The sequence below is a fragment of the Paenibacillus sp. alder61 genome (assembly GCF_020179875.1).
Taxonomy (GTDB): Bacteria; Bacillota; Bacilli; order Paenibacillales; family Paenibacillaceae; genus Fontibacillus; species Fontibacillus faecis.
Genome location: NZ_JAIUDG010000009.1, coordinates 115,344 through 173,014 on the forward strand (window position 1 = coordinate 115,344; position 57,671 = coordinate 173,014).

44 protein-coding genes (2 of these 44 cut by a window edge) are annotated in these 57,671 nt (G+C 55.7%); 37 read left to right on the top strand and 7 right to left on the bottom strand.

The window, feature by feature from the left end; all coding sequences use genetic code 11:
- Window positions 1-516, top strand: partial view of a 3'-5' exoribonuclease YhaM family protein gene (locus LBW89_RS11350; protein ID WP_148451329.1) — the 3' portion only. 447 nt of this gene lie to the left of the window's left edge; 516 of the gene's 963 nt are visible here — the last part of the coding sequence; its start codon lies beyond the left edge, outside the window; the stop codon is at window positions 514-516.
- Between the two features lie 103 nt (window positions 517-619).
- Here LBW89_RS11350 and LBW89_RS11355 read toward each other — a convergent pair whose 3' ends face one another.
- Entirely contained in the window at window positions 620-961 is a 342-nt protein-coding gene (locus LBW89_RS11355; protein WP_148451330.1) for a cupin domain-containing protein, read from the bottom strand.
- Window positions 962-1,198: 237 nt separating this feature from the next.
- On the opposite strand from LBW89_RS11355, the gene LBW89_RS11360 reads away from it, so the two are divergent.
- From LBW89_RS11360 to LBW89_RS11375, 4 genes are all read left to right on the top strand, one after another.
- The gene (locus LBW89_RS11360) at window positions 1,199-1,633 is read left to right on the top strand and encodes a MarR family winged helix-turn-helix transcriptional regulator (protein WP_225039195.1); all 435 of its coding nucleotides are present in this window, start codon (window positions 1,199-1,201) and stop codon (window positions 1,631-1,633) included.
- A 23-nt stretch (window positions 1,634-1,656) separates the two neighbouring features.
- Window positions 1,657-3,306 carry an MDR family MFS transporter gene (locus LBW89_RS11365; protein WP_148451331.1) on the top strand — a complete coding sequence of 550 codons (1,650 nt, stop codon included), beginning with the start codon at window positions 1,657-1,659 and terminating at the stop codon, window positions 3,304-3,306.
- A gap of 179 nt (window positions 3,307-3,485) precedes the next feature.
- On the top strand, window positions 3,486-5,516 hold the full coding sequence (locus LBW89_RS11370) for a methyl-accepting chemotaxis protein (RefSeq protein WP_148451332.1): 2,031 nt from the start codon (window positions 3,486-3,488) through the stop codon (window positions 5,514-5,516).
- A gap of 186 nt (window positions 5,517-5,702) precedes the next feature.
- Window positions 5,703-6,209: an S-layer homology domain-containing protein gene (locus LBW89_RS11375; protein WP_148451333.1), complete on the top strand. Its 507-nt coding sequence runs from the start codon at window positions 5,703-5,705 to the stop codon at window positions 6,207-6,209.
- Window positions 6,210-6,268: 59 nt separating this feature from the next.
- Here LBW89_RS11375 and LBW89_RS11380 read toward each other — a convergent pair whose 3' ends face one another.
- From LBW89_RS11380 to LBW89_RS11405, 6 genes are all read right to left on the bottom strand, one after another.
- Complete coding sequence (locus tag LBW89_RS11380; protein WP_148451334.1) at window positions 6,269-7,315, bottom strand: Gfo/Idh/MocA family protein; 1,047 nt, start codon at window positions 7,313-7,315, stop codon at window positions 6,269-6,271.
- 2 nt (window positions 7,316-7,317) lie between these two features.
- Window positions 7,318-8,391 (bottom strand): Gfo/Idh/MocA family protein, encoded by a 1,074-nt coding sequence (locus LBW89_RS11385; protein WP_148452598.1) that lies wholly within the window; start codon window positions 8,389-8,391, stop codon window positions 7,318-7,320.
- A 185-nt stretch (window positions 8,392-8,576) separates the two neighbouring features.
- Entirely contained in the window at window positions 8,577-9,431 is an 855-nt protein-coding gene (locus tag LBW89_RS11390) for a sugar phosphate isomerase/epimerase family protein (RefSeq protein WP_148451335.1), read from the bottom strand.
- A 319-nt stretch (window positions 9,432-9,750) separates the two neighbouring features.
- Window positions 9,751-9,957 carry a hypothetical protein gene (locus LBW89_RS11395; protein WP_170287062.1) on the bottom strand — a complete coding sequence of 69 codons (207 nt, stop codon included), beginning with the start codon at window positions 9,955-9,957 and terminating at the stop codon, window positions 9,751-9,753.
- Window positions 9,954-10,226 (bottom strand): hypothetical protein, encoded by a 273-nt coding sequence (locus tag LBW89_RS11400; protein WP_170287063.1) that lies wholly within the window; start codon window positions 10,224-10,226, stop codon window positions 9,954-9,956. Before LBW89_RS11400 ends, LBW89_RS11395 begins: the two co-directional genes overlap by 4 nt.
- Window positions 10,227-10,246: 20 nt before the next feature.
- Window positions 10,247-11,416, bottom strand: coding sequence for a Gfo/Idh/MocA family protein (locus LBW89_RS11405; protein ID WP_148451337.1), 1,170 nt, complete (start codon window positions 11,414-11,416; stop codon window positions 10,247-10,249).
- A gap of 185 nt (window positions 11,417-11,601) precedes the next feature.
- Here LBW89_RS11405 and LBW89_RS11410 point away from each other — a divergent pair, with 185 nt between their 5' ends.
- From LBW89_RS11410 to LBW89_RS11560, 32 genes are all read left to right on the top strand, one after another.
- A complete protein-coding gene (locus tag LBW89_RS11410) occupies window positions 11,602-12,429 on the top strand; it encodes an AraC family transcriptional regulator (RefSeq protein ID WP_148451338.1) in 828 nt (275 codons plus the stop codon).
- Between the two features lie 142 nt (window positions 12,430-12,571).
- Window positions 12,572-13,582, top strand: a complete 1,011-nt coding sequence (locus LBW89_RS11415) for a Gfo/Idh/MocA family protein (RefSeq protein ID WP_148451339.1) — start codon at window positions 12,572-12,574, stop codon at window positions 13,580-13,582.
- Window positions 13,579-14,517, top strand: coding sequence for an AraC family transcriptional regulator (locus LBW89_RS11420; RefSeq protein WP_148451340.1), 939 nt, complete (start codon window positions 13,579-13,581; stop codon window positions 14,515-14,517). Before LBW89_RS11415 ends, LBW89_RS11420 begins: the two co-directional genes overlap by 4 nt.
- Before the next feature lie 29 nt (window positions 14,518-14,546).
- On the top strand, window positions 14,547-15,629 hold the full coding sequence (locus LBW89_RS11425) for a Gfo/Idh/MocA family protein (protein WP_148451341.1): 1,083 nt from the start codon (window positions 14,547-14,549) through the stop codon (window positions 15,627-15,629).
- Between the two features lie 35 nt (window positions 15,630-15,664).
- A complete protein-coding gene (locus tag LBW89_RS11430) occupies window positions 15,665-16,735 on the top strand; it encodes a Gfo/Idh/MocA family oxidoreductase (protein WP_148451342.1) in 1,071 nt (356 codons plus the stop codon).
- Window positions 16,736-17,520: 785 nt separating this feature from the next.
- Window positions 17,521-20,193: a LuxR C-terminal-related transcriptional regulator gene (locus LBW89_RS11435; protein ID WP_148451343.1), complete on the top strand. Its 2,673-nt coding sequence runs from the start codon at window positions 17,521-17,523 to the stop codon at window positions 20,191-20,193.
- A gap of 166 nt (window positions 20,194-20,359) precedes the next feature.
- Complete coding sequence (locus LBW89_RS11440; protein WP_148451344.1) at window positions 20,360-25,396, top strand: S-layer homology domain-containing protein; 5,037 nt, start codon at window positions 20,360-20,362, stop codon at window positions 25,394-25,396.
- A gap of 302 nt (window positions 25,397-25,698) precedes the next feature.
- On the top strand, window positions 25,699-26,658 hold the full coding sequence (locus tag LBW89_RS11445; protein WP_148451345.1) for an ABC transporter permease: 960 nt from the start codon (window positions 25,699-25,701) through the stop codon (window positions 26,656-26,658).
- A 28-nt stretch (window positions 26,659-26,686) separates the two neighbouring features.
- Complete coding sequence (locus LBW89_RS11450; protein WP_148451346.1) at window positions 26,687-27,583, top strand: carbohydrate ABC transporter permease; 897 nt, start codon at window positions 26,687-26,689, stop codon at window positions 27,581-27,583.
- Window positions 27,584-27,642: 59 nt separating this feature from the next.
- Window positions 27,643-29,265: an extracellular solute-binding protein gene (locus LBW89_RS11455; protein WP_148451347.1), complete on the top strand. Its 1,623-nt coding sequence runs from the start codon at window positions 27,643-27,645 to the stop codon at window positions 29,263-29,265.
- A gap of 175 nt (window positions 29,266-29,440) precedes the next feature.
- The gene (locus tag LBW89_RS11460) at window positions 29,441-30,580 is read left to right on the top strand and encodes a GntR family transcriptional regulator (protein WP_148451348.1); all 1,140 of its coding nucleotides are present in this window, start codon (window positions 29,441-29,443) and stop codon (window positions 30,578-30,580) included.
- A gap of 83 nt (window positions 30,581-30,663) precedes the next feature.
- Entirely contained in the window at window positions 30,664-31,593 is a 930-nt protein-coding gene (locus tag LBW89_RS11465; RefSeq protein ID WP_318249356.1) for a glycoside hydrolase family 43 protein, read from the top strand.
- A gap of 1,544 nt (window positions 31,594-33,137) precedes the next feature.
- Window positions 33,138-33,950, top strand: a complete 813-nt coding sequence (locus tag LBW89_RS11470) for an alpha/beta hydrolase (RefSeq protein WP_148451349.1) — start codon at window positions 33,138-33,140, stop codon at window positions 33,948-33,950.
- Window positions 33,951-34,334: 384 nt separating this feature from the next.
- Window positions 34,335-35,954 (top strand): AAA family ATPase, encoded by a 1,620-nt coding sequence (locus tag LBW89_RS11475; RefSeq protein WP_225039196.1) that lies wholly within the window; start codon window positions 34,335-34,337, stop codon window positions 35,952-35,954.
- Between the two features lie 2 nt (window positions 35,955-35,956).
- On the top strand, window positions 35,957-36,250 hold the full coding sequence (locus LBW89_RS11480) for a hypothetical protein (protein ID WP_225039197.1): 294 nt from the start codon (window positions 35,957-35,959) through the stop codon (window positions 36,248-36,250).
- Between the two features lie 9 nt (window positions 36,251-36,259).
- The gene (locus tag LBW89_RS11485; protein ID WP_148451350.1) at window positions 36,260-37,597 is read left to right on the top strand and encodes an McrC family protein; all 1,338 of its coding nucleotides are present in this window, start codon (window positions 36,260-36,262) and stop codon (window positions 37,595-37,597) included.
- A gap of 278 nt (window positions 37,598-37,875) precedes the next feature.
- Window positions 37,876-40,116 carry a helix-turn-helix domain-containing protein gene (locus LBW89_RS11490; RefSeq protein ID WP_148451351.1) on the top strand — a complete coding sequence of 747 codons (2,241 nt, stop codon included), beginning with the start codon at window positions 37,876-37,878 and terminating at the stop codon, window positions 40,114-40,116.
- 176 nt (window positions 40,117-40,292) lie between these two features.
- The gene (locus LBW89_RS27495) at window positions 40,293-40,427 is read left to right on the top strand and encodes a hypothetical protein (RefSeq protein ID WP_263639131.1); all 135 of its coding nucleotides are present in this window, start codon (window positions 40,293-40,295) and stop codon (window positions 40,425-40,427) included.
- Window positions 40,428-40,693: 266 nt separating this feature from the next.
- Window positions 40,694-42,292 carry an extracellular solute-binding protein gene (locus LBW89_RS11495; protein ID WP_148451352.1) on the top strand — a complete coding sequence of 533 codons (1,599 nt, stop codon included), beginning with the start codon at window positions 40,694-40,696 and terminating at the stop codon, window positions 42,290-42,292.
- An 89-nt stretch (window positions 42,293-42,381) separates the two neighbouring features.
- Window positions 42,382-43,284, top strand: a complete 903-nt coding sequence (locus tag LBW89_RS11500; protein WP_148451353.1) for an ABC transporter permease — start codon at window positions 42,382-42,384, stop codon at window positions 43,282-43,284.
- A gap of 28 nt (window positions 43,285-43,312) precedes the next feature.
- Complete coding sequence (locus tag LBW89_RS11505; RefSeq protein WP_148451354.1) at window positions 43,313-44,185, top strand: carbohydrate ABC transporter permease; 873 nt, start codon at window positions 43,313-43,315, stop codon at window positions 44,183-44,185.
- Between the two features lie 24 nt (window positions 44,186-44,209).
- Window positions 44,210-45,172 carry a sugar phosphate isomerase/epimerase family protein gene (locus tag LBW89_RS11510; protein WP_148451355.1) on the top strand — a complete coding sequence of 321 codons (963 nt, stop codon included), beginning with the start codon at window positions 44,210-44,212 and terminating at the stop codon, window positions 45,170-45,172.
- Window positions 45,172-45,849, top strand: a complete 678-nt coding sequence (locus LBW89_RS11515) for a hypothetical protein (protein ID WP_148451356.1) — start codon at window positions 45,172-45,174, stop codon at window positions 45,847-45,849. The genes LBW89_RS11510 and LBW89_RS11515 overlap by 1 nt, the downstream gene beginning before the upstream one ends.
- Before the next feature lie 48 nt (window positions 45,850-45,897).
- The gene (locus LBW89_RS11520; RefSeq protein WP_148451357.1) at window positions 45,898-47,646 is read left to right on the top strand and encodes a hypothetical protein; all 1,749 of its coding nucleotides are present in this window, start codon (window positions 45,898-45,900) and stop codon (window positions 47,644-47,646) included.
- Between the two features lie 126 nt (window positions 47,647-47,772).
- Window positions 47,773-50,055 (top strand): glycoside hydrolase family 105 protein, encoded by a 2,283-nt coding sequence (locus LBW89_RS11525; protein ID WP_148451358.1) that lies wholly within the window; start codon window positions 47,773-47,775, stop codon window positions 50,053-50,055.
- A gap of 18 nt (window positions 50,056-50,073) precedes the next feature.
- Window positions 50,074-51,951 carry a 3D-(3,5/4)-trihydroxycyclohexane-1,2-dione acylhydrolase (decyclizing) gene (iolD, locus tag LBW89_RS11530; RefSeq protein ID WP_148451359.1) on the top strand — a complete coding sequence of 626 codons (1,878 nt, stop codon included), beginning with the start codon at window positions 50,074-50,076 and terminating at the stop codon, window positions 51,949-51,951.
- 28 nt (window positions 51,952-51,979) lie between these two features.
- Window positions 51,980-52,876: a myo-inosose-2 dehydratase gene (iolE, locus tag LBW89_RS11535; protein WP_148451360.1), complete on the top strand. Its 897-nt coding sequence runs from the start codon at window positions 51,980-51,982 to the stop codon at window positions 52,874-52,876.
- A gap of 38 nt (window positions 52,877-52,914) precedes the next feature.
- Entirely contained in the window at window positions 52,915-53,952 is a 1,038-nt protein-coding gene (gene iolG / locus LBW89_RS11540) for an inositol 2-dehydrogenase (RefSeq protein WP_148451361.1), read from the top strand.
- Between the two features lie 13 nt (window positions 53,953-53,965).
- Window positions 53,966-54,778 carry a 5-deoxy-glucuronate isomerase gene (iolB, locus tag LBW89_RS11545; RefSeq protein ID WP_148451362.1) on the top strand — a complete coding sequence of 271 codons (813 nt, stop codon included), beginning with the start codon at window positions 53,966-53,968 and terminating at the stop codon, window positions 54,776-54,778.
- A gap of 247 nt (window positions 54,779-55,025) precedes the next feature.
- Complete coding sequence (locus LBW89_RS11550; RefSeq protein ID WP_148451363.1) at window positions 55,026-55,391, top strand: hypothetical protein; 366 nt, start codon at window positions 55,026-55,028, stop codon at window positions 55,389-55,391.
- 233 nt (window positions 55,392-55,624) lie between these two features.
- Window positions 55,625-56,353, top strand: a complete 729-nt coding sequence (locus tag LBW89_RS11555) for an ATP-grasp domain-containing protein (RefSeq protein ID WP_148451364.1) — start codon at window positions 55,625-55,627, stop codon at window positions 56,351-56,353.
- A gap of 169 nt (window positions 56,354-56,522) precedes the next feature.
- Window positions 56,523-57,671, top strand: partial view of a DEAD/DEAH box helicase gene (locus tag LBW89_RS11560; protein ID WP_225039198.1) — the beginning only. It continues 2,160 nt past the right edge of the window; only the first 1,149 of its 3,309 coding nucleotides appear in the window; it begins with the start codon at window positions 56,523-56,525; the stop codon falls past the right edge of the window.

The window sequence follows — 57,671 nt, forward strand, 5'->3', positions numbered from 1 at the left end:
GCCAAGACCCACCACCACGCTTATTTCGGCGGCTTGGCCTATCACATGGTGCGGATGCTGGAGCTCGGCGATTTTCTGTGTAACCAGCGCCCGTTTTTAAACGCCGACCTGTTGAAGGCCGGCATCATCCTGCATGATATCGCCAAGCCGGAAGAGATGGTGGCGCAGCTCGGCATCGTGTCGGAATACAGCGTCCAGGGCAGGCTGGTCGGGCATATCGCCATGGCCTCGAATTGGATTACCGAGGCCGCCGTCCGGCTCGGAATCGGACTGGAGTCGCCCAAAGTGCTCAGCCTTCAGCATTTGGTGCTGTCGCACCACAACCTGGGTGAATGGGGGAGCCCGGTTCAGCCGCAAATGGCCGAAGCGGTGGCCCTGCATTTTATCGACGCGATCGATGCAAAGCTGCAGATGGTGGAGGATGCGTTAAATACGACACCGGAAACGGAAGAATGGACGCCGTTGATCCGCGGGCTTGAGAACAAGGCCGTGTACCGGACCAAACTCCAGGGTTAAATTCACCGCACTTATACGTTGAATCGACATAAGGCTGCCGCACGGGAGGATGATCCACCGGTGCGGCAGCCTTTTTATCATGATCGAAAAGTCGGGGCCGAAGTTAGATATTTTGGGCGTAACGGGGCTCGGGAACTTTGGTCAGAATGACATACAGCGAGGATGGTTCACTGCCCGAATTGGTATACGAAAACATCTCTTCCCCCGCCAAGTGTACGATTTCCCCTTTCGCCAATTCGGATTCGACGCCGTCCACGGTCACCGTTCCGTCTCCCGCAAGACCGAGAAGGTAGACGTCCGTCCCGGGGTGCCGATGAGCGGGCAACTGCTGCCCTGGCAGGAAGTTCAAAACAAATACCACGCTTTCGCCCTTTTGAAAAGCGATTCGCTTCGTAAATCTCCCCTCCTGATAATCCTGCAGGCTAGCCAATGATTTTTTCTCCATGTGAATCCCTCCTTGCCTTTATCCTACCTGTCCAGGGAAGAGCAAACCTTGATTCAAATCAATTTTCTTCACAATTGTTGCTTGACGAAGTGCGGAGTTCCATGTATATTAATAAATGCTTTTTAATATTTTACTGCTTATTATTTAAATTGTATAACTATTAAGAGATGAATTAATACAATAGAGAAAGGAGCTGTGGGAAATCAAGGAATGGATAAATAATGGAGGGGTACCGGGGTGGAAAAAGAAGACTTGCTCGAAGTAACGACGATGTTCAGAACTTTGATCAGGGGCATTACCCAAGAATGGAACAAACGCGGGGGTGAGTACAACCTCAGCTTTCCGCAGTTTAAAATGCTGCACATGTTAAGCCGAAGCGGCCCGCAAAGGGTTTCGACCATTGCCGAAAAGCTGGGGCTTACCTCGGCGGCCATTACGGGGCTGACCGATCGACTGGTGTCCGAAGGATATGTGCTAAGGGCCAGGGACGATAGCGACCGGAGAGTCGTTTATATAACCGTAACCGAGTTGGGTAAGGAGATTGTAGACCAAGTGATCCAAGGGCAGGAAGAATCGAACCGGACGATATTCAGTACGCTGGACGACGGGGACATTCAGCATTTGAAGCGGATTTTTTCGCGGATGATTGCCTATTTGGAAAAAGAGAACTAAGAACCAAGAGGTGGAGAGACAGTATGGAGCACTTATCATTAAAACGCAAAATAACCATTATGATCGCCATTATGGCGGCCATGTTTTTTGCGGCGATCAATCAAACGATTACGAGCACGGCGATGCCGCGCATTATTTCCATTCTCGACGGAATGGATTACTACACCTGGACGATCAATATTTACTTGCTGACTTCGACCATCGCGACCGTCCTGGTCGGCAAACTGTCCGATATTTTTGGACGCAAGCCGTTTATCTTAATCGGTATTTTGCTGTTTATGGCAGGCGCCTTTCTAACGGGGACGTCTTCCGATGTATTTCAGTTTATCGCTTACCGCGGGATCCAAGGGATCGGCGCCGGGATCATCCAATCCACCGCGTTTACGGCGGTCGGAGACCTGTTCGCCCCTCGCGAACGCGGGAAATGGATGGGCTTGATGACCGCGATCTTCGGTTTTTCCAGTGTGGTTGGCCCGACGCTCGGCGGTTATCTGGTCGATCATCTGGATTGGCATTGGCTGTTCTGGATTTTCCTGCCGCTCGGGGTCGTCGCGTTTATCATGATTCTTACTTTGTTTCCAAAAGTGGAACGCAAGCAGGGGGAAGGGATCGATTATCTGGGTTCCCTGTTTATGACGACGACGATCGTACCGCTGCTTCTGGCCTTTTCCTGGGCCGGAACCCAATATGAGTGGGGCTCCGCGCAAATTCTCGGCTTATTGGCCGCGACGGTTGTCTCGGCGGTCATCTTCGTGATCATCGAGCTGAAATCGAAAAACCCGATTTTGCCGATGCATCTGTTTAAAAACGATGTCGTCACGATTTCCAACCTGATCGGTTTCATTATGAACTTCGGGATGATGGGTGCGCTGATTTACATTTCCTTCTTCGTGCAAGGCGTTATGGGAATTACTCCGACATATGCCGGTTACGTGACGATGCCGATGAGTATTTTTATGGTTATTATGAGTGCTTTGACCGGACAATGGATCGCAAAGCAAGGCAAGTACAAAAAATTTGCCCTGATCGGCGTTCCGGTAATGATTCTCGGTATGGCGCTGATGGTCATTATGAACAGCATTTGGCTCGCGGTGCTCAGCATGGTTATCTTCGGGATCGGTTTGGGCCTGGGGATGCCGGTCTTCTCGCTGGCTACGCAAAATGCGGTTCCGCATAAGGAACTTGGGGTTGTAACGGCCTCCTCCCAGTTGTTCCGCAACTTGGGGGGGACGATCGGGATCGCCGTGATGGGGACGGTCATGTCCAACAGTTTGAAGGGCAACCTGAAAAACGCGCTCCAGTCCGACAGCGCCCCGGATTTCAGCAAGATGGATCCGGAGATGGCCAAACAGCTTACCGCTTTTGCCAATCCGCAAACATTGATGAACAAGCCGCTGATCGAGCAGACGCAGGCCGGCCTGCCTGGGGATGTACAGCCATTGTTCGCGCAAATGATCGCCGGAATTCGGGATGCGCTGGGCGACACGCTGTCCGTCGTATTCCTGACGGGGACGCTGGTCCTGGTTGTCGCCTTCGTGCTGGTCTTCTTCCTGAGGGAACTTCCGCTGCGGACGTCAAATCAGGCTTCGCCTGAAGCCGGCGGGGATGCGAAAACCGTGTCGGGAGCGAAAGGAGCGGGCGCTTCTTCCAAAACGGCCGGCGTAAAAGCTTAAATAAGCAATTTCATCAGAGAGCAGGGTGGCTGTAAAGTGCCATGCTGCTCTTTTTCTATATTGAAATGAAAACAAATTGATTTTACAGAAAATTTACATAGATCGTTCTGCCAAGAGATGGTATAATCAATTTCCTGCGGATTAAGCCGAAATATTGCAAAAGGGGAGAATACTACACCATGAACCATCAAAAGAAGAAACTGAAATGGGCGGTCCGACTGCCGCGCTTCAAAAGTATGAAAACGAAGTTGATTGTTTTTATGGGGCTGCTGGCGATCATCCCTGTGATCATCGTCGGGGGAATTTCCATCAAATACGTCCAAACGACCATGAAGCATAAAATTGAGGACTCGTCCCTGCAACTGGCCAAAGAAGTTCGGCATAGCGTGGTCAATTACTTATTGGGCGTAGAAGGCTCGATTCATTTGTTGGCCAACAACGTGGATTTCACGGAGTATACAAAGAATCCGCACAATCGTACATACGGGCAATATTTGCTGGAAGATATGAAAAATACCCGAGCGGATTTCAGAAATGTGTATTTTGCCTCCGTGGGCAAGGAACTGCTGATTGCTCCCAAGGAGACGGAGCTGGGGGATTTCGATCCGACGCTCCAAAGCTGGTATAAGGAGGCTGTTCAAGCCAACGGAGCATTGGCGATCAGCGACCCCTACACGGACAATGCCACGGGAAAAATGACCCTCACGGTGTCCCAGGCTGTGCTGGACAAGGACAAGGCCATCACCGGAGTGATCGGAATCGACTTGGATATCGACGCACTCAGCAAAGATATCAATCAGATTGAAATCGGCGAAAACGGTTATGTGCTGGTTCTGTCCAAAAACGGGATGGCGATCACCCATAAGGACGAGAAACTGATCGGCACCAAGGAATTAACCGAGCTCAAGCTGTGGAAGGACATCGCAGGCCGGGAGGAAGGCTTCAGCGAATACGATTACCAGGGAGTTGCCAAGACGTCGGCTTTTACGACCCATGCCGGAACCGGGTGGAAAATCGTCGCTACGCTGGATTCGAAAGAAATCACGCATAGCTCCAGCGGCATTTCTAACGTCACCTTGCTGTTGATGATTGTGTGCGGTTTGGTTTCCGTAACGGCCGCCTATTTCATCAGCCGAAAAATCGGGATGAACCTTCAGGAAGTCAGAACGGGCTTCGCCCAAGCTTCCCAAGGCGATCTGACGACCCGGATCCATGTCAATTCGCAGGATGAGTTCAAAGAGCTGGAGACCAGCTTTAACGGCATGATGGAGGGATTGTCCCAAGCCTTGCAAAACGTTGAGGTATCGTCCAAAACCGTGCTCGAAACCTCTACGTCTTTGTCCAGAATGACGATGGAAACCTCCCGTTCCGTGGAACAAGTGGCCAAGGCCATTGAGGAAATCGCCGTAGGCACCGTTCGCCAGGCCGAAAACTCGCAGACGAGCGCCGATGAAATTGCGGAGCTTTCCGAAAATCTGGAACGCATCTCGGCCTCTACACTGGAGATGGACGAGGCATCGAAAATCTCGGCGGAATACGGGAATAAAGGGCTCAACCAGGTGTCCCTGCTCGCGGAGAAATCCGGCCAGACCAAACAATCCACGGAAGAGGTTCGCCGTAGGGTACAGGATATCGAGAAACATATGGGTGACATCTATCAAATGTTGTCGGCGATTTCCGAGATTTCCACGCAAACGAATCTTTTGTCGCTGAACGCATCCATTGAAGCGGCAAGGGCCGGAGAGCACGGCCAAGGATTTGCGGTCGTTGCGAATGAAGTGCGCAAACTGGCCGAGCAGTCCAGCGCCTCCGCGGCGGAAATCGGCAAGATGGTGGCCGGAATTCAGAATGTCGTCAGCGAAGCGGTAAGCGCGATGAAACGGACGGAAGCGGTAGTGCGGGAGCAGGAAACGGCTGTGGAAGAAACGAAAGAAACTTTTGAGCAGATCATCGTTTCGGTACAAACCTTGATCGACAAGGTCCATACGGTTAAGAACGATGTGATGGAGAGCGATCGGAACCGGGAAAATGTCGTCCGGGAAGTCGAGAGCCTCTCCTCGGTTTCGCAGGAGATCGCCTCCACTTCGGAAGAGGTGTCCGCGTCTACCGAAGAGATCTCCGCCACCATGACGGAGTTTACGAAGCATGCCGCCGGTTTGCAGCAACTTTCCGAGCTGCTGGACGAGGAGCTTAAGAAATTTAAATTGTAACAAGTGTTTTTTGACGGACAGCCGTCTCCTTCCTTAAGGAGGCGGCTGTTTTTACGTCGATTTACGGTTTCTTACGCAAAGTTTACAATATGGCGAATTGTAATTAATGCGGAATTGATACTGGGACGGCAGAATGAATGTCATGAGAGGGGGCAATTCATGCAGAATTAAGGGTGTGATGAGGAAATGCTTGATGAAAAAACGGAGACTTCCGTGGAATTGACCCGTGGGGAGGCGGTGGTCCTGCTGAACCGGCTGTTTGGAATTCAAGGAAAAAAGAATGAATCGTTCAACGATGTAGAGCAGGGGAGCGACTGTGCCGAGGCCATTGGAGCGGCAAGCCAGCTCGGGCTTGTGCGGGGAACCGGCATCCGGCAGTTCAGCCCCCAGGGCAGGGTTCGGACACTGGACTACCTTGTCATGCTGCACCGCTATCTGGTCGGATTGAACCTGCTGGCCCCCGAGCGGCATCGGAGAGGGGCGGCGGGCGAGTTTGAGCTGAACCGCGTTCCCTTTTATGCGAGAGAAGCGGTTCTTTATTTTCAGGATGGCGGTTATTTGGCGGAAGGGTCCGTCCCCGGATGCCTGTTTCGCCCGATTCCGCGGGTGGAGGCGATTGCGCTGCTGGACAAGTTGAGACCGGCGTTTTTGGAATATCTCCCCCAGGAAAACAAAGAAAACAGTCTTGATTAATACGATGCAAAAGAAATAAAGAACCTCAAGCCGGGCAACTCGCCGCTTGAGGTTTTTGGTTATTCGCGCACTTCCGGGGGGCGGCGGATTTGCGAGGAGCGGTAGAGGTCCGACACAAGCCCCATCACTTTTAGGCCCTCATGCTCGTCGATCGCAAATTTCCGTCCTTCCCGGATGTGGCGGTAAAAATCGGAGATCAGCCGGCCATGGCTGTTTCCCCAATAGGATTTGCCTGCGGAGTTTCCGGCTCCCCCAGCTTCCCGGGCGCGGAAGGGGGGACCGCAAAGCAGGCTTTCCTCGCCGTCCCGGCTAAGAAAAAGGCGATCCTGGCGTTGGTGAAGACAGCCTCGCTCAAAGATCAGCTCCAGTTCGACGGGGGAGTGGGCGAGGTAGGCATTTGTGGCGTAAAAGAGGCCCCGCACTCCATTTTTAAAGGTGAGCGCGGCGTGAACCGTATCCTCCACTTCGATGACGTCATGGAGAACATCCGCACTGGCGCAGCCCCGAATGGAAGACACCTCGCCCCCGAACCATTGAAGCAGATCGAGCGTATGGATCGCCTGATTGATCAGGACGCCGCCCCCCTCTGTTTCCCAGCGCCCCCGCCACGGGCTGTTTTCGTAATAGCCGGGTTCCCGGAACCAGGTAACGACGCCTTTCATGCAAACGAGTCTTCCCAGTGCGCCTGTTTCGATCATGTCGCGGATCTTTAAGGAGGCCTCGTTATAACGGTTTTGGAACACCAATCCGAATTGTGCCGAGCTCCTCTCCGCCGCATGGGAAATGCGCAAGGCCGCCTCGAGGCTGTGAGCCATAGGTTTTTCGCTCAGGACATGCTTTCCGGCCCGCAGCAATTCGACCGCCATTTCGGCATGACGATGATGGGGCGTGCATAAGTGAACGACCTGAATATCTTCCCGTTCCAGCAAGCGGCGGTAATCGGCGGCCGCCTCGCATTCGTATTCCCCGGCCGCGGCCTCCGCCCGGCATCGGTCCTCATCGACGACCACCCGCAAAACGGCTCCGTCCATACGTTTCAGCGCCTCGGCATGCGGGGGGAAGATCGTCCCGCAGCCGATAATCGCCGCGCCCAACGCTTCGCCCATCCTCACATCACGCTCTTTTCCCGGGAAATGACCATCGCCTGCCGCTGGGCTTCCAGACATAATTCGGCGGCTTTAAAGGCGTGCTCCTGCGTCATGGCCAATTCCGTCCGGTTGATGCAATCGAGAATCAGTTCCCCGAAGTAAGGATAGCCGATCCGGCCGCGAACGCCGAATCGCCGTTCCCCTTCCCGGTTGACCAGATAAACTTGATCACCGTCCGCTTCCCGGGCGATATCGGTATATTTGCGCAGTTCGATATAGCCCTCGGTTCCAAGAATGAACGTCCGTCCATCCCCCCAAGTGCGGAGTCCGTCCGGCGTAAACCAATCGACGCGAAAATACTGGGTGGCCCCGTTATCCCCAAGCAGGGTGGCGTCGCCGTAATCCTCAAGCTCGGGATAATCGGGATGATCGTAATTGGCGACCTTGCTGTGCAGCACTTGAGCGTCCTTACAGCCGGCATAGAACAGAAACTGTTCGATTTGATGGCTGCCGATGTCGCACAGAATCCCGCCGTACCGCTCTTTACGGAAAAACCAGTCCGGCCGTGAAGACGCGTTCAGGCGGTGGGGACCGAAGCCCGTGACCTGAAGCACTTTGCCGATGGCCCCCTCCCGAATCAGTTGTCCGGCATAGACGGCCGATTCCACATGGAGGCGCTCGCTGTAATAAACCGCATATTTGCAGCCTGTGCGGCGAACGGCTTCCCGGGCTAACGCCAACTGGTCCAGACTTGTGAAGGGCGCTTTGTCGGTAAAATAGTCCTTCCCGGCATCCATGACCTTAAGCCCCAGCGCGCAGCGCTCCGACGGAATCGCGGCGGCGGCCACAAGCCGGACCTCCGGGTCTTCAAGCACCTGTTCCAGCGTATCCGCACGGACCGCTTGCGGAAATTCGCGGACGAACGCTTCGGCTCTGACCGGATCCGGGTCGTACACCCACTTCAAAGTAGCGCCGGCTTCGATCAGGCCGCCGGTCATGCCGTAAATATGGCCGTGGTCCAAAGCGACGGCCGCAAATATGAACTCACCGGGCTTCACGACCGGCCGGGGCAGGCCTTTCGGAGCGTAGTTCATCCCGTCCCGCGTTTGAAAAACCTCGGGCCGGGAGTTTTGCCCGGATCCGGTTGCTTCCTGCGGCGAGGACGAAGCAGCCTCGGGGACCGCGGAGGGCGATGATTCGGACGCCGACAACGCTTGAGTCGTTTGCGGCGCAACCAAGTCCAGTGACGAATCCGTTTCTTGCGGACGCTGAGTTTCCATTATATTTCCATCCTTTCGCGGATAAATTGGGCATATGCCGCCAGCAGATCGCCTGAGGCGTATTGGCCGCTGAAATCCTCGATGCCGAGATAGCCGTCATACCCGACGGATTTCAGATCGGCCAGCAGCAGCCGGAAATCGACAAATCCTTGCGCCAGGGGAGCCCAATCGGACCGCCATCCCGACGTCCCGTCTCCACGCGGTGAAGCCGGAACCCAGGCGGCGTTTTTGATATGGACATGGGCCAGGTAGGGGCCCAAAAGTTCCAGGCCCATTTTAAAATTTTCGTACCCTTCATGAACCATGTTGCCGGGGTCGAAAAGAACGCCGATATGATCGGGGCTGCAGTGGCTCACAAGCCGGTGGGTCAGCCCGGCGCTCGGAGCGATCGTGTTGTGATGGGTCTCCACGACCCCTTTCACGCCGTAGTGTTTGGCCATCGTCTCGGCTTCCTTCAGGTAGCGGACGGTGGCCTCGTATAAGTCGGGATACGGCCGGCTTCCGTCGTAGGCGGCCGCTCCGACCCGAATCATATCCGCTCCGAGCAGCCGGGCGGCCCGAAACGCCCGTTCCGTCTCTTCCAGATCGAGCGAGTTCAAATAAGGCGTGACGCTCACGACCTCCAGTCCTTGCGCTTCCGTAATATCCTTGAAACGCAGCCACGCTTCCTCGGGCAAGGACGGATCGATCGAACATTTGTTATGGCGCCAAAACGAGGGAGCTTCCCCAGCCGCTTCGGCAGGGATCTCCCTAAAGCGCCATTCCACGCCGTCCAGGCCGGCCCGGCGGGCGGCAAGGACCAGTTCCTCCGGCGTCAGCTCCGGCGTAACGACAGTAAAGACGGACAACTTCATCGCAATCGCTCCTAAGTTTTTTTAAATTGCCGGCGGGGGGCCGGCCCGCCCCCGCTTGGCTGGCTCGAGATCGGCGCAAGCCTGAGGGCCCGGCTCCTGAGCGGGGGGATGGTGCGGTGGGCGCCGGTGTGGGAGGGGGCAGAGCGGAGGGTGCCGGTAAGGGAGGTGCCTCTAAGCTTCTAACGGAAACCATAGCCGCTATTTCGCGATTTTAGGGCGATTTGAAATTCTAACGGACGTAGTAGCGGCTATTTTGACTAAAATTACTCATTCGGATCGGAATGACCACAAATAGGCGCTATAGCGTCCGTTAGATTTTTCAAAGAGCCATTTTTCGCGAAATAGCGGCTATTATGTCCGTTAGAGCAACCGTGGAGAGCTTGCCGCCCCGCGCCCCTGCCCGCCCCGCGCTCGCCCGTCTCGCTTCCCGCGCGCCCCTGGCCGCCCCGCGCTCGCCCGTCTCGCTTCCGCGCTCCCCTGGCCGTCCCGCGCCCGCTCGTCTCGCTTCCCGCGCTCCGGCCGTCACGCGCCCGCTCGTCTCGCTTCCCGGGCTCCGGCCGCCCCGCGCCCGCCCGTCTCGCTTCCGCGCTCCCCTGGCCACCCCGCGCCCGCTCGTCTCGCTTCCCGCGCTCCGGCCGTCCCGCGCCCGCTCGTCTCGCTTCCCGCGCTCCGGCCGCCCCGCGCTCGCCCGCCTCGCTTCCCGCGCGCTCCGTCCGCCCCGCGCCCGCTCGTCTCGCTTCCCGCGCCGCCTCGCCCGCAACGCGGGCTCCCGGCCGGCCCGCCCCCCCGCGTCACGGCTGCTTCGCCCTTTGCCGCTAATGCGTGCCCGAGACGTCCAGCAGTTTGCCGCCGGCGGGTCCGGTGCTCTTGCGGTAAGTCGAGGACTTGATTTTTTCCTGCAGCTTGGCATAGAATAAGTCCTCGTTCAGAGGTAATCCGACCCAGTCCGAGGTCCAGGCGGACAGGTGCATGGCGTTGGAGAGGGTGAGGCCGAGAATGCCCTCCTCTCCGGGGGCGAGCAAGGGCTCATCGCGCAGCACGGCGTCGGTGAAGTTTTGCAGAATGCCCCGGTGCTGCGGGCCTTCGCCTTCGCCGACCGGGATGTCGCATTTCCAGCATTCCGGTTGGCCGAACCCGCCGGTATACTCGGCGTTGAATTTCGGCTCCGGAACCCGAAGCCGCCAGAAGGTCAGCTTGCCGTCCTCCGCGACGATTTTGCCGTTGTCCCCCGAAAGCTCGAACCGATTGGTTCCCGGCGCTTCGCCGATCGTCGTGACGAACAGGCCGGTCGCCCCGTTTTCGTACTCTACATAGGCCGTGACATCGTCTTCGACTTCGATGTTTCGGTACTTGCCGAAATGGCAGAAGGCGCGTACTCTTGCCGGCATCATGCCCGTCGTCCACTGCCACAGGTCGAGCTGGTGCGGATCCTGGTTCAGCAGCACGCCGCCGCCTTCACCGGCCCAGGTGGCCCGCCAGCCGCCGGAATCGTAGTAGCTCTGCGACCGGTACCAGTTGGTGATGATCCAGTTCGTCCGCCGGATCTCGCCCAGCTCCCCGGAGAGCACCAAGTCCCGCAGTTTGGCGTAAAGGGGGTTGGTGCGCTGGTTGTACATAATCCCGAATTTCCGGCCGGATTTGGCGGCGGCCAGGTTCATGTCCCGGACGGCTTTGGTGTAGACGCCGGCGGGTTTTTCGATCAGGACATGGTAATCGCTTTCAAAAGCTTGCACCGCCAACGTCGGGTGATCGTAATGCGGGGTAGCAATCAGGACGGCATCCATGGCGCGGGAGACGAAGAACGCGTTCGCATCGGAAAAGGTCCGCACCGATTCGGGCAGGTTCTCCTTCGCCCACCGAAGCCGTTCCGGATTACTGTCGCAAACGGCCGTAAGCCGGGCCCCCCGGATGTCGCGCAGAAGTTGTTTGGCATGGGAGGTCCCCATATTTCCGATGCCGATGATACCAAATCGTACTTGATCCATTGGAGTATACCTGCCTTTCCATCTTTTGTGAGGATGCTTTTAGCTTAGCTGGAAGTCCGGTGGAATAGAATCGCAAAGGTTAAGTAACTTTTGTACAAAATTAAGGTGTATTCGGAAAATAACAGTGATAATATAGGAACTTACAGAGAGAAAAGTTCGTTTGAACTAGAGGAGGAGAGCGTTGTATGCAGCCAGGGTATCCATTTATCGGACGCTTGCTGGAAGGGCTGTCCGTTACGGTGACGCATGTTCAACTGAAAAGCGGCTTCCCCGGATGGAACCGGGCGGAACAGTCCCCCAGCTTTAACCGTCTGTATTTTATAGCCGCGGGGGAAGGATCGGTCGTCCTCAACGGAGTTACATACTATCCCCGTCCCAATCAACTGATGATTATGCCGGCCGGAGCGAGCCAGGTCACGTTTACTTCACCGGAAAATCCCTATACCCGTTATTTCTGCCATTTTGATGCGTACGTGGGGGAATGGCCGCTTTTTCATGCGGGAAGCCCGCTTTATATCAGCTGTGTCAAGGAGCCGGAGGCGGTTCGCGCCGCTTTCGACGAATTGGTTGCGCAGTTCCAGTCGGGCGGGCCCTTTTCGGCGCTGCGGATGCAGGCGGGGCTGCTTCATTTGCTGGCCACCTGCCTGGAGGAAGGTGGATACGGCGATCATCTGAAGGATTATCTCCAATTTACGGAGCGGAGCAAGCTGGGAGGGGTGCTCAAATATATACACGATCATCTGCACGAGCCGATCGAAATCGAAACTTTGGCCGAAATCGTGCATCTGCATCCGAATTATTTTATTCCGTATTTCAAAAAAATTATGGGAATCACGCCGATTCATTACGTTCAGCGCAAGCGAATGGACGAAGCGAAGCGGCTGCTGACCCACACCGATGACAGTATCGCGAATATCGCCGAACAGCTCGGTATGCAGCTGGCGTATTTTTCCCGTCAATTTAAAGGGCATACGGGGATTTCTCCGACGGCTTACCGGGCGTGGACCCGCTGAACATGACAGGCATAACGAATGTGAGGGACATGTCGCGATTTTATATAGTTTTGTCGCATACTCCTACTAAAAAAATACAAACTGGTGTGTTACCTTAATGAATAGATGTCAGGATATCATATATGCGTGGGAGGTAACCAAAATGAGTATTCGAATCGGCAAGGCCAGTTTCTGGCATGTCCATGCCTGGGATTATACGCGCCAGGCGCAGGAGCATCCGGATACGGAGATTGCGGCCGTCTGGGATGAAGATCCGGTCCGGGGCAAGGAGGCCGCCGGGAAATTGGGCGTTCCTTACTATGAATCGCTTGAAGCGATGCTTGCCGGGGGAGATCTGGACGCGGTCATCGTCGACGCGCCCACGAACCGGCACAAGGAAGTGATTATCGCGGCCGCGAAGGCCGGGAAGCATATTTTTACGGAAAAAGTGATCGCTCCCTCCCTGCGGGAGGTTCGTGAAATCATGGAGGAAGTGGAGCGAAGCGGGGTGAAATTCACGGTTTCCCTGCCGCGGTTGAATGACGGTTATACGCTCGCCCTACAAGATATTCTGGAGCGCGGCCTGCTCGGCGAGGTCACTTATGTGCGGGTCCGGCTATCCCATAACGGAGCGTTGGCCGGTTGGCTCCCGGCGCACTTCTTCAGTCTGGAGCAGTGCGGAGGCGGCGCGCTGATCGATCTCGGCTGCCATCCGATGTATTTGACCCGGCTGTTTCTGGGCCAAGAGGTCACGGGAGTGAGCGCGAATTACGGCTATATCACGGGAAAAGAGGTCGAGGACAACGCCGTCGCGACGCTGTTTACCGATTCGGGGGCCATCGGCGTCGTGGAAGCGGGATTCGTGAACAGCCATTCCCCGTTTACGGTCGAGGTTCACGGCACGGAAGGAACCGTGCTGTACGGAACGCCCGAAGACAAACTGCTGCTTAAATCCAACAAAGCGGAAAACGAGGGCAAGGCCTGGATCGAAGTGTCGCCGCGAAGCCGGCGTGAAAGCGCCTTCGAGCAATGGGTCGGGCATATCCAAAACGGCACGGTCGCCCGCAGCAACCTGCAGATGGCCGTGGAGCTTACCAGGCTGATGGAAGCGGCCAACCGCTCGGCCAAAGAAGGGCGCGTCATCCGTCCTGAAGCGGCAAGCCTGAACCTATGAGCGTCAGCGTCGGCAAGCTTCCTCCCTTTCCGTACGAGGTCATGTTTGAGAAACAGGATCTCCTGGAACGGCTCGACATTAAAATCGCCTGGGGCCATTACGAGATCAAGGTGCTGCGTTTTCATTTGACCTCGTTTGAGCCCGGCAGGGTCATTGATTTTCACAACCACGCCGAATTTGAGTTTCACTTCATCCCTCGGGGAAAAGGCACGGTGATTCTGGAAGACCAGCCGACCCCGTTATCGGAGGGGATGTTCTACCTGACGGGTCCGGGGGTCATGCATTTCCAGGCCGCTTCGCCGGATGAAGCGATGGACGAATTATGCCTTCATGTCGACATTGTGCCGCGGGAACGGCCGGATACCGACCCGTGGGAAGCGGCCGAGGCGGAGGAGTGCATGGAGAAGCTTCGGGGGCTGCCGCTGAAGCCGGAGCTGGACCGTCATGGGGCGATGAATTGTTTTTTGGAAGCGTATCAAGTATGCGAGGGCAAACAGCGGGGATATTACACCTCCATCAAACAGCTGGTGGTCAGTATTTTGCTGAAGGCGGTAAGGGCCTATGACTCGGGAGAAATCAGCACGGAGGCCCCGATCCGCAATATGGTCGCCTACCGATATCAATACGCGGTCCAGTATATGGAGGCGAACTCTTCCTCCAGTTTGACGCTGGAGAACGTTGCCGAGAAGCTGAACATCAGCCCGCGGCAACTGCAGCGGATATTCCGGCAGATCGATACCGGGAAGCCTTTCAGCAAGGTGCTGGAGGACATCCGTCTTAAATCGGTCTGCCGGCGGCTGGAGGAGAGCGCGCTGTCCATTGAACAAATCGCGCTGTCGGAGGGGTTCACGAACGCGACCTACCTGCATTCGGTGTTCCGCAAGCGCATGGGCGTAACGCCCTCGGCTTACAGGAAGGCCAAACAGGCCAAATAATTTTTATACAATGATGAGGAGGAGAAAATATGAGTAAAGTGTATCGTGTAGGAATCGTTGGATGCGGGGGCATCGCGAACGGGAAACATCTGCCCAGCTTAAGCAAGCTGGCGAACGTCGAGTTGGCTGCTTTCTGCGATATCGTGCCGGAGCGGGCAGAGGAAGCCGCCGCCAAATACGGGATCGACGGGGCCAAAGTCTATGCCGATTACCGGGAAATGCTCAAGGAAGAGAAGCTGGATATCGTGCATGTGCTGACGCCGAACGATTCCCACGCCGAGATTTCCATCGCCGCGCTGGAGGCGGGCAATCATGTCATGTGCGAGAAGCCGATGGCGAAGTCGGCGGCGGACGCGAGAAAAATGGTCGAAGCGGCCAAGCGGACCGGAAAGAAGCTGACGATCGGATACAACAACCGGTTCCGGCCGGACAGTCTGCATTTGAAGAAACTGTGCGTGGAAGGTAAACTCGGGCACATTTATTACGCCAAAGCGCATGCGATCCGCAGAAGAGCGGTGCCGACCTGGGGCGTATTTTTGGATGAGGAGAAACAGGGCGGGGGTCCGTTGATCGACATCGGCACACATGCTCTGGACCTGACGCTTTGGATGATGGATAACTATAAGCCGAAGGTCGTGCTGGGCACGAAATACCACGAATTATCGCAGCGGGAAAATGCGGCCAACGCCTGGGGACCTTGGGATCCTAAAAAGTTTACGGTGGAAGATTCCGCGTTTGGGATGATTGTCATGGAGAATGGCGCCACGGTTGTGCTAGAATCCAGTTGGGCCCTCAATTCGCTGGAGGTGGACGAATCGAAGTGCAGTTTAAGCGGTACGGAAGCCGGAGCGGATATGAAGAACGGGCTGCGCATCAACGGCGAGGAGTTCGGACGATTGTATACCAAAGAGGTTGACCTGGGTGCGGGCGGCGTCGCTTTCTATGAAGGAAAGGCCGAAAATGCGGCGGATACGGAAATGAGAAGCTGGATCGAAGCCGTCGACAAGGATCTGGAGCCTGTGGTGACGCCGGAGCAGGCTTGCGTCGTCTCGGAAATCCTGGAGGCCATCTATGAATCGGCGCGGACCGGGAAGGCCGTTTATATGAATTGATCCCCAGCCAGTGGGGAACTTGGAGGAGAAACTGTATGAACAATGAGCATGCCAACCATTCCGTCGTCATCGTGGGCTACGGAGGCATGGGGAGCTACCATGCCAAATTGATCAAGGACAACGGGCGGCTGAAGGTGACCGGAACCTACGATATCGATGGTCAGCGCGCGGCGGCTTCGGAAAAAGACGGGTATCCGGCGTATTCCAGCTATGAAGCCGTATTGCGTGATCCGGCGGTGGAAACGATTCTGATCGCCACGCCGAACGATGTGCATAAAGACCTGGCCGTGCAGGCCTTTGCCGCGGGCAAGCATGTCATTTGCGAAAAGCCGGTGACGATGTCCGTGGAAGATTTTAAGGAAATGACCGCGGCGGCCGAGCGGGCGGACCGCGTATTGATGGTGCATCAGAACCGCCGCTGGGACGAGGATTTCCTCATCATCAAGCAGATGTATGAGCAAAAAACGGTCGGCGACCTGTTCCGCATCGAATCGAGAGTCCATGGAGCGAACGGGATTCCGGGGGACTGGCGGCATCTCGAAGCTTATGGAGGCGGGATGTTGCTGGATTGGGGCGTACATTTGTTGGATCAGCTGGTCTTTATGGTCGACAGCAAAATCACCAGCGTGACCGGCCGGCTGAGCTTTATTCTGGGGGACGAAGTCGATGACGGGTTTGAAGCGGTACTGCAGTTCGAAAACGGGCTGTCCGCGCTGGTCGAAGTCGGGACGACGAATTTTATCCCTCTGCCCCGCTGGTACGTAAAAGGGACGGAGGGGACCGGCGTGATCGAGGACTGGTCCATGACCGGGCGGATCGTTACCCGAAACCGCGAGGCGGAGCATGTGGAGCCCAAACCGATTCAGGCGGGCGTGGGCTTGACCAAGACGATGGCGCCGCCTTCGGAATCGGCCACGCTGACGGGTGTCCTGCCGGAGCCTTTCCGCCAGCCGAGCAGCTTTTACGACAACTACGTCTCGGTTCTTGAAGGGACGGCCGAGCCGTTGGTCAAGAACGATCAGGTCCTGCGGGTACTGAACCTGATCGAGGCGGTTTTCCGCTCCGGACGCACCGGCGAAACGGTGAAGGACTTCGATCTGTATTGATAAAAAAGTCACCACCATCGGCTTAGCCGGTGGTGGTGACTTTTTTATTCGACATCGTAAGAAGCATCGTGGCAAACGTTGAGCCGACGCTTAGCAAATTACCCGGCTGCCCGCCGAAATAGCGGTCCCAAAGGCCTTTATTTCGGCCAAATTCGCTTTCGCGGGAAAAATAGCGGCCAAAAGGGGCCTTATTGTTCTGGTTCGGGTCCCAAAATCAGGTTTCGGCCCGCTTTTCCCCAAAATAAGGCCCCAATGGACCTCTATTTCACACGGAAAGGACGAATTCGAAAAAATCGCGGTCGAAAAGGCCTTTAATCCCCCGCACGGGTTCAAAGGGAAGCTGGCCGCGGACAAAATAGGTTGAAGTATTGAATTGCATATTAGACAGGGGTGTAAAGGGTCCTTATCACACTCTTCCCTGTAATTAAGGGGTTGGTTCGAATTAAAGGGAATTCTTCCCGTTAATTTGGTGCGTATGCGGCCGCAGAGGAGAATTAACTGGAAAACCTCCCGTTAATTCTCCTGAAATTAGGTATATCGGCAATAGGGCCGCGAAATAGATGGAGCTTTTCCAGCTAAATCCGATCGAAGAAGCAGGAGCGGTACATTAACAGGAAATTTTCCCGTTAATGGTGTAGACCCCGACGGTGGGATCTTATATCTACAATTGCGGATGTTGGCAACGTAGTTCCGAATGCGGGGGTTCTTTTCGTGGTGGAGCGGATTTACGGGATGACGCGATTGAGATAGACTGGGGGCAATGAGTTTGAGGGGAAGTGATTCGAATGATAGACCATCCGGTCGTTGAATCGGGAGATCCGGGGCAAGGAGGGACAACCGTCAGGCGCCATTGGCTCGATTTTATGATCGTGCCCTCGAAATTTGAGATTCCGGCTGTGCCCGAAGACTATGTGAAGCGTCCTCGTTTGGACAAGAGGCTGCAGGGCGCGCTTCATCGCCGCCTGACAGTCATCGAAGGGCCTCCCGGATCGGGAAAAACGACGCTGGTCAGCGGATGGAAGGAGGAGTCCGCGATCCGTCTCGCTTATATCGCGCTTGAAGAGGCGGATAACCATCTGCTCCGTTTTTGGCTGCAGCTCATTGCCGCCCTCGACCGGGCGATACCGGGTTTTGATGACGGGCTGACAAGCCGGTATATCGAACAGTTTATGCAGCAGCCTTCCCGCGCTTTGGCGGAATTAAACTCGACGTGCGCCAGGCAGGAGGGGCCCGTGGTATTAGTCCTGGACGGGTATCATTCTATTGAAATCGCAGAAATCCACGATATGGTGGCTGGCTGGATCCGAAGCTTGCCCGAGCCACTGCACATCATCATGATTACCCATGACGAACTGCCCCTCAACCTGCCCAAAAATTTGGTCTATCGCATAGGTTGGCCGGACTTGGCGTTCACGTTGGGTGAGACAAAACGGTTCTGTCAAAAACATCACCCCCCGCGCTTTTCCGGGGAGCGTGCCCTTATGCTCCAGGAGCAGACGGAGGGCTGGGCGCTTGGCCTGCGCATGCTGGGATGGACTCCAAGCTCGATCGGAGATGAAGGGAGGGCGACCCGAAACGCCTACGGAACCGGCTCCTGGGAGCGGCAGACCACGGTATGCGGACGCGTTCTGGAGCAGCTCCTGTCCAGACTGCCGCAGGAATCGATTTCGTTCCTTCTCCGTACAGCCGTACCGGAGCGCATCAACGAGTCCCTGAGCGGGGAGCTGACCGAAAGTTCGGAGCCGGGGAAGGTCCTGAACGAGCTGGAAAAAGAAAGGTTGTTCTTCCAACGAACCCGCGACGGTTCGGAGGTATGGTACAGATATCATCCGCTAATCGCCCGCAAGCTGCGCGACCTGCTGCAGGAACAGGACCGGGAGCTGTGGCGTTCCCTTCAGCGGAAAACGGGATTTTGGTTGGAGAACAACGGATTCCCAATGGAAGCGATGGAACACTATATCCGAGGCGGACACTACGACGAGGCGAGCCGGCTGCTCGAAGTGCTGTTCAATCAGTTTATTCTTCGGGAAGCTTGGACGCTCCGGCGCTTTTTTGCCAAAATCCCCGAGGAAACGATTCAAAAACGGCCCAAGCTGTATTTGTCGTCCCTCTTCTTTGCGGCCGGTGAACAGGATCCCGAACGGACATGGGAACAGCTGGATTCGATCGAGTGGAGAGTCACGTCGGGCCAAGGCGGGATGAACGACGCGCAAAAGGCTTACTCCATGCGGGTTATCAAGGTTATGCGCGCCTATGTATGTATTTTTAAAAGGGATCTGCAAGGTCTTGTCCACCAACTGAACGACTATCTGGATCAAGGCTTTCCGCAGGAGGATGACATTTTCTCCTATATTGATTATCACGAACGTCATTTCTCCCGTTTAAGAAGTTTTCCGGGGGTCAAGGGCCGCTTGCTGCAGGCGGAGCGCTGTTTCGAACCGATTATGAAGCGGTGGGAAAAAATTCGTTCCTACAATACCGCCTATTATGCGATCGGTTACGGAGAGCTGCTGTACGAGCGAAATCGGCTGCGGGAATCGGAAGTCTATGCGTCGCTCGCCCGCTCGATCGGGGAGGAATTGGGGAAGGCCGCCTTATTTGTTCCGGCGGCGATTTTACAAAGCCGGATCGCCTGGGTTAGGAAGCAGGGGGAGAGGGCGCAGCGGCATCTGCGGGAAGTTCGGTCATGTCTCCATGGCAGGGAAGCGCAGGAATGGGCTTCTGTGTTAAAGGCTTGCGAAACCAAGCTCCATTTGATGTCCGCCGAGGGGGACCCGAAGGCCGGTCCACACTATCTGGCGGCCTATCCCGATCCCCTTGCGGAAGGGAGCGGCAGTAATGAATTGCTGGGCTCGCTGGTGCGGGCACGGGCGCTGATCCTTGCGGACCGGACAGAGGAGGCGCGGATTTTGCTGAAAACCATCCAGAAATGCGCCGCGGCGCGCGGGCTGTTGATGGAGCAGTTGGAGGCGTGCGTTCTTCTGGCTCTGATGTACGATCAACAGGGCAAAAGCAGCCTGGCCGCGAGAACCTTCGGCAAAGCGGTCCAGCTTTCGGCGGGAGACGGACATCTCCGGACCTATTTGGATGAAGGGGAGCCGCTGCGAAATATTGCCTATCGTTATCGTGAGTCGAGGCAGGCTTACAAAATGGAGGAGAGGCAAGTTTCCGTCCGGTATATCGACCAAATCCTGTTTGCGTTTGAAGCGCAGGAGGCGGGGCGTCACGGGGAGAAAGCGGCCGGTCGCAATCCGCTGAGCGAGATGGAGCGGCGGGTTTTACTGGGCGCCTCGAAAAGATGGACCAGCAAGGAGATCGCCATTTTCTTGGGGGTAAGTACCGGGACGGTGCATACGTATATTCAAAGGATATTTTCCAAGCTGGAGGTAAACAAACGGAAGGATGCGGTTTTAAAAGCATACCGGGCGGGGTGGCTCGACGTAGATGCGGAGCCATAAAGGTGAGCGATTACTCCCGAAAATATAGACAAACTCCTGAAATGAAGCACTGAAAAGCGGAGTGTTGTCTATATTTTTAGGGGGTTTTTTTGTGGATTAAAACTATTAAACTTTACTATAAACTCGACAAAAAGAGGAGGAGATCGATTTTAAAAGGAGAGATCGTATGAAGCGCCTGCTTGTGAGCATGATTTTAACGGGATTCGCCGTATTCCTATGGTTCAGTCTGAATCCCGGTCCCGGAGGAACGGCGCTGGCCTTTTCCGATACGGATAAGCACTGGGCCCGGCAGGAAATTCAGGAGTGGGTATCCGGAGGGCGGATCAAAGGGTATCCCGATCAAACGTTTCGGCCGGACCGGAGACTTACAAGAGCGGAAGCCGCGGCGCTGATTAACCGGGCGCTGGGTATTCCCGAAGGGCACGAAGCGGAAACCGCGGCGTTCCCCGACATGGTTAAAGGCCGCTGGGATTGGGGTCCCCTTACGGCGGCGGTTGCCTCAGGATACATGCATGGCTATGCCGACGGCACGATGGGGGCGGACCGGCCGGTAAGCCGCCAGGAAATGGCCGTCATGCTGACGAGACTGGTACGTTATGACAAGGATGAAGCGGGGATGCCCCCGTCCTTTACGGATCCGCTTCCGGGCTGGAGCCGGGAAGCGGTTGGGGCGGCCGCGGCGGCGGGCTGGATGCAGGGGTATCCGGACGGCAGCTTTAAAGCCGAGCGACCGCTTACCCGTGCGGAGGCCGTTGTGATTTTGGGCCGTTTTATGCAAGCCGAAGGGAAGGCGAACGACGAGGGCGAGGTTCGCTATGCAAGAAGCGGAACCTACGGGCCCGAGGCAGGCCGGCGCGTCATCGAAGGCAATGTGACCGTGGCCGCGGACGCAATAACCTTGCGGAATGTAACGGTCGCCGGCGATTTGACGTTGACGGAGGGCGTAGGCGACGGAGATGTCTTGCTTCGGGGCGTGGTGGTGAAGGGCAAGCTTAGCGTGCAAGGCGGCGGGGAAAACACGATCCGCCTCCAGGATACGGAAATCCGCGAACTGGATGTCCATAAGAAAGTGGGGACTCCGGTGCGCCTTGCGGCAGAGGGAAGCACCATCGTAGAGGAGACATTGCTTCATACCTCCGCCGTTTTGGAGGATGAGGAACTTAGAGAAGGCTCCGGATTCAGGCGAGTTGGGATCGCGGAGGAAATGAAGGCGGACGGCCTGATCCGGCTGCGCGGTGATTTCGCTGCGCTCACCGTGCGATCCGGCGAAGTCCGAATACAGCTGGAGCGGGGCGCCATCGGCCGACTGGACCTTCCGGAAGGCTCGCGAAACCGGGATATCTGGCTTGCCGAAGGGGCGCGGGTCGAAGAGGCGATCATCGCGGGTCCGGCCGTATTTCGCGGTCAAGGCGTGATCGCTTATGCCGAAATCCGCACCTCCGGCGTCCGTTTTGAGCGGAACCCGGATCGGGTAAGCTGTCCGTCCGGAATAAGCCATGCGCTATGCGGAACCCATGCGGGAATACCAACGTCCACTTCTTCCGATTCTTACGGCGGAGGAACTTCAGGAGGCGGGGAACAGCCGGCGGCAAGCGTCACCGCGCTGGTCTACGAGCCTCGGCAGGTCGTGCTGTCGGCCCCCGGAGGCCGTCTCCAGTTGAAGCTGGAGGCGAAGTGGAGCGACGGCCGGTCAACGGATGCGACTCTTGCGGCGGAATGGTCGACGGATGATCCCGCGATTGCCGCAGTGAGCAAAAGCGGGCTCGTTACGGAGGCAGGGGAAGGACACACATTCATTTCGGCGGCTTATATGGGCCATTCTGTCCGGATTCCCGTGGACGTGGTCTACCGCTCGACGCCGCCTGAATCGACCGTAACGGAGTTGGTGTACAGACCGGAATCCGTTCGGCTCACATCGCTTGGGGAGCGTGTACAGCTGGAACTGTCGGCCAAATGGAGCGACGGGTCGGTTGAAGACATCGCCGGCAAGGCACATTGGCGCTCGCTGGATCCGCATGTGGCCGCCGTCAGCGACAGCGGTCTGATTGAGGCCGCCGGAGAAGGCGTGGCACGGATTGAAGCCGAGTATGAAGGGATAGCCGTGAACATTCCGGTACATGTAGTGTTATCTGATACCGTTCTGGACGCGGCGACGGTAATGGCTTCGATAAGCAGTGCCGACCCACTGGTCGGGTCGGACAACGCGCTGGTGCTGACTGTTAAACGGTCGGATGGAAGTGTGGATACCGGTTTTAATGGAAAGAAGAAAGCGTTTTTGAGCCTGAGCGGACCTACAAACGGTTCTATATACGGCTACGGTGTCTGGAATAAGGAACAGATGACGGAACGGATCCACGAAACCGAGATTACTTTTGTGGACGGCGTTTCAAACACCAATCTCGTATTGTTTAAAGCCGACCCCCACACGATTACTGTTAAGGTTGAAGATGTGAAAGTTCCTGAGGCAAGTGTGATGGTTAGACCAACTCCGGAACAAGCGGCTCGGGTTGTCGTAAGCGAATTGTATGCGAGCGGAACGGCGAAATCGGGCAAAATGTTTTTGAACCTCGTAGTCGATTTGTTGGATCCCTATGACAACATAGCTTCGCATACAAACAAGAAAGTGCGGGTGTCCGTTAAAAACACCGGAGAGAGCAGCCCCGATTTGATTGGAACCCAAGAAGTCCTTTCCATCCATGGACAGGCGGTCTTCAGCGATTTATACGGACGGGGAACCGGGCGGTTCATTCTTAACATTACGGCGGAAGGTTTACCAGCCTATGAGACATACCCGATTACCATCCAAGCTCCATTCCAGGGAAAGGGGACCGACACCGATCCCTACCTGGTTGATTCGGCACAACTGCTGGATGAAGTCCGTTATTATCCAGAGGCTTCATTTCGACAGACCCGCGATATCGACTTATCGGTCTACTCCGCGGAAGAAGGATGGGCGCCGATCGGGAAGGGGCTATTGTACGAAACGCTGACGTATGACTCGTTTACGGGATCCTACGATGGAGGCGGTTTCGCCATACATCACTTGACGATCCAGACTCAACGCGGCTGGATTGGATTATTTGGCCATACCCGAAATGCCGAACTGAAGAATATCCATTTAAAAGATCTGCGCATGGAAGGAACTTTTTATGCCGGCGGTTTGGTCGGCGAGGCGTGGGAGAGCCGCATCACGGACAGCAGTGTGGAGGGAACGATCCGCGGGACCTCGTGTTTTGGTGGACTGAGCGGTTACGCCCGCGAAACCGTGGTTGCACGCTCCTCTGCGAAGGTGCAACTAACGGCGATTCAGGCATCTTCGGACGTCAGACTGACGATCGTAGGGTATATCGGGGGCCTGTCGGGGGGGATGGAATACGGTACGGTTACCGACTCCTTCGCAACGGGTACCATAACTACCGATGACGAAGCGTATGATGTCGGGGTCGGCGGGCTGTTCGGATTCTTTGCCGGAGAAAGTATCAATTACAAAGGAACGCTGGACCGGTCTTATGCCGAAGTCGATATCCGCATGAAGCGGGGGACCCGGGTCGGCGGACTGGTTGGAGCAACCTATGGAAGTTCGCTCACCGATACCTATGCTAAAGGTCGCATAGAAGTCGACTCACCGTTATCCCGGGATGGAGTAGGCGGGCTGATCGGCCGGCAGGAAAACGGTTTTACCCGAAATTCCTACGCTGCCGTACAACTGACGACAGACCCGACGGAAAATACCGGAGGTCTCGTCGGTCTCTCCTTAGGCTACTCGGACTACACGGCCTCCTTTTACGACAGCGGAGTTTCCGGCCGGTCCGACACCGGAAAAGGTATCCCGCTGAATACGGCAAATATGCGGAAGCCGGCCAATTATAAGGGTTGGGACTTTCCCGGCACCTGGTCGATGACGGAGGGATGCGGGTATCCCTATTTATCCTGGCAGAAGGAAGTCTCTGCCTCGGACTGCTTTCAGGTTAAGCTGTTGGAGGAAGGAACAAAGACGCATGGAAAAATATTTCAGTTGTTGATTACCGGGGCCAAGGACGCTGCCGGGTTGCCCTTAAACGGGGCTCACCAGGTGGAGGTCTTCTTGAGCTCCATTCCTTACACTCCGATTCTGTCCAGTCAAGCCGAACCCTTTGAGGAGGGGGAGCGCAAGGTCAGCTTGGCCGTACATGAATCCGGCAAAGTTTCTCTTGTCGTTAAAATCCTCCATGTAGATGGATACCGCACCTTGGATGTCGAACTTGGCCCGCATCCTTTCGATGGGGGAAAGGGGACAAAAAGCGATCCGTTTTTGATCAGCACCGCCGAGCAGCTTGATATGGTTCGGGATTTTACAAGATCCCACTTTAAAATGACCGCCGACATTGACCTGGATGCGCCGCCTTATGCCACTGGTGCAGGATGGAGGCCTATTGGAACCAGAGCCCAACCTGTTTATGGCAGCCTGGATGGAGACGGCCATACGATCCATGGTTTAACGATTCGCAATACGAATCAGGCTCCCGCGGGCTTGTTCGGCATCCTCCAGGGAGCGGAGATTCGCAACCTTCATTTGACAGGCGTGGATATTACGTCGTCCGCCCCGGAGGTAGGGGGTCTGGCAGGGATTTTGTATTACGGTCATATTGAAAATGTATCCGTTCAGGGAGCCATTGCTTCTGCGGCACAATCTGTTGGCGGCTTAAGCGGAGTGATGTATGGTAGTGCCAAAAACGTCGCCATCGATGCGGAAGTATCGGGGAGCTACTGGGTTGGCGGTGTAAGCGGAGTTCTTAAAGCGGCCAGGAGGATCGAAAACGCCTCCGTAAAAGGAAGCGTCACAGCTACTTCGGGGCTAGCGGGAGGGATTGCCGGCAGCGCGGAGACGAACAGTGTCATCCTAAACTCCTATGCTTTGGCCAAAGTGACGGCCCCGAACAAAGTTGGGGGAATTGTCGGCGGTTCCCTCGGTACGATCCAAAAGTGTTATGCGGCCGGATGGATTCAGGGAAATTCTAAAACAGGCGGCATTTCCGGCAGCGAGGGCTTGATTACCGATAGTTATTATGACAGTGAGTCAACCCGTGTGATCGGCGGTGGCGGCGAGCCGAAAACGACGGAAGAAATGAAGCGACAGGCGACTTTTGCAAACTGGGATTTTATCCAAGTGTGGGAAATCAAGGAGGGAGTCGACTACCCGACATTAAGACGGCCCCATCCTTGACGTGCAGGTCAGTTAAACTTGAAGCGGCTTCGGCAGGGAAATTCCTTCCGGAGCCGCTTGTTTTTTTGCAAGTGAAAAAATAAATTTGTCATAACATATTGACCATATTTTATATATATTATAATATATGTCATAACAAAAATGTAAATTTTACCAAGTGTCGTTGCACGACAGAGTAAGGAGTTGGTCAGCGAATTTAAAAACCGATGCGGCTATTTAATTATGACAGCGGTTACAATCTGAATCTTCATTCTATCCTTGCTTACCTCGATCACCTCTTGGGAAAGGAGCAGTGAATGTGAATGCCGTTAAAGACCGTGCCCTCAACCGGCAAGCCTCATCCGTGGAGAATAAGAAAAACGGCAATCCGCGGTCAAGTTAGGCGCAACATCGCCTTGTACGTCATTATTTCCCCCGCCGTCCTCTACTTTGTTATTTGGCATTACCTCCCTATGTACGGGGTGCAAATCGCCTTCAAGGACTTTATGCCCGCGCTCGGCATCAACGGCAGTCCATGGGTCGGTTTTGAGCATTTCGAACGTTTCTTCAACGCCTATTATTTCTGGAACATTCTGCGCAACACGCTGGGCATCAGCGTCTACGGGCTCCTCATCGGCATCCCGGCCCCGATTATTCTGGCTCTTATGTTCAACGAACTCCGCTCGAAGGGGTTCCGGACGATCGCTCAAACGATCTCCTATGCTCCGCATTTTATATCCGTCGTCGTCGCCGTCGGGATTCTGTTCTTTTTTATTTCTCCGAATCAAGGGGTTATTCATTCGTTAATGACGTGGTTTGGCGGTACCGGCCGAGATTTCCTGGCCGATCCCGGTTCGTTCTGGCATCTGTTCGTCTGGTCGGGACTTTGGCAAAGTATCGGTTGGTCCTCGCTTCTCTACACGGCCGCCATGTCCGGCATCCCGCCGGATCAGTATGAAGCGGCGTATATGGACGGGGCCAACAAGTTTCAGCGCATCTGGCACGTCACTTTGCCGGGGATCCTGCCGACGATCGTTATTCTTTCCATCCTCAGCATCGGCGGAATCATGAATGTCGGCTTTGAAAAAGTGCTGCTCATGCAGTCGGATCTCAATCTGCAAACCTCGGAGGTCATTTCGACTTATATGTACAAGAGCGGGATTCTGAACGCCCAGTACAGTTTTTCCGCCGCGGTCGGCCTGTTCAACAATATCATCAATTTCATTCTGCTGATTTCCTTCAATGCCATCGCCAAACGGGCCGGTCAAACGAGCCTCTGGTAATTCGCGCGAGATCGGGAGGGTTGTGTAGATGAATCTCCGTATCCAAAGGACGGCGGGCGAAAAAGTGTTCGATGCGGTCAATTTCACGCTGGTCCTGTTTCTGACGTTCCTCATCTTTTATCCGCTGGTGTTCGTGCTGTTCGCTTCGGTGTCGGACCCCCGCCAGATCTATGTGCATCCGCTGCTGTTCTGGCCGCAGGGCTTTCATCTGGAAAGCTACGCGAAGATTTTCGAGAATCAGGACATCTGGCGCAGTTACGGTAACACCTTGCTCTACACGGTGACGGGTACCTTGATCAATGTCACCATGACGGTGTTGGGGGCCTATCCGCTGTCGCGGCGGAGATTTTTTGGAAAAAACGTCTTCACGTTTCTGTTCACATTTACGATGTTTTTTAGCGGCGGCCTGATTCCCGGCTACCTGGTCAATCAATCCCTCGGCATCGTGAACACGATGTGGGCACTCATTCTGCCGGGAGCGATCAGCGCCTATAACCTGATCATTATGCGGACTTTTTTTCAAACGCAAGTTCCCGTCGAGCTCGAAGAGAGCGCGTATGTGGACGGCTGCAGCGATTATCGGCTGTTGTACAAGATCGTCCTGCCGCTGTCGACGCCGATCCTTGCCGTAATGCTGCTGTTCTACGGGGTGGGTCACTGGAATTCCTACTTTGACGCCATGATTTACCTCTCGGACCGTGAACTGTATCCGCTTCAGCTCATTCTGCGGGAAATTCTGATTCAGAACGACTTTCAGCAGATGACCGCGATCGCCATCGACGACGGGTATGCGGACCGGATGATGGTGCAGGAGGGGATCAAATATGCCGTGGTCGTTGTCTCGTCACTTCCGCTGCTGGTGTTGTATCCGCTGCTTTCGAAATTTTTTGAGAAGGGGATTCTGGTCGGTGCCATAAAAGGCTGAATCAACAGCCGGGGTTGATATACATCGACGAAACGAACATGAGAAAGAGGGGATGAATCATGACAAGGAAGCTCTTGGTGCTGCTGGCTTTTCTGTTGACCGTTACGACCGGCTTGGCGGGCTGCAGCGGCGGTGGCGGTGGCGGTGGACAAACGGCCGGCAACCGGGGGGGAAAAGGGCAGACGGACGGACCCGTGACGCTGAAATTTACGCGCATCAGCTACAACGATGTCCGCCCCCCGTCCAAGGATCTGTGGATGTGGAAAAAGTACGAGGAGAAGACCGGGATCCGCATCGAATGGGAGGAAATTCCCGGCGCCAGCGTCAGCGAACGGAAAAACGTAATCCTCGGCTCCAACAATTTGCCCGACGCGTTCTACCAGCTCGGTTTCAGCAATGACGAACTCATCCGGTACGGGGAGCAGGGGATTTTCGTGCCGCTGGAAGATCTGATCGAACAGCATGCCCCCAATTTGAAGAAGCTGTTTCAGGACTATCCCGAAGTGAAAAAAACGCTGACGATGCCGGACGGGCATATTTATTCGCTGCCCTATATCGACAGCGCGCTGCCTTACCGGTCCATCCGGCTCTATATCAACCAAACCTGGCTGGACCGCCTCGGTCTGGAACTGCCCAAAACGACCGACGAGCTGAGGGAAGTGCTGCTGGCGTTTAAGGAAAAGGATGCGAACGGTAACGGAGACCCGAACGACGAGATGGGCTGGATCATGCCTTCCGGCACGATCAACAGTATGTTCGAACGCCAGCTGTTCGGCAGCTTCGGCCTGGGGAACGGCGGCCTAAAGGCGGCGGAAAACTGGATTTACAAAGATCAAGACGGGGAGATAAAGCTGATCTTCAACGACCCGAAGTATAAGGATGTGCTGCACTATTTGCGGCAGCTCTATGAGGACGGCACGCTGCCGCTGCTCAACTACTCCGAATACGAGTACGCCAAATGGGTGAGCGACGCGGCGAACGACAAAGTGGGCGCCTTCTCTTGGGGCGATCCGGCTTATATCGGAACCGCCGGCCCGAAAAACTTTGTCGGCATCAATGTGCTGGCGGGGCCGGGCGGCGATCAGGTGGTGAGCTGGATGGACCCGATGACGCGCGGTACGTCGTCCTTCACGATCACCAAGGCGAATCCGCACCCGGAAGAGACGATCAAATGGGTGGATTATTTTTACGGGGAAGAAGGCTCGATGTTCGGTTTCTTCGGAATCGAGGGCGAAACCTACAATATGGTGGACGGCAAGCCGGCCTACATTGACGAGATCCAAAAATACGAGGGCGGACAGCAACTCGGGGCTTTCCAGTACGTGGATAACGTCTACGGCGGATATTACCCTTACGTCGAGCCGCCGGCGGATCTTCGCTCCGCCGCCAAGGGCAAGACGGTCGACGAGGATTTCAAAACGAACTCTGCGGAGCTGGAGAAGTTCCTGCCGGAGGAAATCTGGCCGTCCTTCGTTCCGACACCGGAGGAGAGCAAGGAGCAGAGCGCGATTTTAACCGATATCAACAAGTACATCACGGAGATGCGGGTTAAGTTCATCACGGGCAAAGCCAGTTTGGAAACGGATTGGGACAACTACGTCGGCACACTGGACCGGATGGGCGCGCAAAAATATCTGGAAATCAAGAAGAGCCAATATGAGCGATACCAATCCGTGAAGTAGATTACCTGGAAAACAGGAAGAGTCAGTTTGAGTGCCGGCAATCCTAGCAATCCGTGAAGTAGATAAGCGATCGGGCGGCTCCCGAAGGTTCATTTCGGGGGTCCAACCCGGTTTGCAACATATGTTAAAATGAGCAATAGCAGGTTAATCATGGGAAATAGAACGGAGAAGGACGATGAGAGGAACGCTGTACAGTAAAATCGTAGAGGAAATGAAGGCGAAAATCGCCTCGGGCGAGTACAAGCCGGATGAGCAACTGCCGACGGAAGCCGAGTTGACCGAGCGGTTCGGAGTCAGCCGGGTGACGAGCCGGCGGGCGCTGGAAGAGCTGGAGAAGCTGGGCTACATCTATCGGATCCAAGGAAGCGGGAGCTTCGTCAAGCCGCTCAGCCGTCTTCATGCCGAACAGCAGGGTGACCGGGTCGGAAAGATGGTGTCTTTGATTCTGCCGGAGGAAGATGATCGCGGGGCGATGGGGTATATCCGCGGGGCCTCCGATTGGTTAAACCGGCACGGGTATTTTTTGAGCGTGCACCAGAGCAATTACGACAACAGCAAAGAGCGCAAGCTTCTCGAAGAACTGCCGCGCCGCGGGGTTTCGGCGATCATCTATTATCCGCGGACGCCCAGCCATTTCGATGTCCTTCATAAGCTCGCTCTGGAGGATTATCCGCTTGTGACGATCGACAAGAGCTTTGAAAGCCTCTCGATCGGCAGTGTGGTCTCGGATAATTTTGACGGAACCTATCAGGCGGTCTCGCATCTGATCGCGCTCGGCCACCGCCGCATCGGTTTTCTGTCCAGCGTATCCATCGAGTCGACCTCCTCGGTGCTTGACCGCTATTTCGGCTACTGTCAGGCGCTGAAAGACGGGGGGATCTCCGTCGACAGCCGCTTTGTGCATCTGGACGCGCGGGTGATGATCGAGGAGCGGGGGCGGGAACGTTTTTTTGAGGAACTGCTGCAACTGTACATAATCGAAGGGGTAACGGCCGTGCAAACGGAGAACGACCTGGTCGCGGCCAGCCTGCTCAACAGCTGCCTGGACGCGGGGCTGCGGGTGCCGCAGGATCTGTCGATCATCGGCTACGATAACCATGCGCTGGCGGAGCATGTGGCGGTGCCGCTCACGACGGTGGAGCAGAACTTTTACGAAATCGGCCGCAGGGCCGCCGAAATGGTCGTGTCCTGGCTGGAACAGGCGGCCGTTTGCCGGGACAAGATTACGGTCCCCGTCAAGCTCGTCCGCCGGGAGTCGGCTGCCGGGACGGACCGCCGGCTTGAGGCGGAGGGGGCGAGACAGCTTGCGGAATAAAGCGCGGGACATTTGCGTGATTTTAGATTTTTAGGTTTTTAGGTTTTAGGTTAGGGCATGTTGGGGAGAGGGGAGATTTTACGATGATGAACAATCCCGTTCAATCAGGCAACCCGTTATTTCCGGGGTGGTATGCGGATCCCGAAGCGCGGGTTTTCGGAAGCCGGTACTGGATCTATCCCACGTATTCGGCGGTGTATGAGGAGCAGACTTTTTTTGACGCTTTCTACTCCGACGATCTGGTGACCTGGCACAAGGCCGGCCGGGTCCTGGATTCTTCCGGCGTCCCGTGGGCGCGTCGGGCGGTATGGGCTCCTTCGCCCATCGAGCATCGCGGTCAGTATTTTTTATATTTCGCGGCGAACGATATTCAAAGCGACCGCGAACATGGCGGCATCGGCGTGGCGGTCTCCGACCGGCCGGAGGGCCCGTTCCGGGATCCGCTCGGCCGGCCGCTGGTCGACCGGTTCGTGCACGGGGCGCAGCCGATCGATCCGCATATTTTTGTGGATGATGACGGTACCCCTTACTTGTATTATGGCGGCTGGGGCCATTGCAACGTCGTCAAGCTGGGGGCCGATTTGATCAGCCTGGCGGCGCACGAAGACGGCGAAGTCTTCAAGGAGGTCACGCCGGAGGGTTATGTGGAAGGCCCCTGCATGTTCAAAAGGGGCGGCCTGTATTATTTCTCCTGGTCGGAGGGCGGTTGGGGCGGCCCGGACTACTCCGTCGCCTACGCGATCGCCGCATCCCCGCTCAGTCCCTTCGAGCGGATCGAGAAGATTTTGTTCCAGGATCCGGACGTCGCCACCGGCGCGGGCCATCACGGCTATCTCAATATCCCCGGAACGGATGAGTGGTATATCGTCTACCATCGGCGTCCCTTGGGCGAAACGGCGGCCAACCACCGCGTGGTATGCATCGAGAGAATGGAATTCGACGAAGCGGGAAGAATCCGGCCGGTCCGGCTGACCTTCGAGGGAGTCGGGCCGAGAAGATTGGGGCGGCTTTAGTCGCAGGCAGCAGCGGGGCCCGGATCTCGCAGATCGCGGCCGGGCGCGGTCATACGTCCCGTAGCCGGGGGGCGCGAACTTGCGTACCGCGGCCGATCCGTTAGCGCTAGACGCTGGGCGCTAGACGGTGGGAGCTGGGCGCTAGACGCTAGGCGCTAGGAGCTGGACGCTAGGAGCTAGGAGCTGGGCGCTGGACGCTGGACGCTGGACGCTAGGAGCTAGGAGCTGGGCGCTGGACGCTGGACGCTAGGAGCTGGGCGCTGGACGCTAACGGACATAATAGCTGCTATTTCGCACATTCTCGCCTTTTAAGAATTCTAACGGAAGCCATAGCGCCTATTTTGCTCATTTACCGCTCGAATGCCCCCATTTTGCTAAAATAGGCGCTATTACGTCCGTTAGAATCTCAATTTGCTCCAAATGTTCGATTTAGCGGCTATGATTTTCGTTAGCGCAACCGGCTGGCCACGATCCCGCAGATCGCACGAGGTTACGCTACGAGCAGTCAGTTAAGTATCGCTGTTAACTATCGCTCACGGAGTTACGTACCGTAGCGAATCTCATACTCGCGTACCTGGGTCCGTGCCCGCGTACTGGGTCCATCGCACTCACACCGACCGCGGCCCATCCGTATGGTGTAAAACGCTAGGCGCTAGGCGCTAGATGCTAGACGCTGGACGCTGGACGCTAACGGACATAATAGCTGCTATTTCGCACATTCTCGCCTTTTGAGAATTCTAACGGAAGCCATAGCGCCTATTTTGCTCATTTACCGCTCGAATGCCCCGGTTTTGGCGAAATAGACGCTATTATGTCCGTTAGAATCCCAAATTGCTCCAAATGTTCGATTTAGCGGCTATGATTTCCGTTAGCGCGACTCCGGCTGGCCACGATCCCGCAGATCGCACGAGGTCCCCCCCTCCCCTCACAAAGTCGCTCACGCCCTTGCGTCCCGAGTCAGCCATGTCCTCGCGTCACGCGATTGGTCCCGCCCTCGCATTGCGCAGTCTGTCCTGCCTTCGTGTTCACGCAGTGGGTCCCCCCTCGCATCGCACAGTCTTTCCCGCCCTCGCCTCACACAGTCGCTCTCGCCCTCGCCTCACACAGTCGCTCTCGCCCTCGCAACGCGCAGTCAGCCGTGCCCTCGCGTCACGCAATCGCTCCTGCCCTCGCGTCGTGTAAACCGTCCCGTCTTCGCGTAACGATTGGAGCTGCGTTTGCCGTGGCCGATGCCGGGACCTGCGTGGGCCAGTCTTTCGCCGAATATCGGCGCGCCGTGGAGGATTTCACCGAAAGCGAAATGTGCGGGCGCAGTTCCACTGGCCGAGTAAAGGATACGCTGAAGGATAATTCGCCCCCTATCTGCCGGATCCAGCATTGCGCGTACATGTGGCTTGCGGCTCGTGAGCCATACCCGGATGGGGAATAAGGTCCGCGGCTTCAAGTATGGAGGTTCTATTCTATGAATTCAGGAAACTATCCTGATATTTCCTTTTGTTAGAGTATAATAGAAGCAAATAACTTAGCGAAGGGGATATCGATATATGAAAATCGTAGAATTGAGTCCGAATCCCGACAGCCGGGCCAGATTGGTCGGATATTTGCATGACATCGAGAAGGAAAGCATGGGGAACCGCGTCGAGCGTCCTTGCGTCGTGGTCTGTCCCGGCGGCGGTTTTGAGATCCTGTCTCCTCGGGAAGCGGATCCGCCGGCGACGGCATTTTTTGCGAAAGGATATCATGTCTTTACCCTGTATTATTCCATACGGGATGAAGCGGACGATTTGCGGCCGTTGGTGGATATTTCTCTCGCGATTCAAACCATCCGGGAAAATGCGGCCGCTTGGGGCATTCTTCCCGATAAAATCGCGGTCTGCGGATTTTCGGCCGGGGGGTATGTCGCGGCGGCTGCGGGGACGTTGTGGGACCATCCCAAGCTGAAACAGCGGACCGATCTTCAAAGCGGCCAAGGCCGGCCGGACGCCATGGTGCTGTGTTACCCGGTCCTTACGGCGGGCGAATTTGCGCACCGCGGGTCGATCGAGCGTTTGAGCTGCGGGCTGAGTGAAGAGGAAAGAGAGGCGGTGTTTTCGCTCGAACAACATGTGAACTCTTCCACGCCGCCGGCTTTTTTGTGGCATACCGTTGAAGATGCTACTGTGCCGGTGGAGAATTCCATGCAATTCGCCGCCGCCCTGCAGCGCGCCCGCGTGCCGTTTGAGAGCCACATCTATCATAAGGGCCGGCATGGAATGTCGATGTGTACCACGGAGGTAGGCAGCTCGGATCCGCATTTGGCCACTTGGTTTCCGCTTTGTCTGGAATGGCTCGGACAGCAGTTTGAATTCGAATATTGAGTTGGTTGAAGAGCGTCAAAACGGAAGAGTTAAGGTTCTCAGCCTCTTAGTTTCACATTCCCTCAGTCCAGCAGTCCAGCAGTCCGGCAGTCCAGCAGTCCAGCAGTCCGGCAGTCCTCCAGTCCCCAGTCCCCAGTCCCTCAGTCTCTAAGTCTCTGAGTCTCTAAGTCTATCAGTTCCTAAGTTCCTAAAGTCCTCAAACCCTCAAACCGTCAGGTAAATTTCCCCTGGCGGTTTTTGCGGTTCTTATGAAGTTTAGCATTTTGCTACCACGGCAGACGACGGAACTTCCGTCGGTTCCCGGGTCATAGGGCAGGAAGAACCGGAGTTGGTGTCGAAACATGCTAACGTTGGTTATGACTTGCTGGCGAAAGGTGAATCGGAATGAACGAACAAGCCAAATGGCGCAAAAAAGAATACACCGATTGGTTAAGACGAAAGAAGCGGGACAACGGGCAGGCGTACTCCGAAAATACGGTGATATCTTATGTCTCCGCCCTGACGACGGCTCCGCCCAGATTAACGGGCCTCGAGCTGGAGACCGTCGATGTGTTCGAGATCGCCGATGCGGATCGGTTCCGGAGCATGCGAATGATGATGGAGCGGGCGGAGAATTTTGCCGAAGTCAATAAAAAGGCGGGAAACCAGGCTTTTCAATATGGTCTTGCTTTATATGAAGCGTTTCTGCGGGAGCAGGAAAACGGGACTATCTCAGAAAACGGTGATCCAGCGATCGCGATAAAGTACTCGGGAGCGGAGCCGTTACTTGATAAAAATATCATCCTCTACGGTCCTCCGGGAACGGGGAAAACCTACCATACGGTTCTTTATTCGGTGGCGATGATCGAAAATAAGCCGCTGTCCGCCGTTCTGCAGGAATCGGAGTCGGACGGCTATCGGCAAATCAAGCAGAGGTACGAGGCCTACAAGGCTAAAGGGCAGATTGAGTTTACAACATTCCATCAATCCTACGGTTACGAGGAATTTATCGAAGGCATCAAACCGAAAATGCTGTCCCAAGAAGACGGCGGGTCCGCGGAAACCGGGGACGTGGCTTACGAAATTACCCCCGGCGTGTTTAAACGTTTTTGTGAAGCGGCTCAGGAGCCTATCGTCATGTCCAGCAATGATTACGGAATCCGGAAAGATCCGACCGTATGGAAGGTATCCCTGGGCGGCTCCAAAGAGAACCCCGTCAAACGGGATTGCTTCGACCATGGAAGAATCCGCATCGGATGGGACTCTTACGGTGAAACGGTCAACGAAGAAACGGACTATAGCAGGCATGGCGGCAAGATGATTCTTGCCCGGTTTATGACGGAGATGCGGGCGGGGGATATCGTTCTGGTTCTGCACGACGAGGAGACGATCGATGCGATTGGCGTGGTTACCGGGGATTACGAATGGTTGGAGGAGATGGAGGATTACAAGCGTTCCCGGAAGGTAAACTGGCTGGTCAAGGATGTCAGGGAGAACATAATGGAATTAAACGGAAACACGGTGATGACGCTGGGTTCCGTTTATCGCTTGAACCGGATTACGCTGGCTGATGTTATGGCGATTTTGCAGAAGCATAAGAAAGGGCAGCTTCCTTCCGTGATCCGGCAGAACACCGATAACTATGTCTTTATAATCGATGAGATTAACCGGGGAAATATTTCCAAAATTTTCGGCGAGTTGATTACCTTGATCGAGCCGACGAAAAGAATCGGGATGGCGGAGGAATTAAGGCTTAAACTCCCGTACTCGCAAAAAATTTTCGGAGTGCCCGGTAACGTCTACCTGCTGGCGACCATGAACACGGCGGATCGTTCGATCGCCCGCTTGGATACGGCGCTGCGGCGGCGGTTCTCTTTTGCCGAAATGATGCCTGACCAGGGGTGTCTGGCCTCCGTAGTGATCGACGGAGAACGGCTGGACCTGAGCCGGATGCTGGATACGATGAACAGACGCATCGAGGCCTTATATGACCGGGAGCATATGATCGGACATGCGTACTTTTAGGCTTGAACAGCGACTCCACCTTGGAAAAACTGGGGCATTTGTTTGAGCATACGATCATTCCGCTGCTTCAGGAATACTTCTACGATGATTATGAGAAGATACGCCTGGTGCTGGGGGACAACAACAAGCCGGTAACAGAACAGTTTATTCATGTGAGCCCCGTCAACATGGCCGAGCTGTTCGGCGATCTGAGTGAGACCGATCTGGAGGATAGCGTGACTTACCGAATAAATCCCCATGCGTTTCGGCAAATCGGCGCTTACCGGAAAATTTACGGCTCCAGCGGTCAGGAATAGGTTGTTCCCATGAATGCGAGGGCGAATCTACCCCATAAGAATCGAAAGGGCGCCGACATTACGCTGAAGGAGTACGGAACCTTGTGCCGAAATCCGGCGGGAGCGGCTTATGGCTACCAATGCATAGACGAGTCCGTATTTGACCGGCTTGAGCGTTTTATTTTGGAAAACCGGGCAGACGGGAAGGGGACCGAGGCTCTGGAGCTGATGACCGTGGCAAGCAGGAAAGGAATCGGTAAAATCATCAGCGCCAAAAACTACGTTGGTGTCATCGCCATGGCGGAGGGGACCCGGATCGAAATTTTGCCTAAGGTGTACACCGGAAATGTAGAAATTTCGATGCTGGAAACCAAGCGAATATTTCTTCACATGTTAAAAACGATCGGCGATATACCGGGCAAGGTGTTCCGCCATACGGATCTCGACGCAGGAAAGAACCACATTCTTGACTTGTTTATCCGGATGTTTATCGACGAGGCGGTAATCCTGGTGAAGCGCGGATTGAAATCGGATTACCGGGAGCATCGGGACAACGAAACGTTTTATAAAGGGAAGCTCCGATTCGCCGAGCATATCAAGCATAATGCCGCCCACAAGGAGCGCTTCTATATCGAATTCGATGAATTCAACGTCGATCGGCCGGAAAACCGGCTGGTCAAAACCACGATCGAGTTGTTGAAGAAGATGAGCCGCAGCCCTGGAAATCGAAAGGATCTCCATATCCTATCGGCCGCCTTCGATCAGGTCGAGATATCCGAACAGCCGGAGAAGGACTGGGCGGGCATATCCCTGGATCGAACGACACAGGAATACCGGACGCTGCTGGAGTGGTGCCGCTTGTTCTTGTCCGGGCTGAGCTTTACGCCGTTTAAAGGCGAAAATAAAGCCTACGCTCTACTGTTTCCGATGGAAAAAATATATGAACGTTACGTGGCCAAGCAGCTTAAAAAAAGACTTTCCCATCCCGATATCAGGGTCAAGACCCAGGACCGAACCCACCGTCTTTTTCAAACTCCGGCGAGGTTTCAACTGAAACCGGACATCGTGGCGCAAGGGCCCGCCGGGGTCGCCGTGCTCGATACGAAGTGGAAAATCCTTTCCCAAGTCAAGGATTACGGCATTTCACAAGCGGATATGTATCAGGCCTATGCCTACGGAAAAAAATACGGAGCGGGCAGGGTCTATCTTTTGTATCCCGGAGTCCCGCGTGTCTCGGAGCTTGAGCCGCCTATCGTTTACGACAGCGGGGACGGTGTGGAGGTCAGGGTTGTGTTTTTGGATTTGGGTTTGCGTACGGACTGCGTGAGCGAGTTGGCTGAAGAGCTGCGGCACCTGGTTTTAACCTAACGGAAAGTAAAGTTGGTTCATGAAAAGAATAGAAATATATGGGAATCCGGTTCTGCATTCAGCAACCGGATTTTCTTGATTCCCAGCCCGATAGCGGCGCCGTTTCGCGATTTGGCTTCGGATCGGGGCCTTCCCTCAATCTTGACTAACCTCAAAGGACGTGGTATTTTAGCTTAACTAAAAGCTCCTGCTTGATAGGCTGACCCATGTCGGCCACTGATCGGCGCGCATTATAGCCTCTTCCATGAATCAAGACGAATCATAAGGGAGTGAAGCTGTTGTCTCGCACTTGGTATCGTCGTCTCCTCTTATCTTACTTTCCTATTTTCCTGATTACCGTAACGATTTTGATTTTTATCGCCTTTCTGTTCGTGAATGAAATCTCCCGCGCGGAGACCAAGAAGGCGGACCGGATCACAAACAACTATCTCGTTGAAAGCCTGCAGCGGACTCTAAAGGAAATTGAGATGGGCGTTTTGAAAGAAGTGGAAAGCAACCCCGGCTACAAGGAATACTTCAACAGAGAGGTCGGCGATACCGCTTCGATGTATGCGGTTGCAGCCAGCCTTCGCAAGCTGTCCGACAATCCCGATTTTATTAAGTCGATCTATCTGTACCGCCAAGCGGATCGGAGCATTCTTACCCAGAATGGACTGAACGATTTGCAGACCTTCGCGGATAAGGCGTGGGTGGAAAAGGTTTTGTCCGAGCGGCAGGAGCAGGGCTGGATGCCGGTCCGGGAATACAAGGACATGTTTGACAAGACGCCCGTTCGCGTTATTTCCATGTACAAGCGGATGCCGCTTCCTTTCGGTTCTCAGGGCATTCTTTTTATCAATGTCAAACTGAGCGGGATCGAACGGATCGTGGACGAAATGGTGGACGGTCAGATTTCCTTTGTGGAAATCCGGGACCGGCAGGGCAACACGATTTACAACGCGCATGCAAAAGGTGAAAGCCGGGGGGAAGGCAAAGTCCTCAACACGATCCATTCGGAGACATTGGACTGGACATTTGTAAGCGGTATCAAGGATGGCAATCTGTTCGGCTGGGTATCCGTGATCTCGTACATCTGGGTCATTCTCGGGCTGATTACGGTAACGGGCGCGGTCGTTTACATCATCTATATTACCCGGAGAAATTACAAGCCGATTCAAGTGATGATGAACCGCATCGAATCGCTGCAGATCCGCAATGCTGAAAGCGGATTCATCCGGGACGAAATGAAGCTGATCGAGAACACCCTGGAGAATCTGATCAACCATACGCTGGATTATGAAAAGCAGCACAAGGAAAATCTGCTCCTGCAGCGGAGCCGGTTGTTCATGGATATTCTTCAGGGAGGACGGATGGACGGCATTCTTCAAAGAATGGAGGAGCTCGGTCCGCTCTCCGGGATTCCCGAGAAGGCAAAATTTTCGGTGGTGATCGCGGAGATTAACCGGTATGACGCCGTTTTCCAGAACACCTATTCGAAAAGGGACCAGAACACTTTAAAATTCGCGCTCATGAATGTGTATCAGGATCTCGCGCGAAACGCGGAGCTGCAAGGCTGGGCGGAATGGGTAACCACGAACCGGGCGGCCATTATTTTTCTGGCGACCGCCAGCGATGCCGAGATGCGGGAGAAGATGCGGATCGTCGCCGACGACTGCCGGCAGTGGGTGGAGAAGCATTTGCGCATCTCCCTGAGCTTCGGCATTGGCTCGATGGCCGACGGCCCGGAAGAGATACGGGATTCGTACAGAGCGGCGGAGGCCGCGCTTCAGCACAAGCTTCTTATGGGCGAAAGCATCATTATGACGGGCGGGGAGAGCGCCCGGACCGATCTGATCGAGACGTACAAGTATATGCAGATGATCGCCGACTTTGTGCGGGAATTTCGGATGTCCAGCGGGAATTGGCGGCTTCGGCTTGAGGAGATTTTCGACTCCTTCCAGTCCGATTTTATGAAGGATGACGATATCCGCTCGTTGATTCAGGCGCTCCTGCAGATGCTCGGCAGGGAAGTGGCCGTAATGTCGGATGAACTGCAGCGGGAATTCGCCGGGGAGAAAGCCGCGAAGCGCCAGCAGGCACTGAAGGAAGCCGAGTCCATCGGCGAATTGAAGGCGCTGCTGTTCGGGGATCTCACGGATGTGTTCCGGACCTATGTATCGGTCAGCGAAACCAAAAGCTACCGTGCGCTGGTGTGCGAAATGAAACAATACATTGAGGAGAATTTTACGAATCCCGATTTGTCGCTCAAACATCTCAGCGATCGTTTCCAAGTCTCCGGAAAATACGCCAGCTATTTGTTCAAAACGGAATTCGATATGAAATTCGTCGATTTTCTGATGGAACTGCGCATGAAAGAAGCGGAAAAGCTGTTGTTGGCAACGGAAGATCCGCTGCAGGAAATCGCCCGGAAGGTGGGCTATGCCAATTCGATCACCTTCGGGAGAGTGTTCAAACGAATTGTGGGCATGACCCCGGGCGATTACCGCAGGGTAAAGCGGTTTACGCTGACCCGGGAATGAGACCGATCATTTTAACGTGCAGGCAGGCTTTGAAGAGAGAACATCCGGCGAAATTCCAACAGCAGCTGCCGCCGATCATGCCCGTGGGCGAATAAGCTCAAAATGATCAGCACCATGCCAGGTTTGATGCAAGTTTCCGCACTGCCGCCAGGCGGTGCCGGAGAAAAACCCGCAGTATGCCGGTAAGATACCTGCCCGAGAAGGGAGGCGGCACACTGCGGGTTTTTCTGTTCATGATTCTGCTTTTCGTTTCGGCCGGGAATCCCCCGTTGATCGGTTTATCGCGAAAACAGTTTATGGAATTCGGTTAACGAGGCGCTGGCGGCGATTTTTGAAAACGGTTTAGCTTCGGAAAAAGGTCAGCCGCAATCCGAAAGGAAGAAAAATCGCCGATTTTCCCGTCCGAAACTGGTTTATTGTCACCGGAACTTTCGGTGTGACATACTAGGGCCATCCCAAGGAAGCGGTAAGGGTGCCGGGCGATTCAGCGTGATACAACACCGCTTAAGCATCATAAGTAGCCTACCGGGAACGAAGGGGACACACTTTACAAAGCACTTGCAAAGGAGATGGGATTATGGCAGTAAAGGCAAGAAAAGGGGTACTTTCAAGGGCGCTGGCATTAGCGATGGCCACGGCGATGACGGTCTCCCTGCTAGCGGGCTGTTCCTCCAAATCCGCCGAAGGAGAAGCGTCTTCAAAGAATGGCGCGGCGGAGTCAGGCAAGAGAGTTACTTTGAAAGTGGAAGTGTTCGATCGGGGGAATTCGCCCGCGCCTCACACGATTACCAACAATTATCTGACTCAATTCGTGCAAAAGGAATTCGGCGATCCGAACAACATCGACGTGCAGTTCGTCCCAATTCAACGATCGGAGGAAGTCACCAAGCTGAACGTTCTGATGGCCAGCGCGTCCGATGTGCCGGACATCGTATTCGTCTATGATTCCAGCGTATTTTACCGGTATGCCCAGCAGGGCGGGTTGACGGAGGTCGGTCCTTTGCTCGATGAGCACGGTCCGAATCTGAAGAAATTCCTCGGCGAGGAAACCCTGCAATACGGCAAACTGGACGGCAAGATGTACGCGATTCCGGGCAAGCGGGCCATCACCGGGCGTTATGCTTCCTATATACGTCAGGATTGGCTCGACGCCCTGAACCTGCCGGCTCCGCAAACGACGGAGGAATTGTACAATACTTTGAAAGCGTTTAAGGAGAAGGACCCCGGCAAAGTGGGCGGCAAAGTCATCCCGATGGGTATGGCGCTGGCTCCCGCCCAGTACGAACCGTTGATCTACTCCTTCATCAAGCCGGTGAAGGGCGATTTGACTTACCCGCAGCGGTATGAGATGCCTTTTCACGAAGGCTTTAAGGATGCCATGAAATTTATGAACAAACTGTACAACGAAGGGTTGATCAGCAAGGATTTCAGTCTGGATGAAGACAAGAGCCAGCTGGTCAAGGATATCCAAAACGGCAATGTGGGCTTTTTCTCCGACGATGTGGACCGTATCTTCTATGACGATGGAATTCTTGACAATCTGCTGAAAAATGTAAGCGGTAGCAAACTCGCCGCGATCGACGCCTATACCAATGCGGAAGGTAAACACGCCAAATCCCGCTATGCTTCCAACGGCCTCTACATCATGATTCCGAAAAGCAGCAAGCGCGCCGTAGAAGCGATTAAATATCTCGATTGGATGGCGTCCGGAGACAACCTGGTTCATATGTACAGCGGGGTGGAAGGCGAAAACTATGAACTGGTTGACGGCATCCCGGTCATGAAGCCCGATGCGCCTCAGGAAGCGGTGGACCGGATTTACAACGGCGGCGACATGGCGATTATCTCCAACGGGAAAAACTTCGGCGATGTGAAGACCAACGAAAAAGCCTGGATTTTCGGCTTCCCGGAACGCAACCAGGAGATGCTGCGGCAATCGATCGATATCGCCAACCAGGACACGATCGGCCCGATCGCTTTCGGCAAACCGATTGAAGCGGAAGCCAAGTACGGCACCGCCCTGCTCGATAAATTGAACGTGATTATCGTAAAAAGCACGATGTGCAAACCGGAGGAATTCGAGCAGGTCTATGAGCAGGAAATGAAAGACTTCATGGCCAAAGGCGGTGCCGAACTGCAAAAAGAGCTTGAGGAGGCGCTCAAAGAGCTGAAATAGCCGGAAGCTGGAAATGACGAATGTCGGGGCGTAAAGACTCATGTCATGCCTTTGCGCCCTTCCTTTTTTCCGGACAGGAGGGGACCAAGTTGAAAGGATCAGCTTATATCAAGCGATATTGGCAGCTGTACGCGCTGCTGTTGCTGCCGATCGTTTATTTTCTGATATTCCGCTACGGGCCGATGTACGGCGTTCAAATCGCTTTTAAAGATTTTAATTTGTTTCAGGGGATCGCGGGCAGCGAATGGATCGGCTTTGACGCCTTCCGCCAGGTCTTCGCCATGCCGGATTTTTACGTGACCTTGCGAAACACGTTCATGCTGAATTTTCTCGATCTGATCGTATCTTTTCCGGCGCCGATCCTCCTGGCAATCATGCTGTTTGAAATGAGATCGGTCTGGTTCAAAAAAATCTCGCAGACCATTCTGTACATCCCCCATTTTATTTCCTGGGTCATCATCGGGGGGATTGTTTACCAACTGTTCGGCAACCAATCCGGCATGATCAATAACCTGTTGATGAACATGGGGCTTGATCCGATCCCTTTTCTTACCGAAAAAAATCCCTGGCTGCTCACCTATTTGTTCACGGGCGTCTGGCAAAGCGCAGGCTGGGGGACCATTCTGTACCTGGCCGCCCTCACCGGCGTCAACAAGGAGCTGTTTGAAGCGGCGGAAGTCGATGGAGCCGGGAGGTTGAAGCGGATCTGGCATATCACCCTGCCCTCGATCAAGCCGACCATCGTGACGCTGTTGATTCTCAACCTGGGCAAAATGATCAGCATCGGCTTCGATCGTCCCTATATTATCGGCAACGTGGCGGTCCGGGAATATTCCGACGTACTTAGCACCTTCGTTTACCGGGTGGGCCTCGAATCGGGGCAATATACGCTGGCTACCGTAGTCGGTTTGTTCCAGGCGGTTGTAGGGCTCGTCTTTATTTTAGGCTCCAACTACATTTCCAAAAAGCTGACCGGAGACGGCATCATGTAGAACCTGTTAGGGAAAGGAGTTGATTTTCGTGAGCGAACGCGCATCCAACCGCATGTTCGAAGCCTTTTTAATCGTTTGTGTTTTTATTTTCGTCATGCTTTGTCTAGCTCCATTCCTGCATATCATTGCGATTTCCTTGAGTTCGAACCGGGCGATCACCTCGGGCGAAGTGACGCTGTTTCCCATCGAGTTCAACTGGGAGGCTTACAGCAAAGTGTTCTCCGATGTATCGATGCTCCGTTCTCTCGGGTTTACGATCATCCTGACCGTGGCGACCACGCTGCTCTGCATGGTGTTTTCGGTCGCCGCCGCCTATCCGCTGACGAAAGGGAATCTCAAGGGACGCCGCTTTTTCATGTATCTGATCATTATCACGATGTTTTTCAGCGGCGGCATCATTCCCGAATATCTCCTGATTCGCGACCTCCATATGATCAACTCGGTATGGTCGCTGATTTTGCCGGGTCTCATCAGCCCGTTCAACCTGATTATTCTCATTTCCTTCTTCAACAATATTCCGCCAAGTCTGGAGGAATCCGCGGAGATCGACGGGAGTTCCCATTTGCACACGCTGATCAAAATCGTGCTTCCCCTTTCCATGCCGGTGCTGGCGACGCTGGCGCTCTTCTACGCCGTCGGCCGCTGGAACGGGTTCCAGGATTCCCTGATGTATATCAATAATCCGGACCTCTATCCGATTCAACTGAAGCTGTACCAGATGGTACAGAACAACATGGTCACGGAATTGACCCAGATGGAAGGCTCGAACAGAACGGCGCTGACCCCGGAAAGCCTCAAGGCGGCCAGCGTGGTGTTCGCCACCGTGCCGATTCTGCTGGTTTATCCCTGGCTGCAAAAGTACTTCGTCAGCGGCGTCATGCTCGGCGCGGTGAAAGGGTAGAAGCAACGGAAGGGGGGATGGGCAATGCAGAACGATAAAGGAACGTATTCATTTTCGACCTGTTGGAATATCAAAAGGCATACGGTTGGACGGGAGATGGTCCGGGAAATCGGGGAGCTCGGCTTTCACTATATCGAGCTGAATTACAACGTAACCCGGGAGATGCTTGCGACGATCGAGCCGATGATCGAGCGGGGGGAAATCGGCGTATCCAGCGTGCACAACACCTTCCCCCATGTCCCCGATCCGGACTACGGCACGGATTCCGTACTGCTCGGGTTCGAGGAGGAAGACAAACGGCAGCGGGCCATCGAGCTGTTGGTGCGGTCCGCGGAGTATGCGCATCGCTACGGGGCGCAGGCGGTCGTCGTCCATCCCGGAGAGGTGCCTATGGCACATGAGACGATCAAAGAACTGGAAAGATTGTACAACGAGTCGGGGAGAGACTCCGAAATGTACCGGACCAAGTGGCGGGAGATGATGGAACGGAGACAGGCGGAGAGCGGCCGATACGTGGATCAAATCTGCCGAAGTTTGGAGGAAGCGAGCGACCGGATCGCGGCCAAGGGCTACAAGGTGGGCTTCGGCATCGAAACCCGCTCCCGCCCGAATCAGATACCAAGTTTACAGGAAGCAAAGATGATCATCGAAAGATTGAAGGGCGCGCCGGTGTACTTGTGGTACGACATCGGGCACGCCACCATGATGGAACGATTGGGCCTGTACGACAACGACAAGGAAATGGACGGGTTGATGGATTCCATCCTGGGGGTCCATATTCACGAAACGATCGGTCTTTCCGACCATTGGTGCCCTTATGTGCACAGCAAGGATATGCGGTCTTTTGACCGTTTCCTGCCCATGATCGAAAAGGCCAAGGTCAAAGTGTATGAGCTGAAAGCGGCATGCCGGCCGGAGGAAATTCACGAGAGCCATGAGCTGATCCTAAGCAAACTACCCGGCGCAGGCGACGGGAGCTTGACGTAATGCGAATATCGGATACGTTCGATCGCGAGAGCGCTTTACGGTATGCGCCCCGGCTGCTTATGGACAAACGGGAGCCCTTCTTCCCCGTGCGGATCGGGGTGACCGCATTTGAAGCGGAAGGGGATTCCCTTTCTTTCCGGCGCCGCATAGCATTCACGGACCCGAAGGTGCAAAGCGTGCTGGAGTACGCGATTTATTATGACTACGACATCCAGCACCTCTACGACCTGGAGCATGTCTGGATTTACATCGGTAAGGAAGGCGAGATTGTGGATGCGGAAGCCAGCTTTCACGGGAAATACCTGAAGGCGCTTCGGTCCGACCGCTCCAATATAAACCATGGCCGGGTGACGCTGTATGTGCAGCCCGGTAAGCATGCGATGGCGCCGCTGGCGGAGCGGTTTGAACGGCTGCCGGATTTCGAGCGCTGCACGATGGAAGAGGCCGGGGCGGACGGGGTCATCTACGGGGACATGTTCGCCGGATTGATCCGGAAGGACCATGAAACCGACCGCCGGGTTCGGGAGCATCTGCAAAAATTCCGCTTCCGGCCTTCCCGGGAATATGAAGAATTTCGCTGGGAAAAGGAAGCGGAGCGGTTCGTTCCGTGGGAGCGATTGTATGCGGAGATTCCCGAGCGCATGCGGAAAGAATTGGCCTTGATCCGCGGATGGTAACACCGGCGTTGGCTGATCGCTGAACTAAACATGGGGGAAGTGAGCAGGATGTACGAAAAACTGGTGGCTGTGAACGATGCCTGGGCGGAGGAAGGAAAGGCCCGTCAAATATTGGAACCGGAAAGCCGCTATTATGGCGGAACGATCGATCCGGCGACAGGCATCGCCTGGGTCAACCATACGACGGGCACACCGACGGTCATGGCCTTTTGGGGGGCGGCTTTGGTCAATCCCAAATCCGCCTTTTACCGGGACGAGGAACTGCTGGAACGGCTCAAGCTGGCGGCGGAATTCGTGCTGCGGCTCCAGCACGAGGACGGCTCCATTTCTCCGGGCTGGACCAACTCCCATTCCCCGCCGGACACGGCCTTTGTCGTCGTCGGTTATGCGCAGTTGGTCCAATTGCTTGCCGGAGATGCCTGGGAGCCGCTGGCCCCCGTCGTGGAACGAATGAAGCTGTTCCTGGAGAGGACGATCCCGGTTCTGCTGACCGGCGGATGCCACACCCCGAATCATCGCTGGGTATTGTGCGCCGCTTTGGGATTTCTTCATGACATCTTCGACCTTGAGGAAGCCGTACGGCGGGCCGACCAGTGGCTGGCCGAAGGGATGGACATCACGCCGGACGGCGAATGGACCGAGCGGAGCAACGGCATTTACAGCGCGGTCAGCGATCTTATGCTGATCCACGCGGCCCGTCTTCTGCGGCGCCCCGCACTGCTTGAGCCGGTCCGCCGGAATTTGCGGATGATGACCTACCTCGTTCATCCGTCCGGTGAAATCGTCACGGATTATTCGGGGCGCCAGGATTTGGGCCAATATCATGATTTGTCGCCGTACTATCTGCCTTATGCGATTCTGGCCCGTCTGGACCGCGATCCGGTGTTTGCCGGCATGGCCCGGCTGGCGGAGGGCGCCCTCACGGGGCCCGGCGTTGTGTCCACCAATGTGCTGGTCCGGATGATGCTGGAGCCCGAATTAAGGCAGCCCGCCGTGGAGCCGGCCCTGATTCCGACCCGTTACGAAAAGCTGCTGAACGGCGAGTTTCTGCGTGCCGGCTATTTGGCCGGGATGGAGGCGGCAGGACATAACGGCCGCGTCTTCCACAGCCGGCTGCATACCGAATTCGGCGCACCGGTGGCCCGCTACCGGGACGGCGATACCAGCGTGACGCTGATGACGGAGACCCCTTCGTTCTTTGCGCTCCGTCACGGCAAAGTCCGGCTTTTGGCGGTTCAGATCGCCTCCTATTTCTACCCCGGCTACATTCCGATGCAGGAAATGACCGTGCTGGAAAACGGCTACAGGCTTGAAGGGGAACAAAAGAAAGGCTATTACGGACCGGTTGCGGAGACGCTGCTCCCCGTCACATCCAGAGAGCCCGTCAGCCCGTGGTATCTTCTGCCCCATCACAGCCGGCTTCTCACCCATGAGCAGAAAATCCGCGTGACGGTGGAGGCGCTCCGTACGGATCGCGGCTGGGAGCTTAAAGTCGGATGCGCGGAGCCGCTGGATGTCATGACCCAAATTTCGCTTGTATTCGGCAGCGAAGGCGAGTTCGTCGCCGGGGAATTTCAGGATAACGGCAGCGATACCTTGCTGTGGAGCGGGGGCGCCGCCCGGTACGAATGCGAAGGGGACTGGGTGGAGCTGACGGGCGGAGAGCTGGCGCATTTATCGACCGGCGTCCGCGAAGCGGGTCTCCCCCCTCACTGCAAAACCCTGCTCGTCAATGTGATGACTCCCTTCGAAAAGACGATCGTCCTTACGCTTTCGCCGGGAACGAAAAGGGAGTAGTGAGGGGAAAACGGGAGCGGGAGCGATTGGCGGTATCGGGTTGAACGGTTTGAAGCGGGAAATCCGCCTTGTCATTGTCGGGTAAACGCGACCAAACGGATAAAGAGATGGAGGGAAAACGAAACGATGGCGGATTATTTGGAACCGCGGGAAAGTATCGGCTACTGGTTGGGGGAAGATCCGGAGAATATTTTGCCCGTCCTCGCCGGACGTTACATCGGCGCGAATCCGCCGCTCCCGTTCGCCTTCCGGGGATTTCGCCGGAACGGCATTTTGCAGACCGGGGACGGCATGTTTGACATGGACCTGACGGCACGCCTGCCCGAGGCCGGACAGGGCGATTACGCTTACGTCTTCGGTCTGGTGTGGAGCGACGACGAGCGCTCGCTGGATACGGGGATCATGCCGCTCGGGCCGATCCGGTTGTACGTGAACGAGCGTCTGCTGTACCGTTCGAGCGCGGTGGATGAACTCGATCCGCAGGCGAAAGCGGTCGTGCCGCTGACGCTGGGGCGCGGCTGGAACACGCTGCTGATCGAGGCCCGCCGTACCGAAGCCGGCTTCGGCTGCCGGTTTGGGGCGGAGGAGGCGAAGGTGCGCATCCTTCAGGTGCTGGCCCCCTTCGCCGAGCGCAAGGAAGAGGCGGGCTGGCTGTATTCCGAGCCCACCGCCGTGCCGCTCTTCGGAGAGCAGGGAAACGGGGCGTTTCCCGACTACCGGCGATCCGAGAAGAGCAGCGGGCTCCGCTGGCTCCCCACGGGGGAGTGGAGCGCGGATCGGATGGCGCGCCCCAACTGTGCGCGGCTCTTCGAAAGCCCGGACGCGGGGAAGCCCGTGTCTGCTCTGGCCTGGAGCCGAATAGACGGGGCCCTGCCGGGCGAGAGAACGGTATGGGAGGGCCGGGTGTGGGGCGCGACCACCTTCTGGCTGGACGGAACCCCTGTCGTCCGCTTGGAGAAGGCGGGCACCTTCCGGGAAGAAGTGACGCTTGGGGAAGGGGGCGGCCAGGTGTTGGTACAGACCGCTTCTTCGGAAGCGGGCTGGGGATTCGAGCTGGAACTGAGCGGTACCCGGGGGCCGATCCCGCTGACCCTGCCCGCCGGGGTTCTCGGGAGCCGGGGCCCTTGGCTGTATGCCGGCCCGCTCGCCCCCGATGTGACGGCCGCCCCGGCGAAGGCTGCTTCTTTGCGGCGGCTGTTCGAGCATGCGGACGGCGGCGAAGGGGCGCATGGCAAGGTGTACTGGTCGCTGGATGCGCCCGGGTGCGCGGTGCGGCCCTTCTACGAAAACGCCATGCTCAGCAACAAGTGGACGACCGGCTCCGCCACCAACTTCGGACGCTGGGATTATCCCCTGGGCGTGACCATGTACGGGTTGCTTCGCGCGGCGGAAACGCTGGAACGAAAGGATATCGCGGATTATGCTTACAGGCATATTACGGTCTGCACCGATTTTTACGACTACGCGTTATGGGACAAAGAAATCTACGGTTTTCCATCCGTCAATCATCAACTGGTGCTGATCCGGATGCTGGATAACTGCGGCTCCTTCGGCTCGGCTATGCTGGAGGCTTATAAGCGCTGCCCGGAACCGGATTTTCTCCGCATTGCCCGCGCCATTGCCGATTTCATCAAAAACCGGCTGGAACGAAGGGACGACGGTGCCTTCTACCGGCTGTGCCCCGGCGAATATGCCGCAAACACGATGTGGGCGGATGATCTGTACATGAGCGGCCCGTTTCTGGTCCGCTACGCCCGGGCGGCGGACGACCCGGCCTGCCTTGACGAGGCCGCCCGTCAATTTTTGCTGTTCCGCCGGTATCTGTTTATGCCGGAGCCGAGGGTTATGTCCCATGTGTTTGATTTTAAGGTGGGCAAAGCCACCAAAATTCCCTGGGGAAGGGGCAACGGGTGGACGGTGTTTTCCCTTTCCGAAATTTTGGAGGCGCTGCCTCCGGAGCATAAGGACCGGGCGGAGCTGCTGGACTTCTTCGGTGAGCTCTGCGGCGGCATCGCCGCCTTGCAGGGCGAATCCGGGCTTTGGCGGCAGGTGCTGACCGAGGAGGATGCTTATGAAGAAGCCTCCTGTACGGCGATGTTCGCCTATGCTTTCGCCCGGGGCGTCCGTTTCGGCTGGCTGCCGAAAGACGGTTACGGCGCAGCCGCCATCCGGGCCTGGCGGGGACTGGTGCGGGAGGCCATCGACCGCCAAGGCAACGTCCATGGCGTGTGCAGCGGGTCGAGGTACTCTTTTACCCCGGATTATTACAAATATGATCTAAGGACCGTGATCAACGACAACCATGGCATCGGCATTATGATGCTGGCCGGCGTGGAGGTCGGGAAGATGAAGGAAGGCCTGGGCCTTCTGCTTCGGGACGAACGCGGCGCGTCCGCGGATGAAAAGTAAAAAAGGAGATGGAGCGCGATGTCTGAGCAAACGGGAACGCTGCGCTTGACGATGGCTCAAGCCTTGCTGAAGTTTATGGAGAACCAGTACCTTGAGGCGGACGGGGAGGAAATTCCTTTTTTTAAAGGCGTGATGGGCATCTTCGGCCACGGCAATGTGACCGGTTTGGGCGAAGCCCTGGAGCAGGGAAAAGGACGGCTTGTCTTCATCCAGGGGAAAAACGAGCAGGGGATGGTGCATGCCGCCGCCGCTTTTGCCAAACAGACCAACCGGCGGCAGATCTTTGCCTGTACCGCATCCATCGGGCCGGGATCGCTGAATATGGTGACGGCCGCGGCGGCGGCCACCGTCAACCGGATTCCGGTCCTGCTTCTGCCCGGAGACCATTTCGCCTGCCGCCAGCCGGATCCGGTGCTTCAGCAAATGGAGGTGGGCAGCGATTACACCGTCTCCGCGACGGACGCCTTCAAGCCGGTCAGCCGCTATTGGGACCGGATTACCCGGCCCGAGCAGCTGATGGCGGCCGCCCTCCAGGCTATGCGGGTGCTGACGGACCCGGCGGAGACCGGAGCGGTGACGCTGGCGCTGCCCCAGGATGTGCAGGCGGAAGCGTACGACTATCCGGCTTCCTTCTTCGCGAAGCGGGTGCACGCGCCGGACCGCCGGCCTCCCGCGGCCGCCAGCCTGAAGCGGGCCGCCGAGAGGGTCGCGGCCGCCCGCCGCCCGCTGATCATCGCCGGCGGCGGCGTTCACTATGCGGGGGCGATTCGGGAGCTGACCGATTTTGCCGAAGCTTTCGGCATCCCCGTCGGGGAAACGCAGGCCGGCAAAAGCGCCATGAGCTGGCGCCATCCTTTAAGCGTCGGCGGCATCGGCGTGCTCGGCACCAAGGCGGCCAATGTGCTCGCCCGGGATGCGGATCTGATCATCGGCGTCGGCACCCGGTATTCCGATTTTACCACCGCGTCCAAATGGCTGTTCCGCCATCCGCAGGTGTCTTTTTTAAACCTGAATGTTCAGGGGGCCGACGGGATCAAGATGGACGGCTTGCCCTTGATCGCCGATGCGAAGGAAAGTCTGCCCGCGCTTAAGGCGGTTCTTTCCGCCATGTCGTATCGAAGCGGCTATGACCCCGATGAGCTGGCGAGGCTTAAAGCGGAGTGGGACGCGGAGGTGGACCGGCTCTATGCGGACGAAGCGGAGGGCGGCTTGTCGCAGACCCGGGCGCTCGGCATCATCAATCAGACGATCGATCCGGAAGCGGTCATCGTAAACGCGGCGGGCAGTTTGCCGGGAGATCTGCAGCGGCTGTGGCGCTCCGTCCACCCGAAAACCTACCATATGGAATACGGCTTTTCGACCATGGGATACGAGGTGAGCGGCGCGTTCGGCGTCGCCTTGACGGAGCCCGGCCGGGACGTTTATGCCCTGGTGGGTGACGGCAGTTATTTGATGCTGCATTCGGAAATGATCACGAGCCTGCAGGAGCGGCGGAAGATCACCATCCTGCTTTTTGACAACCATGGATATCAATGCATTCACAACCTGCAGCGGGAAAACGGCAGCGGCGGTTTCGGCAACGAATTCCGCTACCGCAGCCCGGAAACGGGAAGCTTGAGCGGGGATTATCTGACCTTCGATTTCGCGACCCATGCCCGGAGTCTGGGCGTGAAGGCCTACAGCGCGACAACGGCGGAGGAACTGGAAGCCGCGCTGAAGCTCGCCAAGGAAGAGGAGGCCACCACGCTGATCGCGATTTCCGTTCTGCCGGGAACCCATACCGGGGGATACGAGTCCTGGTGGCGGGTCGGCGTGCCGGAGCATTCCTCCTCGAACGAGGTCAACGCGGCACATCGGCGGATGCTGCAAAGAACCGGAGAAGCCCGGCCTTTCTAAAATTCGATCGTAAAGGAGCAGGTTATCCATGGAAAAATGGAGCTTTAAGCTGGGCGCCCATCCCATCAACTGGGTAGGCGAAGATGTCGAAGAGCATGGCGCGGATACTTCCTATGAACAAATTCTGGACGACATGCAGGCTCTGGGGTTGAAGGGAACGGAAATGGGCCGCAAGTATCCCCGGGACCCGGCGGTGCTTCGCCGGGAACTGGATTCACGCGGCATTCAGCTCGTGTCCCAATGGAAATCGGTGCGGTTCTCCGATCCGTCCCGGCGAGCGGCGGAGCTGGAAGCTTACCGGCGGCATGCGGATTTTCTGGCCGGCTTCGGCAGCAAGGTGATCAGCACCTGCGAGACGGGAGGTTCTTTTTTTGCCGATGCTTTAGGAGCAGGGGGCGCGGGCGGGGCTCCGCCGCGGGGCCTGGACGACGAGGGCTGGAAGCATCTGGCCGAGGGGCTGAACGAAGCGGGGAGAATCGCTCAAAGCTTCGGTCTCAAGCTGGCCTATCATCATCATGCCGGCACCGCGGTGGAACGGCCTCATGAAATCGAAAGGTTGATGGAGACGACCGATCCGAATCTGGTCTATCTGCTGTTTGATACCGGCCATGCTTTGTACGGCGGGGCCGATCCGCTTGAATTGTTGCGCACCCATTCCGATCGCGTGGCTTACGTTCACTTGAAGGATGTCCGTCCCGGGGTGCTTGCGGCCGCCCGGGAAGAAGGCTGCGATTTTATCACCTGCATTCGCCGGGGCGTCTTTACCGTCCCGGGGGACGGGTGCATCGATTTCGCCCCGATTGTCCGGGAACTGGAGAGTCGCGGTTATCAAGGCTGGGCGATGCTGGAGGGAGAGCAGGATCCGGCAGCGCACCCTCCTTATGAATACGCCAAACGGTCGATGGAATATCTGTATTCCCTTTGAACCGAGGGGGAGAAGAGAACGGGAACGGAGGAATCAGGATGGGGAAGACGGTAAAAGTGGGGATTATCGGAGCCGGCCGGATCGGCAAAATCCATGCGGAACATTTACTGCGGCTGGATGACGCGGAGGTGGCGGCGATCAGCGATCCGTTAGCCGGCGGGGAACTGGAAGCCTGGGCCGCCAAGCGGGGAATCCGGCGAATTACGACCGACAGCGGGGAGGTGATCGGGGATCCGGAGATCGATGCCGTGTTCATTTGCTCGCCGACGAATACCCATGTGCCGCTGACCTTGGCGGCTGCCGCCGCGGGGAAGCATATTTTTTGCGAGAAGCCGGTCAGCATGGATTTGCAGCGGACCCAGGAGGCGTTGGAAGCGGTGCGGCGCGCCGGAGTCATGATGCAAATCGGGTTTAACCGCCGGTTTGACCATAATTTCAAACGGGTCCGCGAGCTGGTGCGGGAAGGCCGGATCGGCGAACCGCAGATCATCAAAATCACCTCGCGCGACCCTTCTCCGCCCGCTGCGGATTATATCCGGCGTTCGGGAGGGCTGTTCATGGACATGGCGATCCATGACTTCGATATGGCGCGTTTCCTGGCGGGCAGCGAAGTCGAGGAGGTTTACGCCAAAGGCGCGGTATTGGTGGACCCGGTGTTTGCCGAATACGGCGATGTGGACACGGCGATCACGACGCTGCGGTTCAAAAACGGGGCAATCGGAGTGATCGACAACAGCCGCCGCGCCGTGTACGGGTATGACCAACGCGTGGAGGTTTTTGGATCAGGCGGAAGCGTCACGGCGGACAATGATTTTCCGAACTCCGTGGTGATCAGCCATGGAGAAGGCGTTGTCCGCGAGAAGCCCCTTTACTTTTTTCTGGAGCGATATAAGGAGGCTTTCTTGGAGGAGATTCGGGGGTTTATAGATAGCATCCGTACGGGGAGCCCGGTGGAGGTCGACGGTTTTGACGGGCTTCAGGCCGAACGGATCGCCCATGCCGCCAAACGCTCGGCCCGGCTCGGTCGTCCGGTGCTGCTCAACGAACTGGAACCGGCGGGAAAACAACATCCATAGCGGAGGTGGAAGCATGTCGCAATATTTGATCTCGGCTGCTCGGGAGCCGGATAAATCCGGACGCATTCTGTCCGTGACGCCGGAATCGGCACAATGGAAGTATGTGGGTTTCGAAGTGTACCGGCTGCGGCCCGGCCAGACCCTGAGTCAGGAAACCGGGGACCAGGAAGCTTGCATCGTCCTTCTCAGCGGTAAAGCGGACGTGAGTGCCGGGGATGAAGGGTGGACGGGAATCGGGCGGCGGATGAGTGTGTTCGAGAAAACTCCTCCTTACTCCGTCTACGTTCCTTCCGGCACCCGTTTTACCGTCGGCGCGTCGACCGAGCTGGAACTGGCGATATGCCGGGCGCCCGGCCGGGGGACGCTGTCGCCCCGGTTGATTGCGCCCGAAGCGGTGGGCGTGGAGCACCGGGGCAGCGGCAGTATGGGCCGGCTGGTTCATAACATCCTGCCGGAGCAGGAGCCGGCCGACAGTCTGCTCGTTGTCGAAGTGTTCACCCCCGGCGGACACTGGTCCAGCTACCCGCCCCACAAGCATGACCGTGACGATCTCCCGGAAGAATCGCTGCTCGAGGAAACCTATTATTTCCGGGTCGTCCCCGAGCAGGGATTTGCTGTGCAGCGGATTTACACGGAGGACCTGTCGATCGACGAAACGCTGACGGTTCGGGACGCGCAAACGGTATTGGTACCGAAGGGCTATCATCCCGTTTCCGCGCCGCCCGGCTACGAAGTCTACTATCTTAACGTTATGGCGGGCCCGCACCGGACCTGGAAGTTTTTCAACGATCCGGGGCATGCCTGGCTGATGGAGCGGAAAGGTTGAATATTTTATTTTCCCCTGTCTGGTAGTTTGCGAGAAATATTTACACAGCGTGCCCGCCCTTACGGCGGGCTTTGTTGTTGCTGTGTTGCTGCTGCTCCCGCTCCCGCTGTTACCAATGTTACCAATATTACCATTGTTGCTATGCCTGCTCATGCCGCCTGCCGATGGAACTCCACTGTTATGCTATACTTTGAATAAACGGGGGTTGCCTGCTTTTGACAAGACTGTGGGTTAGGTGGTGCCTAATTTGTACGCTTTGCTGCCAGCCGGTTTATTGATCGTCTATCTGGTCTGCTTGCATACCGTATTTTCAAAGAAAATAACACGCCGGCACCAAGGAAAGCACGAATACGGGATGGGCGTTTTGTTTGTATTGGTCATGAATTGGATCTATACCTTCTTAAATGCAGTACCCTTCGGATTTTTTGCGTTTTCCGCGATTTTCGGGAAGCCCCCTATGATTCTGGCGGGAAGTCTGCTGTTCCTTGTCCTGACATTGTGTCAGCACGCCCTGGCAACCTACTATAAAACATACGCGGGATACGTGGTTTGGGCGTACCTGTTGTTTTTGGGCGGAGTGGGGTGCTACATTTTATCTCTTTATGCGGCGTGACAGGATAAATAACGGGAATTTTTCCCGCTAAATTGGTGGCTAGGTGGTTGGGAAGGCAAAATAGCTGGAAAACCTCCCGCTATTTTACCCGAAAGTGCGTAAATCGGCGATTGCGCCGTAAAATAGCTGGAACTTTTCCAGCTAAATCGGATTTAAAGGGCAAAGGCGAAAATTTAACATGAGTTTTTCCCGTTAATACGTACCAATAAAATATGAAGCAGGTGGGACGCTCCATGAAAGTATACCTGAAAAAAGGCGCAGATCATGAATTTGCGAATCACAATTTTTATGCCGCGTATGACGGATTTAAGCAGATGGGTTTCGAATTGCGTTATTTTCAAGATGTAAGTGAATTGTCCGATCATCAAAAGGAAGACATCGTGGTTGGTTATGTCGATGACGTCAGATCCATGCTCCGTAAATACGATATTACCGCACCCGAGATGGATTACCCAGAAGAGCTAACGGGCTATTTAGGCCGAAAAGTGTGGAAATCAAAGCTGAGTACGATTGCTAATCATCCGGAAAATTGGAACGTATTCGTTAAACCGGTCGAAGATAAGAAATTTACCGGGGTTGTGGTCAGAAGCACAAGGGATCTAGTCGGAAGCGGGTCTTATGGTGAGGATCCCGAAGTATGGTGCTCGGAAGTCGTCAAATTCCAAGCGGAGTGGAGATGCTTCGTGAGGTATGGACAGATTTTGGATGCTCGCAGGTACAGAGGAGACTGGAGACTACATTTTGATTCTCAAATCCTACATAACATGGTTACCCAGTTCCGGTCGGCCCCGAGCGGATATGCGGTCGATATCGGATTGACGGAACAAGGGGAGACCTTGCTGATTGAAGTGAATGACGGGTATGCGCTCGGACATTACGGCTTGTTAAGCCTGGACTATGCGAAGTTGCTGGCGGCAAGATGGGCGGAATTAACGAGTACAGCGGATGAATGTGATTTTTGATCTTGAATGAAGGAGGGCAATCAAATATGCGGCAAGAAACCGTTAGGGTTCGTCATGCCAGAGGGAGAGGGGCGGCAGATGATATGATAAGGCATTGATTTGCTAGATTTTATAAAGAGTTATTGTTACAATGCGATTAAATTTACACTTTGAAGAGTGGTGTCCCTAATTGTCAATTCAACTTCCAATCGATGAGATCAAGGCTATGTGCGGTACGACGAGCTATCAGAGAGGGGTGGAATATTACCGTGCAGGACGCGTCGTGAATTTTCAATGTAATGAAGACGAAGGGTATTATTCCGCACGCGTAAAAGGCTCCGGCTCAAAATTATACGATGTTTCTGTTTATGTGGAGGAAGATGAAGTAATTGAGGCGGATTGCAACTGTCCGGCTTTTTTGAGTTCCTACTATTACTGCAAACACGTTGGCGCTTTGCTTCTGGCTATGAAAGATGCGAACGAAGCCGCTTCTTCCCATCCCGATCCATGGATGCAGAGAATGAGCCATTTTCTTGACTCCACTGCCTCGGGCCACAATTCGAAATCGAGCGCAATTGCTGTAATGGAGATGATCTCCCTTTTTAAAAATAACCTACAGCCATCAAGAGAAGTCTATCCATCGGCACCTATCAAGTCTAAGGATGATTTGCAGCTCGAATATTTCCTCAAGTTGACAAACTCTTATCAGGGAGGTCAACTGTTTCTGGAAATGAAAGTGGGGGTCAAGAGACTTTATGTGGTCCAAAAAATAAAGCAGTTTCTCAAGGCTGTGGAACTGGGCCAATCGATGGTTTTCACCAAACTGTTCAGTTATGACCCGGAAATCCATCGGATCTCGGAGCGGGAGAAGGCTGTGCTGAACGAGTTGATTGAAATCATGAACATCGAGGAATTTTATCGCAGTTCAGCCCCTTATTACATTAGTGATGGAGCGAATGCAAGAGCCGTTGCCATCTCTCCCCAGACATGGGCCCGACTTGCTCCGATGCTGGAACAGGTGAATTGCTTGATCCAGCCAGGTATGGCAAACCCGGTGAAGTTTCATCTGCTGTCCGGCCCGCTTCCGCTTGAATATAAGCTGGACCAGCAGGCCAAAGGTAAAGATTACATGATGAGGATCAGCAATTTAAACGATCTGATCCTTTTGCCAGCCTATGAAATTGCAGGATATCAAGGGGCTGTGTATAAGCTGGAAGCCAATGAAGTCCGATTGCTCTCTATGCTGAAAAGTACGTTGAATAAATACTTATCTGACAATACGCTACACATCCCCGTCGAACAGATCGCTCCCTTCGTGCAAACCGTCGTTCCCGGATTG

Bases quoted from the DNA above. Each gene is read 5' to 3' on its own strand.
- LBW89_RS11355 (WP_148451330.1), bottom strand. From the start codon at position 961: ATGGAGAAAAAATCATTGGCTAGCCTGCAGGATTATCAGGAGGGGAGA.
- LBW89_RS11365 (WP_148451331.1), top strand. From the start codon at position 1,657: ATGGAGCACTTATCATTAAAACGCAAAATAACCATTATGATCGCCATT.
- LBW89_RS11370 (WP_148451332.1), top strand. From the start codon at position 3,486: ATGAACCATCAAAAGAAGAAACTGAAATGGGCGGTCCGACTGCCGCGC.
- LBW89_RS11375 (WP_148451333.1), top strand. From the start codon at position 5,703: ATGCTTGATGAAAAAACGGAGACTTCCGTGGAATTGACCCGTGGGGAG.
- LBW89_RS11380 (WP_148451334.1), bottom strand. From the start codon at position 7,315: ATGGGCGAAGCGTTGGGCGCGGCGATTATCGGCTGCGGGACGATCTTC.
- LBW89_RS11385 (WP_148452598.1), bottom strand. From the start codon at position 8,391: ATGAACTACGCTCCGAAAGGCCTGCCCCGGCCGGTCGTGAAGCCCGGT.
- LBW89_RS11390 (WP_148451335.1), bottom strand. From the start codon at position 9,431: ATGAAGTTGTCCGTCTTTACTGTCGTTACGCCGGAGCTGACGCCGGAG.
- LBW89_RS11405 (WP_148451337.1), bottom strand. From the start codon at position 11,416: ATGGATCAAGTACGATTTGGTATCATCGGCATCGGAAATATGGGGACC.
- LBW89_RS11410 (WP_148451338.1), top strand. From the start codon at position 11,602: ATGCAGCCAGGGTATCCATTTATCGGACGCTTGCTGGAAGGGCTGTCC.
- LBW89_RS11415 (WP_148451339.1), top strand. From the start codon at position 12,572: ATGAGTATTCGAATCGGCAAGGCCAGTTTCTGGCATGTCCATGCCTGG.
- LBW89_RS11420 (WP_148451340.1), top strand. From the start codon at position 13,579: ATGAGCGTCAGCGTCGGCAAGCTTCCTCCCTTTCCGTACGAGGTCATG.
- LBW89_RS11425 (WP_148451341.1), top strand. From the start codon at position 14,547: ATGAGTAAAGTGTATCGTGTAGGAATCGTTGGATGCGGGGGCATCGCG.
- LBW89_RS11430 (WP_148451342.1), top strand. From the start codon at position 15,665: ATGAACAATGAGCATGCCAACCATTCCGTCGTCATCGTGGGCTACGGA.
- LBW89_RS11435 (WP_148451343.1), top strand. From the start codon at position 17,521: ATGATAGACCATCCGGTCGTTGAATCGGGAGATCCGGGGCAAGGAGGG.
- LBW89_RS11440 (WP_148451344.1), top strand. From the start codon at position 20,360: ATGAAGCGCCTGCTTGTGAGCATGATTTTAACGGGATTCGCCGTATTC.
- LBW89_RS11445 (WP_148451345.1), top strand. From the start codon at position 25,699: ATGCCGTTAAAGACCGTGCCCTCAACCGGCAAGCCTCATCCGTGGAGA.
- LBW89_RS11450 (WP_148451346.1), top strand. From the start codon at position 26,687: ATGAATCTCCGTATCCAAAGGACGGCGGGCGAAAAAGTGTTCGATGCG.
- LBW89_RS11455 (WP_148451347.1), top strand. From the start codon at position 27,643: ATGACAAGGAAGCTCTTGGTGCTGCTGGCTTTTCTGTTGACCGTTACG.
- LBW89_RS11460 (WP_148451348.1), top strand. From the start codon at position 29,441: ATGAGAGGAACGCTGTACAGTAAAATCGTAGAGGAAATGAAGGCGAAA.
- LBW89_RS11465 (WP_318249356.1), top strand. From the start codon at position 30,664: ATGATGAACAATCCCGTTCAATCAGGCAACCCGTTATTTCCGGGGTGG.
- LBW89_RS11470 (WP_148451349.1), top strand. From the start codon at position 33,138: ATGAAAATCGTAGAATTGAGTCCGAATCCCGACAGCCGGGCCAGATTG.
- LBW89_RS11475 (WP_225039196.1), top strand. From the start codon at position 34,335: ATGAACGAACAAGCCAAATGGCGCAAAAAAGAATACACCGATTGGTTA.
- LBW89_RS11485 (WP_148451350.1), top strand. From the start codon at position 36,260: ATGAATGCGAGGGCGAATCTACCCCATAAGAATCGAAAGGGCGCCGAC.
- LBW89_RS27495 (WP_263639131.1), top strand. From the start codon at position 40,293: ATGCCGGTAAGATACCTGCCCGAGAAGGGAGGCGGCACACTGCGGGTT.
- LBW89_RS11495 (WP_148451352.1), top strand. From the start codon at position 40,694: ATGGCAGTAAAGGCAAGAAAAGGGGTACTTTCAAGGGCGCTGGCATTA.
- LBW89_RS11510 (WP_148451355.1), top strand. From the start codon at position 44,210: ATGCAGAACGATAAAGGAACGTATTCATTTTCGACCTGTTGGAATATC.
- LBW89_RS11515 (WP_148451356.1), top strand. From the start codon at position 45,172: ATGCGAATATCGGATACGTTCGATCGCGAGAGCGCTTTACGGTATGCG.
- LBW89_RS11520 (WP_148451357.1), top strand. From the start codon at position 45,898: ATGTACGAAAAACTGGTGGCTGTGAACGATGCCTGGGCGGAGGAAGGA.
- LBW89_RS11525 (WP_148451358.1), top strand. From the start codon at position 47,773: ATGGCGGATTATTTGGAACCGCGGGAAAGTATCGGCTACTGGTTGGGG.
- iolD (WP_148451359.1), top strand. From the start codon at position 50,074: ATGTCTGAGCAAACGGGAACGCTGCGCTTGACGATGGCTCAAGCCTTG.
- iolE (WP_148451360.1), top strand. From the start codon at position 51,980: ATGGAAAAATGGAGCTTTAAGCTGGGCGCCCATCCCATCAACTGGGTA.
- iolG (WP_148451361.1), top strand. From the start codon at position 52,915: ATGGGGAAGACGGTAAAAGTGGGGATTATCGGAGCCGGCCGGATCGGC.
- iolB (WP_148451362.1), top strand. From the start codon at position 53,966: ATGTCGCAATATTTGATCTCGGCTGCTCGGGAGCCGGATAAATCCGGA.
- LBW89_RS11555 (WP_148451364.1), top strand. From the start codon at position 55,625: ATGAAAGTATACCTGAAAAAAGGCGCAGATCATGAATTTGCGAATCAC.